This is a genomic window from Labilibaculum manganireducens (genome assembly GCF_002843385.1).
Classification (GTDB): Bacteria; Bacteroidota; Bacteroidia; order Bacteroidales; family Marinifilaceae; genus Labilibaculum; species Labilibaculum manganireducens.
In genome coordinates this window covers 115343-172071 of record NZ_MVDE01000008.1, presented here as the reverse complement: position 1 = coordinate 172071, position 56729 = coordinate 115343, and the positions used below count along the sequence as shown (strand labels likewise).

At 36.2% G+C, this 56729-nt stretch carries 36 protein-coding genes and 1 tRNA gene (1 of these 37 cut by a window edge); 28 read left to right on the top strand and 9 right to left on the bottom strand.

Annotation, left to right across the window (positions count from 1 at the left end):
- Positions 1-385: 385 nt before the first annotated feature.
- The 23 genes from BZG01_RS07670 to BZG01_RS07555 all read left to right on the top strand — a co-directional run bounded on the left by BZG01_RS07670 (position 386) and on the right by BZG01_RS07555 (position 44033).
- Entirely contained in the window at positions 386-3316 is a 2931-nt protein-coding gene (locus BZG01_RS07670; RefSeq protein WP_101309231.1) for a helix-turn-helix and ligand-binding sensor domain-containing protein, read from the top strand.
- A gap of 351 nt (positions 3317-3667) precedes the next feature.
- Positions 3668-6658 (top strand): SusC/RagA family TonB-linked outer membrane protein, encoded by a 2991-nt coding sequence (locus BZG01_RS07665; RefSeq protein ID WP_218973048.1) that lies wholly within the window; start codon positions 3668-3670, stop codon positions 6656-6658.
- A gap of 12 nt (positions 6659-6670) precedes the next feature.
- The gene (locus tag BZG01_RS07660; protein ID WP_101309247.1) at positions 6671-8155 is read left to right on the top strand and encodes a RagB/SusD family nutrient uptake outer membrane protein; all 1485 of its coding nucleotides are present in this window, start codon (positions 6671-6673) and stop codon (positions 8153-8155) included.
- A gap of 228 nt (positions 8156-8383) precedes the next feature.
- Entirely contained in the window at positions 8384-10426 is a 2043-nt protein-coding gene (locus BZG01_RS07650; RefSeq protein ID WP_101309228.1) for a hypothetical protein, read from the top strand.
- Between the two features lie 16 nt (positions 10427-10442).
- Positions 10443-11366: a PKD domain-containing protein gene (locus BZG01_RS07645; protein ID WP_101309227.1), complete on the top strand. Its 924-nt coding sequence runs from the start codon at positions 10443-10445 to the stop codon at positions 11364-11366.
- 223 nt (positions 11367-11589) lie between these two features.
- A complete protein-coding gene (locus tag BZG01_RS07640) occupies positions 11590-12900 on the top strand; it encodes a family 16 glycosylhydrolase (protein WP_180327253.1) in 1311 nt (436 codons plus the stop codon).
- A 26-nt stretch (positions 12901-12926) separates the two neighbouring features.
- A complete protein-coding gene (locus BZG01_RS07635) occupies positions 12927-13766 on the top strand; it encodes a glycoside hydrolase family 16 protein (RefSeq protein WP_101309225.1) in 840 nt (279 codons plus the stop codon).
- 139 nt (positions 13767-13905) lie between these two features.
- Complete coding sequence (locus BZG01_RS07630; protein ID WP_180327252.1) at positions 13906-17367, top strand: hypothetical protein; 3462 nt, start codon at positions 13906-13908, stop codon at positions 17365-17367.
- Between the two features lie 77 nt (positions 17368-17444).
- Positions 17445-18335 carry a glycoside hydrolase family 17 protein gene (locus tag BZG01_RS07625; protein WP_101309224.1) on the top strand — a complete coding sequence of 297 codons (891 nt, stop codon included), beginning with the start codon at positions 17445-17447 and terminating at the stop codon, positions 18333-18335.
- Positions 18336-18373: 38 nt separating this feature from the next.
- Positions 18374-19309 (top strand): glycoside hydrolase family 17 protein, encoded by a 936-nt coding sequence (locus BZG01_RS07620; RefSeq protein WP_218973047.1) that lies wholly within the window; start codon positions 18374-18376, stop codon positions 19307-19309.
- A 28-nt stretch (positions 19310-19337) separates the two neighbouring features.
- Positions 19338-20426 carry a glycosyl hydrolase family 17 protein gene (locus BZG01_RS07615; RefSeq protein WP_101309223.1) on the top strand — a complete coding sequence of 363 codons (1089 nt, stop codon included), beginning with the start codon at positions 19338-19340 and terminating at the stop codon, positions 20424-20426.
- A gap of 74 nt (positions 20427-20500) precedes the next feature.
- The gene (locus BZG01_RS07610; protein ID WP_101309222.1) at positions 20501-21985 is read left to right on the top strand and encodes an MFS transporter; all 1485 of its coding nucleotides are present in this window, start codon (positions 20501-20503) and stop codon (positions 21983-21985) included.
- Positions 21986-22047: 62 nt separating this feature from the next.
- Positions 22048-23010: a hypothetical protein gene (locus BZG01_RS07605; RefSeq protein WP_218973046.1), complete on the top strand. Its 963-nt coding sequence runs from the start codon at positions 22048-22050 to the stop codon at positions 23008-23010.
- A gap of 264 nt (positions 23011-23274) precedes the next feature.
- Positions 23275-24636: an MFS transporter gene (locus tag BZG01_RS07600; RefSeq protein ID WP_101309221.1), complete on the top strand. Its 1362-nt coding sequence runs from the start codon at positions 23275-23277 to the stop codon at positions 24634-24636.
- A 243-nt stretch (positions 24637-24879) separates the two neighbouring features.
- On the top strand, positions 24880-27840 hold the full coding sequence (locus BZG01_RS07595; protein WP_101309220.1) for a two-component regulator propeller domain-containing protein: 2961 nt from the start codon (positions 24880-24882) through the stop codon (positions 27838-27840).
- A 206-nt stretch (positions 27841-28046) separates the two neighbouring features.
- Positions 28047-29549, top strand: a complete 1503-nt coding sequence (locus BZG01_RS07590; RefSeq protein WP_101309219.1) for a glycoside hydrolase family 30 protein — start codon at positions 28047-28049, stop codon at positions 29547-29549.
- A gap of 58 nt (positions 29550-29607) precedes the next feature.
- A complete protein-coding gene (locus BZG01_RS07585) occupies positions 29608-32364 on the top strand; it encodes a carbohydrate-binding protein (RefSeq protein WP_245870309.1) in 2757 nt (918 codons plus the stop codon).
- A gap of 203 nt (positions 32365-32567) precedes the next feature.
- Positions 32568-35696: a SusC/RagA family TonB-linked outer membrane protein gene (locus tag BZG01_RS07580; RefSeq protein WP_101309218.1), complete on the top strand. Its 3129-nt coding sequence runs from the start codon at positions 32568-32570 to the stop codon at positions 35694-35696.
- 19 nt (positions 35697-35715) lie between these two features.
- Positions 35716-37224, top strand: coding sequence for a RagB/SusD family nutrient uptake outer membrane protein (locus BZG01_RS07575; RefSeq protein WP_101309217.1), 1509 nt, complete (start codon positions 35716-35718; stop codon positions 37222-37224).
- 18 nt (positions 37225-37242) lie between these two features.
- Positions 37243-38109, top strand: coding sequence for a hypothetical protein (locus tag BZG01_RS07570; RefSeq protein ID WP_143470857.1), 867 nt, complete (start codon positions 37243-37245; stop codon positions 38107-38109).
- Positions 38110-38350: 241 nt separating this feature from the next.
- Positions 38351-40594: a glycoside hydrolase family 3 N-terminal domain-containing protein gene (locus BZG01_RS07565; RefSeq protein ID WP_101309215.1), complete on the top strand. Its 2244-nt coding sequence runs from the start codon at positions 38351-38353 to the stop codon at positions 40592-40594.
- A gap of 317 nt (positions 40595-40911) precedes the next feature.
- Positions 40912-43272: a glycoside hydrolase family 3 C-terminal domain-containing protein gene (locus tag BZG01_RS07560; protein ID WP_101309214.1), complete on the top strand. Its 2361-nt coding sequence runs from the start codon at positions 40912-40914 to the stop codon at positions 43270-43272.
- Between the two features lie 299 nt (positions 43273-43571).
- The gene (locus BZG01_RS07555; protein ID WP_101309213.1) at positions 43572-44033 is read left to right on the top strand and encodes a YehS family protein; all 462 of its coding nucleotides are present in this window, start codon (positions 43572-43574) and stop codon (positions 44031-44033) included.
- A 113-nt stretch (positions 44034-44146) separates the two neighbouring features.
- Here the strand turns inward: BZG01_RS07555 and BZG01_RS07550 are convergent, their stop codons facing one another.
- The 5 genes from BZG01_RS07550 to BZG01_RS07530 form a co-directional block, all read right to left on the bottom strand.
- Positions 44147-44722: an RloB family protein gene (locus BZG01_RS07550; protein WP_101309212.1), complete on the bottom strand. Its 576-nt coding sequence runs from the start codon at positions 44720-44722 to the stop codon at positions 44147-44149.
- Between the two features lie 2 nt (positions 44723-44724).
- A complete protein-coding gene (locus tag BZG01_RS07545; RefSeq protein ID WP_101309211.1) occupies positions 44725-46005 on the bottom strand; it encodes an AAA family ATPase in 1281 nt (426 codons plus the stop codon).
- A gap of 94 nt (positions 46006-46099) precedes the next feature.
- Positions 46100-46684 (bottom strand): SLATT domain-containing protein, encoded by a 585-nt coding sequence (locus tag BZG01_RS21385; protein WP_143470856.1) that lies wholly within the window; start codon positions 46682-46684, stop codon positions 46100-46102.
- A gap of 4 nt (positions 46685-46688) precedes the next feature.
- Positions 46689-47255 carry a hypothetical protein gene (locus BZG01_RS07535; protein WP_101309209.1) on the bottom strand — a complete coding sequence of 189 codons (567 nt, stop codon included), beginning with the start codon at positions 47253-47255 and terminating at the stop codon, positions 46689-46691.
- Complete coding sequence (locus tag BZG01_RS07530; protein WP_101309208.1) at positions 47237-48160, bottom strand: SMODS domain-containing nucleotidyltransferase; 924 nt, start codon at positions 48158-48160, stop codon at positions 47237-47239. The genes BZG01_RS07535 and BZG01_RS07530 overlap by 19 nt, the downstream gene beginning before the upstream one ends.
- Positions 48161-49004: 844 nt before the next feature.
- Here BZG01_RS07530 and BZG01_RS07525 point away from each other — a divergent pair.
- A complete protein-coding gene (locus BZG01_RS07525; protein WP_143470855.1) occupies positions 49005-49745 on the top strand; it encodes a PQLLE family protein in 741 nt (246 codons plus the stop codon).
- A gap of 122 nt (positions 49746-49867) precedes the next feature.
- Here the strand turns inward: BZG01_RS07525 and BZG01_RS07520 are convergent.
- A tRNA-Arg gene (locus BZG01_RS07520) sits at positions 49868-49941 on the bottom strand.
- Positions 49942-50306: 365 nt separating this feature from the next.
- On the opposite strand from BZG01_RS07520, the gene BZG01_RS07515 reads away from it, so the two are divergent.
- From BZG01_RS07515 to BZG01_RS07500, 4 genes are all read left to right on the top strand, one after another.
- Complete coding sequence (locus BZG01_RS07515; protein WP_218973045.1) at positions 50307-51185, top strand: helix-turn-helix domain-containing protein; 879 nt, start codon at positions 50307-50309, stop codon at positions 51183-51185.
- Positions 51186-51305: 120 nt separating this feature from the next.
- Positions 51306-51905, top strand: a complete 600-nt coding sequence (locus tag BZG01_RS07510) for a YceI family protein (protein ID WP_101309205.1) — start codon at positions 51306-51308, stop codon at positions 51903-51905.
- 178 nt (positions 51906-52083) lie between these two features.
- The gene (locus BZG01_RS07505; protein WP_101309204.1) at positions 52084-53268 is read left to right on the top strand and encodes an alpha/beta hydrolase-fold protein; all 1185 of its coding nucleotides are present in this window, start codon (positions 52084-52086) and stop codon (positions 53266-53268) included.
- Positions 53269-53426: 158 nt separating this feature from the next.
- Positions 53427-53978 carry a heme NO-binding domain-containing protein gene (locus tag BZG01_RS07500; protein WP_101309203.1) on the top strand — a complete coding sequence of 184 codons (552 nt, stop codon included), beginning with the start codon at positions 53427-53429 and terminating at the stop codon, positions 53976-53978.
- Here the strand turns inward: BZG01_RS07500 and BZG01_RS07495 are convergent.
- From BZG01_RS07495 to dapA, 3 genes are all read right to left on the bottom strand, one after another.
- On the bottom strand, positions 53970-55391 hold the full coding sequence (locus BZG01_RS07495; protein ID WP_143470854.1) for a COG3014 family protein: 1422 nt from the start codon (positions 55389-55391) through the stop codon (positions 53970-53972). The two genes, BZG01_RS07500 and BZG01_RS07495, sit on opposite strands and share 9 nt — an antisense overlap.
- A 60-nt stretch (positions 55392-55451) precedes the next feature.
- Positions 55452-56036 (bottom strand): penicillin-binding protein activator LpoB, encoded by a 585-nt coding sequence (locus tag BZG01_RS07490; RefSeq protein ID WP_101309201.1) that lies wholly within the window; start codon positions 56034-56036, stop codon positions 55452-55454.
- A gap of 86 nt (positions 56037-56122) precedes the next feature.
- Positions 56123-56729, bottom strand: the 3' portion of a protein-coding gene (dapA, locus tag BZG01_RS07485; RefSeq protein ID WP_101309200.1) for a 4-hydroxy-tetrahydrodipicolinate synthase. It continues 278 nt past the right edge of the window; 607 of the gene's 885 nt are visible here — the last part of the coding sequence; the start codon falls outside the window, past its right edge — the gene reads right to left on this strand; it ends in the stop codon at positions 56123-56125.

Below are 56729 nucleotides of genomic sequence, written 5' to 3'. Positions count from 1 at the left end.
CCCAATTGGCAAAGTTGGATTTTAGCCCTTTCAGGCAAAGGATGGTGGCGTAAATCGGGATGTCCACAAGTTCATCAAGCAATGAATCTTAAATGGTTCGAGGATTTAGGTTTGTTTAATATGTCGAATAAATATGTACTGTTACAAAATTAATTTGAAATCGCCGTATACGAGAGTACGTACGGTGGTGTGAGAGGGCGAGGGAGTAATCCCTCTACCTACTCGATTCCTTAGTAAAGGAAATAAGTGACATAATGCCTGATTTGTTTTAGTGGAAGTATTAAAATTGAGAAGATTGAATATAGAATATAAAGAACCAATTTTCTTTTAGTTTGGATCTTTCTTAGAATCATATTAAATTTCAGCGAAACAAACAGATCCTATCTTGAAAAGAATTTCGATTATTTTCCTTTTAATTTCCATCAGCAGTTTTTTTGCTTTCTCAAAAGTGAAGAACAATGGAATTCCTTTTATAAAAAATTTTCCCCGAAGTCATTACAAAGGAGGAACCCAGAATTGGGACATTACACAAACACCCAATGGACTGCTTTATTTTGCTAATAACGAGGGGGTATTGGAATTTGATGGAAACAATTGGCGTGTGATTCCAATGCCGAATAATTCAGTTGTTCGTTCGTTGGCAGTAGATAGTTCGGGACAGGTATTTGTTGGTGCATATAACGAATTTGGCTATCTAAAGCCCGATAATCAAGGGAAGCTGAGCTATCATTCTCTCGTTGATCTTTTGCCTGATAATGATCGGAAATTTGATGAAGTCTGGCAAATTTTTCCTTATAAAAAGGGCATTCTGTTTCATTCGTTTCAAAAGATATTCTATTATAGGGACGGTGCAATTTCACAAATTCAGAATGAAAATGAATTTCATTTTGGTTTTCTTGTTCATGATCAGTTTTTTGTAAGAGAACAAAGAAAAGGACTTTGTGTTCTCGATGGCAGGTCTGTTGATTTAGTGAAAGGTGGTAAAATATTTGCTGATAAAGAAATTGTTAGTTTGCTTCCCTTGTCAAATGATTTGCTTCTCATTGCTACTGCATTAGATGGACTGTTTTTATATGATGGTACTCAGATTACCACATGGAACAATGATTTGAGTCAAAAATTCAAAACAGATCAGGTATATACAGGAATATCACTTGGGAATTTAAAATTTGCTTTTGGAACGGTTCGGAATGGTGTTTATATCATTAACAAGGATGGTCAAATAATTCAAAATATTAATACTGAAAAAGGATTACAGAACAATACAGTATTAAGTCTGTTTTTGGATCGAAAGGAAAATTTGTGGGTTGGATTGGATAATGGAATCGATTATCTGGAAATTAGTTCTCCTCTTTCCATTTTTCCAAAAGAAAAAGATCTTGGAGCAGGTTATGCATCAGTATATTATGATGGGTATTTGTATCTGGGAACAAACACTGGATTATTTGCGCGGAAATATGATTTTTCGCAGAGCCTAAGGAATGGAGAAGAGGCCTTCGAATTGGTTAAGAATACTTCGGGGCAGGTATGGCATTTACAAGTAGTAGACGGGGAGCTAATCTGCGGACACAATAAAGGAACATTTAGTATTGATAAAAAGGTAGGAAAGTTGATTTCTGACATAGCCGGGGGATGGAATTACATTTATAAAAAAGAGATTCCGAATGTAATGATTGGTGGAACCTATACTGGTTTAGTACTTTATGAGAAATCAAAACAAACGAATAAGAAGTGGAAATTTGTTAAAAGAATTAAAGGTTTCAATGAATCATGCCGGGAAATGGTTTGGAATGACGACAATTCGATTTGGATGTGTCATGGTTACAAAGGTGTATATCGTCTGTTCTTAAATGAAGGATTTGATGAATGTGCAAAATGCAGATTTTATGGCGAGGAAGACGGCTTTCAGTCAAATCTGGGTATAGATGTACACAAACTCCGGGATGAAATTGTTTTTTCAACCAGTAATGGTTTTTATAAATATGTGGCTGAATCGGATCGATTTGAAGTTCATCAGTCTTTAAATAATATATTTGACAGCGAAGAACCTGTTAATAAGTTGTTTGAGCAAAAGAATGGTGATGTCTGGTTTTTTCAGGCTGAAAATATAGGTTTGTTAAAGTCACAAGTAGATAATTCATATGAAATACTGAAAAAGCCATTCGCGCCTCTAAAATCTTCTTTTATTGGGGCTTTTGAGAATGTTACGGTTGTTGATAAGGAAAATGTTTTATTTGGGAATGAGGATGGTTTTGTGCATTATGATCCTACAGTTGTAAAAAAATACAATGATGCGTTTCAGACTATCATCAGAGAAGTTCGCATAAGTGGGAAAACAGATTCTATTATTTATTACGGAACTTATTCCAATGCTAAGTCAGTTCAATTTGATTCGGATAATGAAAATAGGGTTGAGCTGCCTTATAAAAGCAATGCCATTCGATTCAAATATTCTGCGCCTCAATTTAGCAATCCGGAATTGATTCGATATCAGTGTCAATTAATTGGATTTGATGAAATTCCATCACCATGGGCAAATAATTCTCAAAAAGAGTATACTAATCTTCCGGAGGGAGAATATGTATTTGAAGTGGTTTCAGAGAATCAATATGGAGTTAAATCTGCTAAGGATACATTTCATTTTACCATTTTACCTCCCTGGTATCGTTCTCACACAGCATTTGCTATATATGTTTTACTTGTATTGTGCTGCATTTACGCTGCTGTTATTATTATAAGATATAGAATTAAGTATTTGCAAAACCAGCTAAAAAAGAAGCAGGAGGAAGAGCTGAGACTAAAGGAACAAAAGTTTAGGGAAGAGGCACTTATTACGGAAAGGGAGGTTGTGCAGCTCCGGAATGATAAATTACGCAGCGAAGTTGAATTTAAAACCCGTGAATTGGCCGGATCTACTATGAATATCATCCATAAAAATGAGGTGCTTTCCTATTCGGTTGGAGAATTGAAAAAAGCTCTGAAAAAAATTAAGGATCCAACAGCTCTTGTTCAGGTAAGGCAATTAATGAAAACTATCGACGCTGAGTTCAACAGTGATCAGGATTGGGAGCAGTTCGAAGTACATTTTGATCAGGTTCACGAAGATTTCCTGAAAAGACTTCGATTACTCCATCCGCAATTAACACCAAAAGATTTACGAATTTGTGCTTATTTAAGAATGAACCTATCCTCAAAAGAGATTGCTCCGCTAATGAATATTTCTGTTCGGGGAGTAGAAATAAGCCGGTATCGTTTGCGGAAAAAATTTAATATAGCAAGGGAAGAAAATTTAATTGACTTCATATTGAACGTCTAATCAATAAAATTTATTCTGTCTAAAAAGAGGCTGGTGATGAAAATCATTAGCCTCTTTTTAATTTGATGTATGGTGGATTTAAAAAATGCTTAATTGTTAATTAATGTTAAGAAGTTGATTATTAGCGTTTTAAAAATATGTAAGTGTGCTGTGATGTAGTAATGATGTATTGGTGTTTCCAGCATGTAGAGTTTGTGATGTATTGTTTTTTTTGATTAGGATGGATGTTGGGCTTACATTGCAATCGTTGTAGGTGTATACTGTGAAAACAGAACATCGAACTAATTTCTAATCTTAACTAACTAATTTATGAAAAAAACGGTCTTGTTTTTATTTCTCACATTCTTTTGCATGGCAACATTCGCGCAAAGGCATGTTGTGACTGGTGTCGTTTCCTCTGCTGAGGATGGTACGCCCATACCATTTGCTTCAGTAGTGGTAAAAGGAACAACTATTGGAACTTCAACTGATTTTGATGGTAAATACTCTATTGAAGTAACTGAAGATGCAATACTTGCTTATTCTATGATAGGGTTTGAGACTAAAGAAGTTCTTGTCGAAAGTAAAATTGTAATAAACGTTATACTACTCACTCAGACAACAGGTCTTGATGAGGTAGTTGTAGTAGGTTATGGTACTCAAAAGAAACGGGATGTGACAGGAGCTGTGTCCATTGTTGACTCTAAAACAATTGAAGCTTTAAAACCGGTTAAGGTAGAGCAGGCACTACAGGGAACAACTGCAGGAGTAACAGTTACTTCCGCTTCCGGTGCTCCTGGTTCAGGATTAGACATCCGTATTAGAGGAATCTCAACAAATGGTGATGCATCCCCGGTAGCAATTATTGATGGATATCAAGGTGATTTAGGAACTCTTAATCCTGATGATATTGAGACTATTACTGTTCTTAAGGATGCACAGGCAGCAATTTATGGAACAGTTGGTGCTAATGGAATTATTTTGATTACAACCAAGACAGGTCGAAAAAATACAGCGGCAACTGTAAGCTTTAATAGTTCTATCGGTATTCAGGAAACATCAAGAAAATTGCCGGTTTTAAATGCAACAGAATATGGTGTTTTATTAAATGAGGCCTATGCTGCCAATGGTGAAGCTTTGCCTTTTTTGAATGTTGCAAATTTAGGTAAAGGAACAAACTGGCAAAATGAATTGTTTGAAAGAGCTCCTGTATTAAATAACAATATTAGTGTTAATGGTGGTTCTGATAAAATTGTATACTCTTTAAGTGCTTCAGATTTGGACCAAAAAGGAATAGTTGGGAAGGATAAAACGGGTTATAAACGCAATACAGCCAGAGTAAATTTAGGAGCTGATCTTTCCGATAATTTTAAGATGAAGTCATCTGTAATTTACACGTATATCAAAAGAAAATCAATTAATGAGAATGGTCTTGGATCTGTATTATTTAATGCATTAAATATGCCTTCAACAATGCCGGTTTACGATTCAAATGGAAATTATTTCCTGGCTCCAACCAGTCTTGGGATTGAAATTATTAATCCATTAGCACAAATTGCCGATACTTATAATGATTACAATTTGAAGAAGTTGAATGGTAATTTTAGTTTGGATTACGAATATTCGAAACATTTGAAAGCGACTGCACGAATTGGATTTAATACTAGTAATTCAGAGTCTAAGACATTTAGTAAAATTGTTGATTACGGAGGAAAAGTGTTCGATAAAACACGAAGTAGTGTAAATCAGAATGCCGAAAACTTCAATGATTATACTTTTGATGCATTTGTTACTTATGATAATACTTTTAACGAAAAGCATCATTTATCAGCAACACTTGGTACTACCGTTTTTAAAGAGTGGGGAAATCATTTGGATGCGACAGGTTATGATGTTCCAAATAATTCATGGGATTTTGCAGACATAGGATTGGCTAATGGGGTTAGTGATTCCAAATCAGTTGGATCATGGACTTTTGATCAAAGAAGATTGTCGTATTTCTCAAGAATTCAATATGATTATGAAGGAAAATACTTGCTGTCAGCAATGATCCGCAGGGATGCCTCAACAAAATTTGGTCCTGATGAAAGTGTTGCTTACTTCCCTTCTGCAACTGCAGGTTGGGTTATTTCGGATGAAGATTTCATGAGCGGCATTGAAGAAATCGATTTTATTAAATTGAGAGCGAGTTATGGTTTGTTAGGATCTGACAAAATTGATAGTTATAAATACATTTCACAGTTAGATGGTGAAGCAACCTATGTTTTTGATGGTGTTTTGGCTCCGGGAACGGCTATTGGTGCAAATCCAAATCCAACTGTGAAATGGGAAGAATCAGAACAGTTTGATGTAGGAGTTGATATCAAACTTTTAAACAATAAAATAGATGTTAATGCCGATTATTTTATTAAGACTACCAACGATTTGCTGATTGGAAATATTCCTGTTTCCGGTATTCTTGGGGTAGCTGCTCCAGGTGCAGCTGGCCCTACTGTAAATGCGGGTACTGTGCGCAACAAAGGATTCGAATTTGCAGTTGGATACAGAGGCAACATTACTAAAGATTTAAGTTTTAAAGTGAATTACAACTTCACAACATTAAATAATGAGGTTCTTGAAGTTAATAATGGTTCTGGATTTATTGAAGGTGGAAATTTTGGTGTCGGTCAGCCAGCTCCGTCAAGAATGGAAGTGGGAAAAGCTATTGGTTACTTTTATGGATATAAAACAGATGGTATTTTCCAAAATCAGGCAGAAGTAGATGCACATCCTTCTCAAACTGCACTGGGAGCCGAAGCATCACCTGGAGATATCAGATATGTTGATATCAATGGAGATGGAAAGTTAACTTCTGATGACAGAACGAATTTGGGAGATCCTATTCCTGATGTAACAATGGGCTTAAACATTTCATTGAATTATAAAGGATTTGATTTCGTAGCATATTCTTACGCTTCAATTGGAAATGAGATGGTTCGTAATTACGAGAGATCCAATTCAAATGTAAATAGATTAAGCACCAGCCTTAACAGATGGACTGGAGCGGGGACAAGCAATTCTGTTCCACGGCTGACAACTGCAGCAACAGCAAACAATATCTTCTCAGACTATTTTGTTGAAGATGCCTCTTTCTTACGAATTCAGAATGTTCAATTAGGCTACACATTCCCAAAGAGTATTACTGAAAAATTAAGAATCTCTAAACTGCGTTTCTATGGCTCTGTTGCCAACCTATATACGTTTACTGACTATACAGGTTTTGATCCGGCAGCATCTACCGGTGCACCAATTGGTGGTGGAATTGACTATGGTTTCTATCCTGCAGCCAGAACATTTACATTCGGATTAAACCTTAATTTTTAAAAAGCCATGAAAATGAAAAATAGATTATACAGCAAAGTTGTATTCACGGTTTTTATCTCATTATCAGCATTAGTTTTTTCTTGTTCTGATGACTTTGTAGAACTATCACCTGAATATTCAATTGACTCTGAGAATTATTTTAATTCTTCAGATGATTATTACAATGCTCTTATTGCATCTTACGATATGTTACAATCAACGTATGTAAATGTAATATTAGGAGAAATAGCTTCAAACAATACTCTTTGTGGTGGCGAAAGTGCTACTGATGTTGTTGGATGGCAACAGGTTGACGATATGATTCATACACCTGTAAATAGTAATCTGAGAGATGTATGGAACTGGATGTTCGCCGGAGTGCAGCGTTGCAATTACTTTATGGAATTCAAAGATAATATCGACTTTGATGGAAGAGAAATAATGATTGGGGAAGTACGGTTTTTAAGAGCTTATTATCACTTTGAGTTGGTAAAATGGTTTGGAGCAATTCCGCTTAAAATCGATGAGCGATATAAATTAGGAGATGAAACTTCAATTCCACGTTCACCGGTATCTGATGTATATGCACAAATTGAAGCAGATCTGCTTTTGGCTATTAAAGTGTTGCCAGCAACTGCAAGTCAAACCGGCCGTGTAACAAAAGGTGCCGCTCAGGCTTTGCTTGGTAAAGCATATTTGTTTCAGGATAAATTTTCTGAGTCTGCGGCAGTTTTTGAAGAGCTGATTAAGGATGAAAATTATTCATTAGTATCTGATTACAACACAATCTTCGAGGCAGAAGGCGAAAATGGAGTAGAGTCTGTTTTCGAGGTTCAATATACTGATGTGGAAGGTGCTGGTTTTGGTTGTCTGCAATGCAGCGAAGGAAATGTAGCGGTCGGATTTAGTGGAGTAAGAGGTTATGTTGGTGATTTATATACGTCTGGTTTTAGTTTTAATCTGCCAACACAAGATGCAGTAGATGAGTTCGAACCAGGCGATAACCGTAAAGATGTTGCCATATTGGATATCGAAGCCTGGGCTGCTGAAACAGGTGCAGAATATACTACTGGTTTTGAACATACCGGATACTTCAATAGAAAATACATTCCGCGCAAAAGGAGTGCTGACGCACAAGGTGATTTGAACTTGACCAATCCTAACAATTACAGAGCAATCAGATATGCTGATGTTTTATTGATGGCTGCTGAAGCCAATAATAGAGGTGGAGTTTCAGACACAAAAGCACAAGAATATCTTTCACAAGTTCGACGCAGAGCTTTTGGTGATACGAATCACGATGTTACATTAACAGGAGCTGCTTTAACCGATGCGATTTATCATGAACGCAGAGTTGAATTAATAGGAGAAGGACATCATTTCTTTGATTTGGTGAGAACAGGCAGAGCGGCCAGTGAAATAGATGGATTTGTTGCAGGTAAAAATGAGGTGTTTCCTATTCCATTAGAAGAAATTCAGTTTGCCAACGGGAATTGGGAACAAAATCCAAATTATTAAAACTAAAAGAATATGAAACGTCCATGCCAAGGTATTTTGACATACAGGAAGATGATTATTCCCGGCGTGGTAAGTTCTCCCGAAACAAGTTCGGGACAGGCTATATGACAAAAACTTAAAATTATAATCATATGAAACGTCCATGCCAAGGTATTTTGACATACAGGAAGATGATTATTCCCGGCGTGGTAAGTTCCATATGGCAACTGAAAAACAAATAATAAACATATGAAAATACTAAATAAAATAAGCGCATTTATTTTCATTTTAGCTGTCGTTTTTGCTTGCGAAACGGATGAAGATAAGTTGTATTCATTGGATTATGTGACTGCACCAACTAATGTGTCAGCCATATTCAATATTACTCAGGATAATACGGGTATAGTAACAATTATACCAAATGCAGATGGTGCTTCATCTTATAGAATAGATTTTGGCGATGGTTCTGAAGTTGCAGAATATACTCAGGGTCAAGAGGCGGCGCATACTTATACTGAAGGTGTATATCAGCTTAGCATTTTAGCTATTGGTTCTACTGGTCTTTCTACTGAATTTATTCAAGAAGTCAATGTTTCATTTAAAGCACCTGAAAATTTAAAAATTGTTGTTGAAAATGATCTTAGCATTTCTAAGAAGGTAAATGTTAGTGCAACAGCTGATTATGCAACTGTTTTTGATATCTATTTTGGTGATGTGGCCGATGAAGAGCCAACACCAGCAATGCCTGATGAGCTTATCTCTCATCTTTATGAGGTTGCAGGAGATTATGAAATTAGAGTAATTGCAAAAAGTGCAGGAGCAGCGACTACTGATTCTACATTCACATTTACAGTTACTGAGATTTTAGCTCCGGTTACGTCGGCACCAACACCTCCTTCCAGAAATGTAGAAGATGTAATTTCGATTTACAGTTCTGCTTATGCTGATATTGAAGGAATTAACTACAACCCGGATTGGGGACAATCGGGTCAGGGAAGCAGCTATGGAGAATTTGATCTGAATGGTGATAAAATGCTTCAATACATCAATCTTAGCTATCAGGGAATTGCTTTAGCTGATGGAACATCTGTAGATATTACTGGTATGGAATTTTTACATATGGATGTTTGGACTCCTGATGTTACCAAATTAGAAACTTCACTTATTAGCGGTACAAATGGTGAAAAACCAGTTTCGAGCGATTTAACTGCTTTTGAATGGACCAGTATTGATCTTGCAATATCTGCATTTACAGATCAGGGATTAACAGTTGCAGATATCATTCAATTAAAATTAGTTGGCGATCCATGGGCGGCAGGAACTGTTTTTGTAGACAATATTTATTTCTATAAAGCAAAATCATCATCGCCAACACAAGCGCCTCCAGTACCACCTGCAAGATATGTGTCTGATGTAATTTCCATATTTAGTGATGCTTACACAAATATTACAGTAAATGAATGGAATCCTGGTTGGGGACAGGCAACAACATTAACCAGTATTGATTTTAGCGGGAATAATGTTTTATTGTACGAATCATTAGACTTTACTGGTATTGTAACTGACTATGACAATCCAACTGATTTATCAGCAATGACATTTGTTCATTTTGATTATTGGACGGGTGATGCTGATAAGCTGGCGTTAAAGCTGGTGAACACAGTAGTGGGTAGTGAAGATATTGTAGAGGTTTCTGCTGTTACTGTTGGAAGTTGGGTAAGTGTTGATATCGCTTTAGCGGATTATTCTACTGATCTGACAGCGGTAACACAGTTGCTTTTCGAATCTTCAAGTGCAACAGTATATATTGATAACTTATATTTCTATAAAGCACCAACAGAAGCAGCGCCAACACCAACAACGAATGCTGCGGATGTGATTTCCATATTTAGTGATGCTTATACAAATATTGCGGTAAATGAATGGAATCCTGGTTGGGGACAAACAACTACATTAACCAATGTTGATTTTGGTGGAAATAATGTACTCTTATATCAAGCCCTTAACTACACAGGAATTGTTACAGATTACGACAATCCAACTGATTTGTCCGGCAAGACCTATGTGCATTTTGATTATTGGACAAATGATGCAACCAGTCTTGCTTTAAAACTGGTGAACACCATTGCAGGTAACGAAGATATTGAGGTGGTGCCATCCATAACTCTAGGTAGTTGGGCAGGTGTTGATATCCCTTTAGCAGATTATTCTACCGACTTAACAGGGGTAACGCAGCTGCTCTTTGAATCTTCAAGTGCAATGGTTTTTATAGACAACCTTTATTTCTATTAATTTAAGAGAATAACTTATGAAAAAAAATATTCAATATATATCCACTCTGCTTCTGGGAGCGCTGTTGATTTTTACTGGCTGCGATGAAGAGAAGTATGAATTAGGTACACTAAAAGTACCAGGCAATGTTGATCTTTCCTATGAAATAGTTGGTCAGGATGATGAAAACCTATATGGTGATGGCAGTGGTGTGGTAAATTTTTCGGCATCAGCAAATGATGAGATTACTTTTAATTATCTATTTGGAGATGGAAAGGATAGTGAGATTGCTGCGGATGGTAATGTATCACATGTTTTTGCTAAAACAGGTGTTAATACATACAATGTTACAGTAATTGCTATTGGTACAGGTGGTATTTCCTCGAGTAAAACCATACAGATTGAAGTTTTAAGCACCTTCACAGATGATGAAGCTGCAGAATTCCTGACTGGAGGAAGCTCTAAGACGTGGTACTGGGCAGCAGATCAACCAGGACACATCGCTTTGGGTCCTAATTTTGAAGATGCAGGCAAAGCATATGGTGCATGGTTTAGTGCAGCACCATTCGAAAAATCGTGTATGTATGATGCTGAATTTGTGTTTACCAAAACTGCTGAAGGTTTAACTTTCGAACAAACTACAGGATCTGCTTATATTCCAGGAACCTACGCAGGTAAGATAGGAGTTGATGGCGATCTATGTTATGGTGAAGATGTTGTTACTACTATGTTTGGAGTTAAAAGCGTTTCGTTCGGACCAGCGTCATCTGTTGCAACAATTGATGGGGGATACAGAGGAACCAGCTTTAGTTTAAGTGATGGCGGTTTTATGTCCTGGTACGTTGGAGCAAGTACTTATGAAATCATACAGGTAACAGAAAACTTATTGAAAGTTAGAGTTGAAGAGGATGGAACATATGCTTGGTATCAAACTTTTACCACCGTTAAACCTATACAATAATATGAAGTTGATATTGTTAAAACGAATTTACTAACCAAATAGGTTGGAATTCTTTTCACAAGATCAGCTATAAGGAAATATAGAAAACAAGACGTTGCATATTTGGATTTTTAATACCTATTGTGCAACGTCTTTTACCAATTAAAAGGTCGAATACAAAACTTTCTTTTTTACTGAAATTAGAATTGTAAATGAGGAATTTAGTAATAATATGATAATGGTTATGAAAAGGATAGATATATTGAAAATGTTTTTTGTTTGTTTTGGTTTCCTTCTTCTCGCAAGTTGCGGAAGCAACGATTCAGAATCAGGAATGAATGCGAATTTCACCTTTGATTATACTGATGGTAATCATGTGGAATTTAAAAATGAATCTGAAGGAGAATACTATTCTATGGAGTGGGATTTTGGAAATGGTGAAACTCCTGTGACTACTACAGACAAAAATAAAAGCTTTAGTATATATTATCCTGTTGAGGGAGAGTATAATGTAACTCTTACATTATTTGGTTTTACTGGAGATAAAGCAGAGGTCAGCAAAATAATCAGCATTTCAAATACCGATTTCGAAATTTCTTTTAGTGCAGAAATCGATCCAACCAATCCCAATAATGTAGTTTTGGCAAATACAACTATAGGCAACTACGATTCTTTCAAATGGGTGTATCGTAATATAGAGATTGATAATGAGGAGAATACAATTGCGTATTTTCCCAAATCCGGACAGTATGAAATCGAATTGATTGTGGCTGTAGGGAATGATACCTTTTCAACAAAACAAACAATTACCATAATTCAAGATGATCCTAACTATGTGGATAATATGACACTAGTATGGTCTGATGAGTTTGATGGAACTTCGGTTAATACAGATTATTGGACTTTTGAAACCGGAGCCGGTGGATGGGGCAACAACGAATTACAGAATTATACCAATGGTGATAACGCCGAAGTTACAGATGGCAAATTGATTATTACAGCAAAAAAAGTGAATGATGATAAAGTTGCCGGTTCATACACTTCAACTCGTTTGATTTCTAAAGGCAAAAAAGAATTTACATACGGACGATATGAAATTCGCGCCAAATTACCTTCCGGTACAGGAATATGGCCTGCTATATGGATGCTGGGAAGTAATCTCAACACAGCAGGCTGGCCTGCATGTGGTGAGATTGATATCATGGAATATGTAGGTTATCAACCTGATGTTGTTCATGCTACAGTTCACACAACTGCCGGTTCTGGTTCTAATGGTGATGGCCGCAGCGTGACACTGACAACTGCCGAAGAAGAATTCCACATTTATGGTTTGTTATGGGATGAAACAGAGATGGTGTTTTATATCGATACTCCTGATAATGTAACTCATACTTATGCACCATCAACTAAAACGGCAAGCAATTGGCCATTTGATGAAGATCAATTCTTCATTTTAAATGTAGCAGTTGGAGGGAACTGGGGAGGTGCTCAGGGAATCGATAACACTATTTTCCCTCAAAGCATGGAGGTTGATTACGTTCGGGTATATCAGTAATCGAATAATTCTACAAAACATACATTATGGCACTTAAAAATACCATCCTATTATTGGGAACAATATTTCTGTTGTCTTCCTGCAAATGGAAGAAATCAGGAAGTTCAGAAAAAAATACAGAAAGTACGCTGAAGAGCGATTATCAATTGGTTTGGAGCGATGAATTTAATTATACAGGCTTGCCCGATTCAACAAAATGGAGTTACGATACAGAAGGAAATTCAGAAGGTTGGGGAAATAATGAAGCTCAATATTATACAAAAGCAAAGAAAGAAAATGCGTGGGTTCAAAATGGTGTTCTTAACATCATTGCATTAAAAGAGCAGTACGAAGGTAAGGATTATACATCTGCCCGTTTAAATTCAAAAGCAAATTGGCTGTACGGAAAAATTGAGGTGAATGCCAAACTTCCTAAGGGAAGAGGTACTTGGTCTGCTATATGGATGATGCCGAAAGACTGGTCTTTTAAGGATGGAGATTGGCCAAATATTGGAGAAATCGACATCATGGAACATGTGGGACACAATCTGGGAGTCATTCATGCATCTGCTCATTCAACTGATTATCAATGGCAAAAAGGCACACAACAAACAGATACAATACATATAGCTGATGTGGCTGAGAAATTTCATTCCTACATCTGGGAATGGACACCTGAAGTAATGAAAGCCTATGTTGATGATCAACTTTATTTTGAATATAAAAACGAAGGTTTGGGCGAATCTAAATGGCCATATATAAAACCTTTTTACCTCATATTAAATGTTGCCGTGGGCGGAGCCTGGGGTAGTGTGGAAGGAATAGATGCTGAAGCATTTCCTCAGACGATGCAGGTTGATTATGTGAGGATCTTTCAGAAAAGATAATTGCTTTCGTTTTAGAATTAATCCTTGTAAAAAGAATAATGAATACTTACATCGGAAGAATTCGATTGTGAGCTTTAAAATATAAAAAGCAGAAATTTTACTATAAAAAGTAATTGAAATAGAATCAATTAAAATTGGAATGAAGAAGAATAACATTTATTTGGGAGACACGAGTTTGAATTGCAGTAAGGCTGAAGTTGAGGGGGAATTCGTAGAACTGCATAATGAAAAGTTTTACAGAATCAGTAATTCTGATCAAATGTCAGACTTCTTTATGAGTATAGTTAGTGATTCCGATCACTGGATGTTCATATCGAGCAATGGTTCTTTGTCGGCAGGAAGAAAAGACAGGAATAGCGCATTGTTCCCTTATTATACCGTTGATAAAATTCACGATTACAGAGATAAAACAGGCAGTAAAACAATTGTACTGGTTGAAAAGAATGAGAAAACCTTTCTTTGGAAACCTTTCTCTGATGGTCTGCGACATATATACAAGATTGAACGGAATTTGTATAAGAGTATTTATGGCAACAAAGTCATTTTTGAAGAGGTAAATTTCGATTTGGGAATGAGTTTCCGATACGGATGGAGCAACAGTGAAAAATTTGGCTGGGTAAAAAAATCGAAGGTTAGCAATATAAGCGATGGAGCAGTTAAATTTGAGATACTTGATGGTATTGAAAATATTCTTCCTTGCGGAATAGATTACGATTTTCAGAATGAATACAGCAATCTATTAGACGCATATAAGAAAAGCGAATTGCTTGAAGAGAGTGGTTTGGGATTGTACATGCTAAGTTCAATTCCGGTTGACAGAGCTGAACCAAGCGAATCGTTAAATGCAACTACTGTATGGTCGCATGGATTAAATGACAAAAGAAAAATTCTTTTATCAAGCAAACAATGTGATCGATTTAAGGATGGTTTTGCAGTTGAGGCTGAATTTGATGTTAGAGCGACAAAAGGAGCCTATATTTTAAATGCAGAATTGGAATTGGCAGCAAAAGATTCGCGCGAGTGGATAATCGTTGCAGAAGTAAATCAAACCAGCGCCGCTGTTGCCAATTTGAATCATTTTATCAGTACTGAAAAGAACATATTCGAATTAGTATCCAACGATATCGATTTAGGCACAAAAAAATTAATTCAAATTGTGGCAGATGCCGATGGTTTGCAAAAGGGAAATGATGATTTGGCTTATGCTCGTCACTTTTCAAATACGCTTTTTAATGTGATGCGTGGAGGTATTTTTACTGATAATTACCTTGTTGGATTGGATGATTTTAAATTATTCGTTCAGCAAACCAATAAATTAGTTGCCAAGGAGTTTGAAGCTTGGATGAATGAATTGCCTGCTACAATTACTTATACAGAATTAAATAATTTGGCCGAAAAGACTGGTGATTCAGATTTGATTCGAATCTGTTATGAATATTTGCCGCTAACATTTAGCAGAAGGCATGGAGACCCAAGTCGTCCATGGAACCAGTTTTCTATCGAAACAAAAAATGAGGATGGTTCTGCAAAACTGAATTATCAGGGAAACTGGCGTGATATCTTTCAAAATTGGGAAGCTCTAGGCTTGTCCTATCCTGAATTTATTGAAGGAATGATTGGTAAATTCGTAAATGCGTCTACTCCTGATGGTTACAATCCATATCGAATTACACGAGAGGGAATTGATTGGGAATGTCCAGATCCACATGATCCTTGGGCTTATATTGGATACTGGGGCGATCATCAAATTATTTATCTTCAGAAATTCCTGGAGTTGTCTAATGAATACCATCCACAGAAATTAGATGAGATGCTTTCGAAAGAGAATTTTGTTTACGCAAATGTTCCCTATCGAATTAAATCTTATCAGGATATTGTTAAAAATCCACAGGATACGATTGAGTTCGATTTTGATTTGAATGATCAGATTCGAAGCAGGGTAGCGTTGATTGGAGCTGATGCGAGAATGCTGACAAATGGCAGTGATCAACTGTATCAGGTGAATCTTACCGAGAAGATTTTAGTTACACTACTGGCTAAATTGAGCAATTATATTCCTGAAGCGGGTATCTGGTTAAACACACAACGTCCGGAATGGAACGATGCTAATAATGCCTTAGTGGGGAATGGTGTTTCGATGGTTACTTTGTGTTACCTAAGAAGATTCTTAAAGTTTTGGTCTAAAAAATTTGCGGACTTAGAAATAAATGAAGTTCAAATTTCCGAAGAAGTAAAAACTTTACTAAATAGCATTTTTAATTTGTTTACTGAGAATGCATCTCTGTTGGAAAGAGGATTTTCGGATGAAGACAGACGCCGTTTCGCCGATGTATTGGGTGAAGCAGGAACGACTTTCCGAAATGGAATTTATGCCAATTCTTTTTCAGGATTGAAAAAAACAGTAAAGGTGAGCGAATTAGTTGAATTCACCAATTTGGCTTTGATTTATATGGATCAATCCATTAAAGTAAACAAACGTGAAGATGGTTTGTATCATGCTTACAATCTGATTTCATTTACTGAAAAAACTGTTTCGGTTCGCTATTTATACCAAATGCTCGAAGGACAGGTTGCTGTTTTAAGCTCTGGTTATTTAAATGCGGAGGAAAGTCTGGATATTCTGGATGCTTTAAAAGCAAGTGCATTGTTCCGCGAAGATCAGTACAGTTACTTTCTTTATCCAAACAGACAGTTACCTCTGTTTGCCGAAAAGAATAACATCCCTGCCAAACAGGTAAAAGAGTCCAAATTATTAAGCCAGTTAGTTGCCGATAAGGATTCCTCTATTTTGAGTGTAGATAATTTAGGAGGATATCATTTTAATGGCTCTTTTAGAAATGCCAGTGTTTTAGAAAATGCAATCAATAAGCTGAATTCAGACAAATACGCGGTGCTTATTGAAGAAGAGAAGGAAAAGGTACTCGGTATTTACGAAGAAATGTTCGATCATCAGTCCTTTACAGGTCGTTCGGGTACTTTCTACGGATTTGAAGGCTTGGGAAGTATTTACTGGCACATGGTTTCGAAACTATTGCTTGCTGCGCAGGAAAGCTATTTCAATGCGATAGAGCAAAATGCAGATCCTGCTGTGATTGGTAAAATTAAAGACCATTACTACGAGATTAAAGCAGGAATTGGCTTGTATAAATCACCAAAATTATACGGAGCATTTCCAACCGATGCTTATTCTCATACACCTTCTCATGCCGGCGCTCAACAACCAGGCATGACCGGTCAGGTAAAAGAAGATTTTATATCAAGAATTGCTGAGCTGGGAGTCCAGGTTCGAAATGGAGAGATTGTTTTTAGTACCTCTTTGTTTAACGATCAGGAGATATTGAATCATGATGAGCTGTTTGTTTATTACGATGTGAACGGACAGGAGAAACAAATTGCTGTTCATAGCGGTCAGTTAGCCTTTACTTACTGCAAGGTTCCTGTAATCTATTCTTTAGCAGATAAAAATCAAATTTCAATTTCATTAAAAAATGGAGAATCGAAAGTGATTCCAAACAATACAATAGATGGGGAGACAAGTGCTTTGATTTTTAATCGAAGTGGTGAAGTGGAGAGAATCGATTTTTTAATCGATAAAAAATAATATTTGATACAATCTGTACAATCACAAAACAAGATTGTACAGATTACCTTAAACTCTAACCTAATAAGCTTAAACCGATGTCAGTAAGAAGTGAATATTTAATGTCTCTTGCCGGAATGGATCTTTCCGGTAAAACAGAAGATGAATTAGTATCTCTCTACAATCAATTGTTGAATTCCGGAATGCACGGATTATGTTTTAGTCCTTATGAGGAAGGGCAGGAACCTGGAACGCAGTTGAGTGAGGAGCAAATTAGAAGAAGAATTGACATCATCAAGCCACATACCAAATGGGTAAGATCATTTTCGTGCACAGAAGGCAATGAGTTGATTCCCGGAATTGCCAAAGAAAATGGAATGAAAACCTTAGTAGGTGCTTGGTTGGGGAAATACAAAAGCATTAACGAAAATGAAATTGCGGGCCTTATTGAAGTCGCTAAAGCCGGTCATGCCGATATTGTTGCTGTTGGAAATGAGGTATTGTACAGGGAGGATTTAAGCGAAGATGAATTGTTGGATTACATCTATAGGGTGAAAAAAGCACTTCCGGGAATTCCTGTCGGATATGTTGATGCCTATTATGAATTCGGTAATCGTCCTGGAATAACTACCGCTTGCGATGTGATATTGGCCAATTGTTATCCGTTTTGGGAAGGATGCAGCCTCGATCATTCATATCTGTATATGAAAGATATGTACAATCGTGCGTTAAAAGCGGGAAATGGTAAAAAAGTAATTGTTACTGAAACTGGCTGGCCAAATGTTGGTGAAAAATTTCATGGAGCAAAACCTTCCAAAGTTAATGCTCTTAAATATTTTATAAATACACAAATGTGGTCGAAGGAAGAGGATATCGACATTTTCTATTTTTCATCTTTTGATGAAGCGTGGAAAACCTCTGATGAAGGTGATGTTGGAGCCTATTGGGGAATTTGGGATAAGGATGAGAACTTGAAATTTTCGAAATAGTTGATTTCTTGAATTGAAAATACACTAAGCACTACAGAATGAATCGAAACGAACCACTAAATATAGAACCAGGAAAAGCGATTTGTTATTCGGGTTTCAGAGAAGGACAAAGCCCTGAATCAGGTGTTTATCCAACTTATGAGCAGGTAAAGGAAGATCTTTTGATTCTTCATAATCATTGGAAATATCTTCGTTTATACGATTGCGATGAGCAAACAGATCTTGTTTTGGAGGTCATTAAAAAAGAAAATCTTGACTTTAAAGTCATGCTGGGTGCCTACATAGGAGCGGAGATGAACAATTTTGGATGTCCGTGGGGAGGTTCATATTCCGAAGAGGAATTGACCAAAAACAAGGACCGAAATCTGAATCAAATTCAAAAACTGATTCGGTTGGCCAATGAATATCCTGAGATCATCTTCTCTTTATCGGCAGGGAATGAAGCATTGGTTCACTGGACAGATCATTATGTGCCGGTAGATAATGTGATCAAATATGTTCGAATGATAAAGGCAGGAGCCAAACAGCCCGTTACATTTTGCGAAAATTATGTGCCTTGGCTCGATCAGTTGAAAGGTCTGGTTGAGGAAATTGATTTCATCTCTATCCATACCTATCCTGTTTGGGAATACAAAAATATTCATGAGGCAATGGAATACACCAAGCAAAATTATTACAGTGTTGCTGATAAATATCCTCACAAACCTGTTGTAATTACTGAAGCTGGTTGGGCAACCAATTCGAACGGAAGAGGTATTGATCCAAACAATGTAAGTCAGGATTTGCAGGAGATTTATTACAATGATTTAATTGAATGGAGCGAGAAGGAAGAGGTATTAACCTTTGTTTTCGAAGCTTTTGATGAACCATGGAAAGGGTCTCAAGAACCAATGGAACCTGAAAAACATTGGGGCTTATTTACTGTTGAAAGGAAGCCCAAAAAGGTGATGGAGAAATTATTTTCTAACATCTAGTATCTCACATCTTAAAATCTATATAGCTATGAAAAACTCACTACAAACAAAAAGGAATACTGGCATGATGATCACTTTGCTGATTTCAATCATGTTGATATCCTGTAAAAATGATAAGAAAGTGTCTCCAAAAGAATCAGATTTGACCAAGACAACTAAGATAGAAATTAAGCAAACATCTACGGATTTATTAAATGGAGTTTTGAAGGCAGTTTGTTATTCGGGATTTAGAACTGGTCAGCATCCCGACAGGGGAGAAGGAGCTGTAAATCCAACAGATGAGCAAATTCTAGAAGATCTTCAAATTATTTCGAAGGACTCTCTTTTCAATTTAATTCGCTTGTACGATTCTGGTGAAAATTCGGAAGCCGTATTGAGAATTATCAAAGAAAATAAGCTTGATATTAAAGTAATGCTGGGCATTTGGTTGAAAGCTGAATTAAGTGCTCACCAAACTTGCGAGTGGCTAACCGAGCCAATTGCTCAGGAGGTTTTGGATGCAAACAGATTGTTGAATCATCAGGAACTTGAGACAGGAATTCGTTTGGCTGCAAAATATTCCGAAACTGTTATTGCAGTAAATGTGGGCAACGAAGCTTTGGTGGAGTGGAACGATCACAAAGTGGATACCGATTCGATTATTTCTTACGTGCAGAAAGTTCAGAAAGCAATTCAACAACCCGTTACTGTTGCCGATAATTACGAGTGGTGGGCTGCAAAGGGAGAAAAACTAGCTAAAGCTGTTGATTTTATTTCCATTCATGTTTATCCGGTTTGGGAAGGAAAAGACATCGCCGAAGCAATGTCTTACACCATCGAAAATGTACAAAAAGTTAGAAATGCACTTCCTGATAGCAAAATTGTAATCACAGAAACAGGATGGGCAACAGTAGCCTCAGAATTTGGAGAACGAGCCAGCGAAGAAAAACAGGAGCAATATTACCATGATTTGATGAAATGGTCTGCTGAAATGAACATTACCACCTTTTTTTTCGAGGCTTTCGATGAAGATTGGAAAGGAGAAACAACGAATCCGCTAGGTGCAGAAAAGCACTGGGGCTTATTCACTGTCGATCGCCAACCTAAAAAAGTAATGGGGAATTTCTTTGATAATTAAATCAAATTACAACGGTTTCTGCATACAGGTAGTCAATTCATAATTCCTAAATATTAATTCCTAATTCAAAATATATGACACATTATAAAACAGCCACGCAGGACATTGTTCCATTTGGACAAAAACTGGCATTTGGATCAGGACATTTGGCTAATCAATTATTTCCGGCGGCTCTGGGGGTGTTTATGGTCGTGCTGGTTATGTCTTTGGGAATGGATCCTATTCTTGCCGGATTATTAGGTGCACTACCCAGACTTTTGGATGCCTTAACAGATCCTATTATGGGATTTATTTCAGACAATACGAAATCGAAATGGGGGCGAAGAAAACCTTATATTTTAATAGGGAGTGTTATTTCAGGTATTACGTATATGATTATGTGGCAATTGAACCCGGAGAATTCTGAGGTCTATAATTTCTTTTACTTTTTGGTAGTATCTATCTTTTTTTATATCGGTTACACCATTTTTGCAACGCCATTAATTGGTTTGGGCTATGAAATGACTCCCGATTACAACGAAAGAACCAGATTGATGGCCGTATCTCAGTTCATGGGACAAATCGCATGGATGATAGCTCCTTGGTTTTGGGTAATTATATACAATCCTTCTCTCTTCGATTCTGCACCTGAAGGGGCAAGAATTCTTTCCATTTGGGTTGGAGCTTTGTGCATGGTTCTTGGTATTCTGCCGGCTCTGTTTAACAATGAAATGATTGTTCCCGATCAGGATAAGATGAAAAATTTGTCGGCAAAAGAATTGGCTGCCAACACAAAAGAATTCATAAAAGGGATAAAGTTAACCATTCAAAACAAGCCATTCATGAAGCTTTGCGGGTCTACCTTTCTCATTTTTAATGGCTTTCAGACTATCGCTCAATTTGCCTTTTTTATTATTGTCTATTATCTTTTTCAAGGAGATAAGGTTGCAGCAGGAGGTTGGCCGGCATGGTTTGGAACCATAAGCGCTATGGCTACAGCATTTCTTGTAATCCCTATTGTTACTAAGCTTTCTGAGAAATTTGGCAAGAAGAATGCTTTTATCATCGCCACTCTTCTTTCAGTGGTGGGATATGCATTAAAATGGTGGGGATTTAATCCTGAATACCCTTGGCTGATGTTCATGCCAATTCCGTTTCTGTCTTTTGGAATAGGTGGTTTATTTACTTTAATGATGTCGATGACTGCTGATGTTTGCGATTTGGATGAACTGAATAATGGTGAGCGCAGAGAGGCTACATTTGGTGCTATTTACTGGTGGATGGTGAAACTGGGAACGGCCATTGCCATGCTAACCAGCGGTGTTGTTTTGCACTATATTGGCTTCGATGAAAGTGTTGATGTTCAGTCTGCAGAGACCATTACAAACCTAAGATTAGCAGATATCCTGATTCCAATTACTACAGCATTTCTTGCAATTGTATTGATATGGAAATATGATATCACAGAAGCGAAATCTCATGAAATAAGAGAAGCATTAATCGCACGACGAGGCAAGGTAAAGCATGAAGGTGATGTGATCAGTAATGTTACAGGCGAAATTATACCTGATAAAATATAAACTTCCTTAAATAGTCGAGAATGCATTTGTGGGAATGACCATTTAATTCAATATCCATAAGAATGAAAAAAACAGCATTGTTTTTACTGATAATTTTACCCTTGCTAACTATTGGTCAGCCTAAAAAAGATAACAGCATGGCACACATCCTAAAAAATAAGAATCTGGAAATTCACATCGATCTGCCATTAAAAAACTATAGTCTTTCGAGATTTGATTGGACAGGGAAGATTACAAGTCTGATATATAAAGGTGTTCCTATTTCTACTATTGAGAGAATGAATGAGGATGAGGAAGATAATTTCGGAAAAGGCTTTTACAATGAATTTGGCATTGAAATGCCTGTCGGCTTTGATGAAATCAAAGAAGGAGAATGGTTTCCTAAAATAGGAGTAGGAGCATTAAAAAAAGAGGGGGCTGAATACAGTTTCAGCAAAGCTTATGAAACTGAACCTGCCGACTTTAAAATCATGATTGATACGAATAAATTATTCATTGAATGTGTCTCTCAAATTGTTAATGGATATTCATATGTGCTGAAAAAGGAAATAGAATTATTGGAAAACAGTTTTGTCGTTAGATATCACTTACGCAATACAGGCGGGAAAATCATTTCTACGAATGAATACTGCCACAATTTTTTAGCCATCGATAAAGAATTAATGGGAAGTAATTACATCTTAAAATTCCCATTTGATATCAAACCGGAATTATTTGGAGCAACAGTCAATCCAGAAGAGAAAGTGGAGCTTGGACAAAACGAAATTACGTTTAAAAATACGCCAAATGAACAATTCTTTTTCAGCAATCTTTCAGGAAGCAAGAATGTGGATGCTCATTGGGAATTAATAAACACAAAAAGCAAAATTGGGATCAGCGAAACGGGTAGTTTTAAAACGAACAAGATTAATCTGTGGGGATGGAAACATGTTGTGAGTCCGGAGTTATTCTTTGATATAAACTTAAAACCTGATCAGGAAATTGAGTGGAGCAGAAAATACAATATCTATGAGATTGACAATTAATAATGAGTATTGTGAATTGAGGAAAATAATTTTAGTTGAAATAATTAGAGCAGGGACTGCCGATCGGGCGCGATTTGGGTTGCCCCGTTGCCATGAAAAGCCGAACAGCTTCCGAGAGGCTTGATTCTTTTGCTTACTTTTCTCATCTAAGGAGAAAAGTAAGAGCCCATCCGGCTTTAGGATAATAATATAAATAGAGAAACCATTAGATTAATTAAAAAAAAGGCTTGATGTTGAGTCAATAAATTACACAACTATATCACAATGAATACAACGGACTCAAAATTATCATTAAAAGAAAAAATAGGTTACAGCTTAGGCGATACAGCCTCCCATTTTGTTTGGGATATGGTAGGCTTCTGGATTTTAATTTTTTATACCGATACCTTTGGAATCTCCGCGGCAGCTGCAGGAACTATTATGCTGATTGCTCGTTTTTGGGACATGATAAGTGATCCTATTATGGGAATTATTGCTGACAGAACAAATACACGCTGGGGAAAATTCCGACCTTACATTTTATGGATGGCTTTGCCATATAGTGTTCTTGCCGTTTTAACTTTTACCACTCCTGATCTCGGACCAACGGGGAAAGTGATTTATGCCGGGGTCACTTATATTTTATTAATGAGTGTATTTACAGCTATAAATCTTCCTTATTCATCATTGGGAGCAGTAATGACTTCGGATTCTTACGAAAGAGCGGGTCTCAATTCGTATCGGTTTATTTTTGCATTCGTCGGGCAATTTATTGTTTCAGGTACAGCTCTTTCTTTGGCCTTATATTTTGGGGGAGGCGATAATGCAAAAGGTTATCAGTACACCTTAATTCTGTTTTCCATTATCAGTTTTATTTTATTCATGATTACTTTTAAAACGACAAGGGAGAGAGTGCAGCCTCCTAAAGAGCAGAAAGAATCACTGAAAGAAGATTTCAGAAATTTATTTAAGAACAAACCCTGGATGATTCTGTTTTTTGTTGGGATTATTTCGTTCATCATGTTTGCAATGCAGAATTTGTCCATTGCATACTATTTTAAATACTATATAGGCAAGGAAGAAAATGTTCAGTTGTTTAATGTGATTGGTACAGTAGCACTGATTGTTGCTATTCCATTTTCAAAACCATTGGCAAAAAAATTCGGTAAGCGTAATGTATTTTTGGCAAGTTCATTACTTTCCGGATTTTTCTTCATCTGCCTATATCTGCCGGGAGCTGACAATCTGACTTTGATTTATACATTTAATATCCTTGCAAAAATGTCTTATGCTCCGGCAGTGCCTTTGCTTTGGACAATGCTCGCCGATACAGCCGATTATTCAGAATGGAAAACCGGAAGACGTTCAACCGGATTGGTCTTTTCTGCTGCTACATTCGCGCAAAAGGCAGGCTGGGGAATTGGTGGCGCCTTGGCAGGTTGGATGCTTGCCATATTTAAATTCACACCCAATATTGAGCAAACAGAAACAGCCATAACAGGAATAAAACTCATGATATCGGTAATTCCCGGAATTTTATACATGTCATGTGCAATTCTATTGTATTTCTACACTATAGATCATGAAACCTGTGTTGTTATGAAAACGGATTTGGATCAGCGGAGACTTGCTGAAACGACAACTTAAATTGTTTTTGGTTTATGAAGAAAATAGAAGTATTATCTTCATTCATTTTGGTAAAGATCATCTCGTAAAAGGGATGATCTTTTAAATATCAACACATTACAGATCTAAATATTAAGATATTTGTTGTGAATTTCATTTTATTCTACCTTTTTCTAAAATAAAATATATTGAAAGTAATTGATATTTAGTCTGTTTTTAAAATATGTGAATTATTGTATATTTGAGAATTCATAGCACTTACCGATGATAAAAACTTTAAAGAACAAAAAGCTTTTTTTAAGCGCGTTGTTAATCTTATGCCTTAAATTTTCCTTTGCCCAATACAGTTTTAATAGGATCACAAAGGAACAAGGACTTCCTCATAACAATGTTGAATGCATTTTGCAAAGTGCTTCTGGATTTATGTGGTTTGGTACCCGGGATGGCTTTTGTCGTTTCGACGGTTACGAAGTAAAAGTTTATCGAAACACACAAGATACCAATTCTATTTCCGGAAACAGGATATTATCTGTTGCTGAAGATAAAGATGGATTTATTTGGGTGGGAACCTATCAAAATGGAGTTAATAGATTCAATCCAAAAACAAATCAATTCAAAAAATACGGCATCAGGAATGCTATAGGAAACCAGATTTACCGAATAAAAGTTTTAAAAGATGGGACGGTTATCATAGGCAGCAACAGTGGTCTTGCTTTATATGATAAAAGCACGGATTCATTTAAAGTATATCATCCTAACAGTGAGCCTCAAAGTATAAACTCTTACGTAGTAAGTGATATTTTGGAAACTCACGATGGACAGTTATTTATTGCAACTTTTGAAAAGGATATTCAGCGTCTGGATAGAAAAACCGGTAAGTTTTTTTCGATATCCTACAACAATTTAGAATTAAATTCAGGGAATTATCGAAAGCGTCTTCTTGAGGACAGAGAAGGTAATTTATGGATATCTGCTGACAAGCACGGTTTATGCAAATACAGCCGGAAATCGAAAGAATCAAAATTTTATTTTAAAAAAAATGGTCTGAGTTCTGAAGTTCTGACTGGAGATATGATTGTAAATTCGGATGGCAAAATCTGGATTGCTTCAGATGGAGGAGGAATTAACATATTGGATACTCGAAATGAAACATTTGATTATGTGAATTTCGATGACGAAGATGTTAATAGTTTGCCAAGTAATCAGGTATATACTTTATACAAGGACAATGCCAACAGAATTTGGGTAGGAACATACGATAAAGGTGTAGCATATTATGATCCTCTGGCGAAGAAATTTGCAAACGAAATTTTGCCTGATAATATTTGTTCTTTTTTTAAAGGAAAATCGGTGCTTGGCATTTTACAGGATAGTAAAGGAAATGTTTGGATAGGAACAGATGGATCGGGTTTACATGTTATCAGCAAAGAAAATAAATTAACTCATTTTTATTCTAAAATTTCAGATGAAACCAGTATATCGGGTAATGTTATTACTAGTTTGGCAGAGGATGTAAATGGCAATATACTGGTAGGTACTTACAACGCCGGCTTAAATATATATGATTATAAAACGAAATCTTTTAAGCATTTTCATCAGAATTCTCAAAACAATTTAAGTTTACACTCCGAAAATGTTTGGACCATTCTGGTGGATAGTCAGGGGAAAAATTGGCTGGGACTTTTGGGCAATGGTGTTGATCTTTTTAATTCAGATACAGAGTCATTCAAAAATATAGGACCATCCTCCAGAGAATTGATTAAAATTGATCATTCCAATGTGATGTCTGTTATGGAAGATTCCGATGGAGATATATGGTTTGGTACCGAAGGCAACGGAATATATGTTTACGACAAGCAAGCTAATAATGTATTGAGAATTAGTACAAACTCAAATATTACTACCGAGGGTGTAATTAAAGATTTATTTCAAGATAAGTGGGGAAATATTTGGATTGGAACAGAAGGGAATGGCTTGTTTAAATACAATAAAAAAGAAAAGGAAGGCATTCAATACACATTGAAAAATGGTTTGCCATCAATGATTATTCTTGGCATACAGGAAGATGCAGCCGGCGGAATTTGGGTGACGACCTATGATGGAATTGCTGTGCTAAGTAAGGATTCGAAGGAATTTATGTCTTTTGATAAATCGGATGGCTTATCATCGAATGAGTTTAATGCTCAGGCTTTTATTAAATTACAAGATGGTACCTTTTTAACCGGATCAAAAAATGGGTTGGACATTTTCAATCCTTCTGAATTGTCCTTAAATCTTACGATTCCGAAAGTTTATTTTACGAAATTAAAAATCCAGAATCAGGAAGTTTTACCGGGTGATTCAATCAATCAGCAGGTTAAATTGCAAAATGATATCACACACACCAAAGAGATTGAGTTAACTTATTCCGATAAGGTCTTCTCAATTGAATTTGCCGCCTTGAATTATACACATCCTAAAAAGTGTCAGTACAAATATAAATTGGAAGGGTTTGATGAAAATTGGTACGATTCCGATTCCGAACATCGCTTTGTATCTTATTCAAATTTAAAAAATGGAAATTATACATTTAAAGTTCAAGCTTCAAATAATGATAAAAAGTGGGGGGATAATATTGCAGAGCTTAGCATTCGTGTTCTTCCTCCTTTCTGGAAAACCAAATGGTTTATTTTCTTAGTTGTCGGCTTAATAATTGGTATAGCAGTGGCAGCTTATAATTATCGATTGCGTCTTTTAAAAATAAAATTCCTGCAGGAACAGGCTTTAAAGGAAAAAAGAATTACAGAACTTGAAAAGGAAAATATTGAATCGGAATTGGAAAAACTGACCTTTTACACAGTAAATAGAAACAGGGTACTGATCAATTATAAAAATCGGATGCTTGGTCTTGCGGCCAAAGCAATGCCTGCCGTAAAAAGTGGTTTGCAAATTGTAATTGATGAGATTGATAACGAAATCAACGATGATAAGGAGTGGAAATACCTTGAGCCCCGGTTGGATAAAATGTACAATGAATTTATAAGTAAGTTACGCAATGAATATCCGGATTTAACTTTGTCTGAGGTAAAGGTTGCTTCGTATGTAAGAATGAATCTTTCTTCAAAAGAGATTGCCGAATTTATGCATAAGACGACACGGGCGATTGAAAACGACCGCTATCGCCTTCGAAAAAAATTAGAACTCGATTCCAATGAGTCATTACAGAAATACTTAATGGATTTATAAGTTTTTCGTTTAGTTTGTCTCCATTTTTGGCATCAAATTAATGCAATTTATTGCTTTTGTAAGATTCAGTTTATAAGATATTTACGACTGTTAGAGTAGTTTTGAGTAGTGTCTGTAAACGTTTGAGGAGTATTTGAGAGGTATCAAACTCATGTTACCATATTGTGTGCATATATATTTGTTTCGAAAATCAAACAAACAGATAAATGACAAGCACAATATTGAAATATTTTTTATTTGCGGTTATTGGCACAGGCACTCTTAGTGCATGCAATTTAATTGCAGGACAAAGCAATCAACAGAAAGAATATGAAAATTTGCAGACGAATAGTCGAAGCAATAACAAGATAACTCTTGAAAAGGCAGTTCAATATACTACCGCAAAAGAAGGGGATTTAAGATTCTCAAAATCTGATGACCTGTTGGTTGGGGATTTTAATCAGCCGGAAGAACATTTTTCCACTCTTATACTTGATGCAAAAAAGCGTTTTCAAATTATTGAAGGTTTTGGTGGTGCACTTACTGATGCTGCAGCAGAAACTTTTTATAAACTTCCCAAAAACAAACAAAGCGAAATTTTAGAGGCTTATTTCGATCGTGAAAAGGGAATTGGCTATAGTTTGTGTCGTACTCATATCCATAGTTGTGATTTTTCAAGTGAAAGCTATTCTTATGCAGAAGTAGGCGGCGACACAACTTTAGATAATTTTTCCATAGAACACGACAATCAATATAAAATACCTTTCATCAAAGAAGCTTTGGCCAAATCAGGGAATGAAATGAAACTTTTCGCTTCACCCTGGAGTCCTCCTGCGTGGATGAAAACCAACAACAACATGTTGGAAGGAGGAAGTTTAAAACCGGAATATTTTCAGACTTGGGCTGATTATTTCGTTAAATTCTTTGATGCTTATAAAAAGCAGGGAATTGATTTCTGGGGGCTTACAGTTCAAAATGAGCCATTGGCAGTTCAGCGCTGGGAATCCTGCATTTTTACTGCAGAGGAAGAGAGAGATTTTGTAAAAAACTATCTGGGGCCAACTCTTGAAAATAGTTCAATGGGCGACAAGAAAATTATTATCTGGGATCACAACCGAGGATTAATGTACCAGCGTGCTCAAGTTGTTTTAGATGATCCTGAGGCTTCAAAATATATTTGGGGTACTGGTTTTCATTGGTATACCGGAGATCATTTTGAAAACGTGAAACTTGTATCCGAGGCATTTCCTGATAAGAAAATCATTTTCACAGAAGGTTGCGTTTTCCCGTTCGATTACAGTAAGCTGGGAGAATGGAGTTGGGGAGAAAGATATGGAGAGTCAATTATTCATGATCTTAATAATTCGGCTTCGGGCTGGGTGGATTGGAATGTTTTACTCGATGAAAACGGAGGTCCGAATCATGTTGCCAATTATTGTTACGCACCAATTATCGGAAATACAAAAACAGGTGAAATCACTTACATGAATTCCTATTACTATTTGGGGCATTTCTCAAAATACATCCGTCCAGGTGCACAGCGCATCATTTGTTCTTCGAATGATGACAATATTCTGGCAACAGCTTTTGTAAATGAAGACAATAGCATTGCTGTTGCAGCAATGAATCAAACCGATAAGCAACTTGAATTTAAAATATGGTTAGAAGGAAGAGGTACGCTGTCTGTTCTTCCAGCTCATTCAATTGCAACAATTGTTATTAACGAATAAGCACAAACCCATCAGGAATAAATCGATACCAATGAAACTGCTGCTAAATAGTAAAAATATGTTACGACGACTTGAATATCAATCAGAAAGAAAATACGGGAATGGTAAGATGAAGATTTTTCTCAATCTCTCCTTTTTTATATTGTTGTTTCTTAGTTTTTCCGCTCCTGCTTTTTCGCAGGGATTTGTACATGTTAATGGAACAAGCATTGTCGATGGAAATGGAAACAATTTAATAATCAGAAGCATCGGAACCGGGAATTGGATGATTCAGGAAGGTTACATGATGCAGTCTGCAGATGTAGCTGGCACTCAGCATGAATTCAGAAATAAATTAATTGAAACAGTAGGAGAGACCCGCACCAACGAATTTTATGATGTTTGGCTTTCAAATCATTTTAGAAAAATTGATGTTGACTCGATGTCTGCATGGGGATTTAATTGTATACGTGTTGCAATGCATTACAAATGGTTTACTCCTGCCATCGAAAATGAACCTGTACAAGGCGAAATTACATGGACCGACAAAGGTTTCGACATGATAGATAATTTACTTTCTTGGTGTGCCGATAATCAGATGTATTTGATTCTTGACCTACATGGAGCACCCGGAGGACAAGGAAAAGATGCTGCTATCTCTGACTACGATTCTTCGAAACCATCCTTATGGGAAAGTGATTTGAATAAAGACAAAACAGTTGCACTCTGGAAAAAAATTGCTGAAAGATACAGCAACGAGCCATGGATCGGCGGGTATGATCTAATTAATGAGATCAATTGGACATTTCCCGAGGGCAACAATTCGAAAATTCGCGATTTGTATGGCAAAATTACCGATGCAATTCGTGAAGTTGATAAAAATCACATTCTATTTATTGAAGGGAATTCCTTTGCCAATGATTTTTCTGGTTTGACTCCTGCCTGGGATGATAACATGGTTTACAGCTTTCATAAATATTGGACATACAATGATGCAAATGCATTAAAATGGATAACAGATTTTAGAGAAGAGCAAAATCGTCCGGTTTGGTTGGGTGAAACAGGAGAAAACTCGAATACGTGGTTCACAAATTTGGCGGCATTAGCAGAAAGCAACAATGTGGGATGGTCGTGGTGGCCGGTAAAAAAATCAGGAATTAATAACATTCTAAAGGTTGAAACAAATGCTGATTATTTACAAATGATTGAGATGTGGAAAGGCAATAGTACAATGACTTCGGATGAAGCATTTAGTGCGGTTATGACCTTTGCCAACAATCACAAATTTGAAAATTGTACGATCCAGTACGATGTAATTGATGCCCTTATTCGTCAGCCTCACACAACAGAAACAAGACCATTTAAAACACATACAACAAGTCAGAAAATATTTGCCGTCGATTATGATTTGGGCAGAAACAACTATGCTTACTTCGATACAGATACTGCAAATTATCATCTAAATACCGGTGAATATAAGGCATGGAATCAGGGTTGGGAATATCGCAATGACGGTGTGGATATTGAGAAGTGCAGCGATACGGAAACCAATGGTTACAATGTTGGTTTTGTGAAAAAAGGTGAGTGGTTACAGTATACCGTTAATTCGGAAGCTAATGCAGCCTATAAATTAGAAATCAGAACAGCTGGTACCGGGAAAGCTTCTATGCACATTGAAGCAAACGGTCAGATTGTTTCCGAAACGTTTGAACTTCCTTCTACCGGTAGCTGGACCAGCTATATAACCAGCACAATAAATAACATTATTCTGCCAAAAGGCATGGTTAAAATTAAACTTGTGTTTGATGGTGGTGAGCTGAATGTAAACCACTTTTCCTTGATTGAACCAGTCGAAATAAGCGCTGTTCCTTTTAAGCTGTTAAAAGCCGGTTCTGCAAAAATCGATAATGAAATATTTCTTGATTTAAATCAGCCAATTACATCGGTTGAAAACGATATTAATATCAATGAATTTGAATTAAAGGTTGATGGAGAATCAGTTTCCATTTCAGATTTTATTTTGGATACGAATAACAGCCGGAAGATGATTCTAATGACTGAGAAGGATTTGTTTTATAATCAGGAAATCAAACTTTCCTATACAGGAAACAGTGTAAAATCAGGTTCTAAAGAACTGGAGTCTTTTACGAATGTAATTGTCGAAAATAATTTCAACAGGCATTTTGAAATTCCTGGAAAAATTGAAGCGGAAAATTTCATGACCAATAGTGGCTTTGAGTTGGAAGATTGCACAGACACAGGAAAAGGGAAAAACACTTCGTATGCTTCGGATGGTGATTATTTGGAATATCTGCTGTATGTGCCGGCAGCGGGAACTTTCACAATGAATTTAAGGATTGCAACAGCAAAAAATGCAAAAATTCTTGTTTTGAACTCCGTGAACGGAGAAATGGTTTCCAATGAATCTGTTTCTTTTGGAAGTACCAATGGATGGCAATCCTGGCAAACAAAATCCATAACAATAGATCTCCCGAAAGGCAAAACAGTTTTACGCTTATTGTCTGAATCAGGAGAACACAATCTGAATTGGATTTCTTTTGATGACGGCACTGTTACAGGAATTGAGAATCCAATTCATGAGTCGAAATTTGAAGTATTTCCCAATCCGACATCCAACTTTTTAAATATCAATTTTGAATCCTCTTCCAGCAGACAAATTAGTCTTTTTACAATGGGCGGAACGCAGTTGTTTTCTCAGTTGAGTTCTGAAAAAAATCATTCGATTAATGTAAATAGATATGCGACAGGTACATACCTGCTTACAGTTTCAGGTGAAGACATGAACAAAACCGTGAAGGTTCTGATTGTTAAATAAGAGTTTTCCTTCAATAGTAATATAGATTCCAATGGCACGAGGGAAACTATTCTCTTACTGTTATTGTTTCGGATATAGCTGGAAATCAGCAGGAAAAATATATTGGGTTTGCAACTACCCGAATATAATTACGGTGGATCCGGAAGCTAACAGACAGATCCATTTATTGAAAATAATTAACTAATCATCTTAACTAATTATCTATGAAAAAAACAGTCTTGTTTTTAGTTTTGGCATTATTTTGCTTGCAATCCTTTGCACAAAAGCATGCCGTAACAGGTATAGTGGCCTCAGCAGAGGATGGTATACCATTGCCGTTTGCCTCGGTAGTAATTAAAGGTACTACAATCGGTACTACTACCGATATGAATGGAAAATATCAGATTGAGATCTCAAATGATGGGATACTGGTATTTTCGCTAATCGGTTTTAGCTCACAGGAAATTGTGGTGGGGAACAATTCAGAAATGAATGTGATTTTAAATGTGGAAACAACAGGACTTGACGAAGTTATTGTTGTTGGTTACGGAGTGCAGAAAAAGAGTGTTTTAACTGCTTCAATTGCGAAAGTTTCAGCAGATGATTTAGGAAATATTGCACCCGTTCGTATCGATAATGCTCTGAAAGGATTGGCCTCAGGAGTAACCGTTACATCATCCTCTGGACAGCCGGGAGCTTCTTCGCAGGTACGAATTCGTGGTATTGGTACGATTAATAATAGTGATCCATTATATATTGTTGATGGTATGCCAATTGATGGAGGAATAGATTATTTAAATCCAAGTGACATTCAGTCTGTTGAAGTTCTAAAGGATGCTGCATCAGGAGCAGTATATGGTGCCCGTGCTGCTAATGGAGTTATTCTGATAACTACAAAAAGCGGAGGTAAAGGCAAAATATCTGTCAAATATGATTTCTCACGAGGTTGGCAAAGCAAATGGAATAAAAGGGATGTGTTAAATGCCCAACAATATGCTTTACTGATAAATGAAGGTTTAGTTAATTCAGGTGAAACTGCAAGATATGATAATCCTTATGCATTGGGTAGGGGTACAGATTGGCAGGATATGGTTTTTTACGACAATGCCCCTGTTGAAAACCATCAATTGAGTGTTAGCGGTGGATCCGATAAAGTTCTATATTATTTCTCTGCAGGTTATTATAAGCAGGATGGAATCGTTGGTGGAAATTTTGACCGTTCTAATTATGAGAGAATCTCACTAAGGTCAAATACAACATACCATCTTTTGGATAATATGAACCGTAATTTTTTAAACAAATTAACAGTTGGAATTAATGTTGCCTATTCAAGAATAAACTCTAAAGGTATTGGAACAAACTCGGAGTATGGTTCAGCACTTGGAGGTGCAATCTCATTCTCACCATTGTTAGGTTTGTATGAAGAGGATCAGGCCGCGGCTGCAGCACTCCATCCAACGGCGGTTCGTGACCCAAAGAATGGGTTAATTTATACAATCGCTGGCGATGACTATAACGAAATCACTAATCCGGTCGCTCAGCTGGCTTTACCTGGAGAAGAGAATAACTCGGACAAGTTAGTGTCGTCATTTTGGGGTGAATTAACGATCTGGGACAATTTAAAGATTAAATCTTCATTTGGAACTGATCTGGCATTTTGGGGTAATGATGGTTGGACACCTGAATATTATTTAGGTAAATCTGCCTATTCTGATTATTCAAAAGTTTGGTCGAGTATGAATCGTGGATTTACCTGGCAGGTGGAAAATATCTTATCATACGAAAAGAGTATTGCCGACAAGCATAATTTTAACGTAATGTTAGGGCAATCAGCTAAAAAAACAACAGGTCGTGGTTTAGGCGGAAGTAATAAATTTATGGTTGAAGAAAATGGAGACAAAGCCAATATTGATTTTACTACCGGAACAGCTGCAAATGGAGACCAAACAGTTGGAGGAGGAGCTTGGAGCCCGCATACTTTAGCGTCAATGTTTGCCCGGTTAAGCTATAACTTTTCAGAGAGATACATGTTTCAGGCCACTATTCGCAGAGATGGTTCATCTAATTTTGGTCCGGGAAAAAAATATGGTGTGTTCTCCTCAATTTCATTGGGATGGAATATTACAAATGAAGCATTCATGGAATCGCGTCCAGAGTGGTTAACTTCTTCTAAACTGAGAGCTTCATGGGGTAAAAACGGGAATGAAAATATCGGGGCTTTTGGTTATACCGCCCTTACTTCAACAGGTAATAATTATGCTTTTGGACCAGGGAATGGAACATTAGTAAATGGAACAAAAGCATCTGGGCTGGCTAATACTTCGTTAGCATGGGAAGAATCGGAACAAACCGATATAGGACTTGATTTAGTATTCTTAAATAGTGCATTGACATTTACAGTTGATTACTATGAGAAGAAAACCAATGGAATGTTGATGACGATGTCGATTCCTTCTTATGTGGGAGAATCAAAACCAACAGGTAATGTTGGAGATATGAAAAACTGGGGTATTGAATTTGATTTAGGCTATAGATTCAAGCTTGGCGATTTCAACTTTAGCATTAGAGGAAACGCTTCTTATCTTGAAAACGAATTGGTTAATCTGGGAAATGCAGATGGTTTTGCCAATTACGATAGCTATGCTAATGTAGGAACAATTTCAAGGGCTGAAAATAGTATGCCATTCCCATACTTCTATGGATATAAAACTGCTGGTATTTTCCAAAATTATGCAGAAATTAATTCACATGTGAATAATGAAGGTGGCTTGATCCAAGCGAACGCAGTTCCTGGAGATGTAAGGTTTGTAGATTTGAATGGAGATGGCTCTATTGGAGATGATGACCGTACAATGATTGGAAAGGGTATGCCTGACTGGACATACGGCATAAACTTTGGAATTGATTTTAAAGGCTTTGATTTTAGCATGATGCTGCAGGGGACTGTTGGTAACGATATTTATGATGCTACCCGACGTACAGACTTGCGTTATATTAATTTGCCTGCCTATATGTTAGATCGTTGGATAGGAGAAGGAACTTCCAATACAATTCCTCGCTTTTCATTTTCAGACAATAACGGCAACTGGTTATCATCTGACCTCTATGTTAAAGATGGCGATTATATGCGCATTAAAAATGTAACATTAGGTTACACTCTACCCAAAAATATTGTCAATAAGGCATTTGTAAATAGTTTGCGCTTTTATGTTGCAGCAGAGAATCTTTTCACTTTCACAAAATACGACGGTTTTGATCCTGAAATTTCTTCAGGAGGTACTTCTCTTGGTATTGATCGCGGAATATATCCTCAGGCAAGAACATATACAGTTGGTTTAAACCTGTCTTTTTAACGATTAAAAACTTAAAGTAATGAAGAATAAATATATTTTAATTTGCAGCTTATTTTTTATCCTTTTGGGTTCTTGTAAAGAGGAGTTCCTTGAAGTAGATTCGGCAAGCAGCGTATTGATAGATGATTATTATACAACTGAGGATCGTATATTTGAAGCACTTGTTGCTGCTTATGATCCATTATCCTGGACAGATTATGCCTGGGGACAATATACTCAGCTTAACCTAGTGTCAGATGTAATGTCAGATGATGTGTATGTTGGAGGAAATGATCAGGGTGACTTGCCTTTTCTGCATAAGATGTTCAATTACGAAGCGACACCGGAAATTGTTTGCAGCGATTTATGGACCACTTTTTATTCAGGAGTAAAGCGTGCTAACGCTGTTTTGGAATATATGGATGATGTACAGGATATTTCTGAATCAAACAAAGCACTTTACATTGCTGAAGCTAAGGCATTAAGGGCTTACTATTATATGTGGTTATGGAAACTTTGGGGTAATATTCCATATTATGAAACTAATCTCGATTTTCCTTATACAACAACTCAGCTAACTGCCGATGAAGTTTATGAAGGTATAATCACAACATTAGAAGATGTGATTGCCAATGGTGGATTATCAATAAAAACTACTTCTGAAAATACAGGACGAGTGTCCTTGGCTATGGCTTACATGGTATATACTGAAGTGGTGATGTATCAGAATGATGAAAGCCGCTATTCAACAGCCTTGGCTTACATGAATGAAATTATTGCAAGTCACCAGTATATCTTGAATGATGATTTTGCAGGAATTTGGGAAGAAAGTGGAGAATGGACTAAGGAATCTATATTTGAAGTGAACTATTTTAGTGTTAATGGAGGAAAAGATTGGGGCAGTGCCATCGGCGATGGGGGTACTGTTTATCCTAAATTGATTGGTATTAATAGTTTATCAGGAAGTGATGATTTTGATGGAGGTTGGGGATTTGAACCTGTCCGTCAGGAAGCATATGATTTGTACGAGGATAATGACCAACGTAAAAATGGTGGAATTTTAAATTTTGCAACTTATGCAGCTCAATCTGGAGCTACTTACGAAGGTCGTTATCAGGACACAGGAAACTTTTTGAAAAAATACCTTCCAAGAGCTAACGGAAATGCTGGTTATGCAGGTTCTGCGGATATGAATTACAACAATAACCTTAGGGTTTATCGATATGCTGAAACACTACTTAACGCCGCTGAATTATTAGCACGTGGAGTATCAGGAACAGGAAGTGCTCAAACTTATTTAGATGAAGTCCGGGATAGGGCAGGTGTAGGTAGTGTTACTGCTACTGTTGATAATATTATTAAGGAACGTCATCTTGAGTTTGTGGGCGAAGGTAAGCGCTATTGGGATTTGGTTCGTACCGGAATGGCTGCAACAGTTCTTGCTCCAAACCAGTACAGAAAAAACACCTGGACAGAGAATAAAAAACATCTGCCTATTCCGCAGGCCGAGATGGATTCAGATAGCGGTTTAACTCAAAATCCTTATTAAAAATCAAATCATAAAAACATGAAACGTATTGAAATAATATATATAGGATTATTCGTCTTGTTAACTTCTTTAGGAATGGTTTCCTGTACTCAGGATACTTACGACGATCAAGAACATGTAACAGAACAAATGATAGATGTAAGATTTTCAGTGGATGAAATTTCTGCAAACAGATATCAAATTACGACCAATAGTAACAAATATGTTATTAGTAATTATTGGGATCTAGGAGATGGAACAGGTTTTTCTACTGGCGGTAATTCATTTGAATTGTTCTTACCAGATGCAGGAGAATATGAAATAAAGCATAAGGTAATTGCAGCAGGTGGAATTTTTAGCAACGAAGCATCAAGCATAGTGAATGTTGAAACTTCAGATCCAATTTCTGGAAATTTAATCAGAGGTGGTAAGTTTTCTTCTGAAGATGATATAGCAGAATGGACAATTGGTGGCACGGGTGCAGGTAACGGTACATGGAATTTTAATGACGGTAAAGCTAATTTAACAACGCCCAGCTGGGGAGGTGATGGAATTTACCAAGCCATCCAGGTAGAAGAAGGGCGTAGTTATCAAATCGATATGTATATCAGTTCTGCTACAGGCTGTTCCGATACATGGTTCGAAGTGTATTGTGGTTATAGTGATCCGGAAACAGTATCCGGCGATTACAATGAAGGAGAAAAATTATTGAGCATAAATACGTGGGATGGAAGTGGAACAACTCCATTTGCAGGGAAATTTACCAATGTAGGAAGTTCAACCGAAACCAATGGAGTCTTTACCGCGGCGGCTGCAGGAACAGTATATCTTGTTATAAGAGGTGGCGGTGGCGATATGAAGGAAGGAATTTCTATCGATAATGTGGAAATTCGTTCAGTTCAATAACACCTCTGCTAGATTTGGGCTATATACTCATGGATTTAAATCTGAAAAAGTTCATTATTATAAATTAGATTAGTTTTGGGGCGTTGCACTCGGAAGGCACTGGAATTCTTTGTGCAGCGCCCCTTTTTTAAGTTTGCCGTTGAAGGGACTGAGAAAGAAACTCTGGGCTAAACTAATTCAATTTTCACACAGGTGAAAGTTGATTCCGTTTGGGTTTTCAAGAACGATTAAAAATGAAAAAATGGTAAATAGATTTTACGTATTAGGGATATGTCTTTGCCTTTTACAGTCTTGTGTATCTTCTTTATCTAAGAATGATCAGAAGATTGAGAAACTTTTGTCGCAAATGACAATTGATGAAAAAATAGGACAGATGTGTCAGATCAATGGCTTTTCCGGACAAATTCCGGATAAGATAAAAGAAGAAATAAAGGCTGGAAATGTTGGCTCTATTTTGAACGAAGTTGACGTAAAAACAGTAAATGAAATTCAAAAAACAGCAATCGAAGAAAGTCGGTTGGGTATTCCTTTGTTAATAGGCAGAGATGTTGTACATGGTTTTAAAACCATATTCCCAATTCCTTTGGGACAAGCAGCTACCTGGAATCCTGAAATTGTAAAAAAAGGAGCAGGCATTGCAGCACAAGAGGCTTATTTAGCTGGTGTTAACTGGACATTTGCACCCATGATTGATATTGCCCGGGATTCACGATGGGGGAGAATTGCAGAAAGTTTTGGAGAAGACCCATACTTGGTCTCAAAAATGGCTGTTGCCTCTACCGAAGGTTTTCAGGGTACCAATGGTTCTTTTTTTTCAAATGGTAAAATAGCCGCTTGCGCAAAACACTTTGCCGGCTATGGTGCAGCAGAAGGAGGCCGGGATTATAACACAACACTTATTCCTGAAGGAGAATTGCGGGATGTTTATTTTAAATCATTCAAAGCAGCCAAGGATGCCGGTATTAGAACTTTTATGACAGGATTCAATGATTTGAATGGCGTTCCGGCTTCGGGAAATCAATTCTTGTTTCGTAAGGTTTTAAGAGAGGAGTGGCAATTTGATGGAATGGTGGTCAGCGACTGGGCATCTATTCATGAATTGATCAGTCATGGTTTTTCTTCTGATGAAAAAGATGCAGCAAGAAAAGCCTTGATAGCAGGCGTTGATATGGAAATGGCTTCCACCTGTTACAAAAATCATATTAAGGAACTTTTGGATGAGGGGCTTATAAATATAGATTTAGTTGATGATGCAGTAAGAAATATACTGCGAATTAAAATTGAACTGGGCTTATTTGAGCACCCATATGTAGATGAAAACGGACAGGGCGAAATTGGAGAAAAAGACATAGAAAAAGCAGCTCTGGAAGCGGCGGAACAGAGCATCGTTCTTTTAAAGAATAAAAATAAACTGTTGCCTCTTTCAACAAAAATAAATTCAGTTGCAGTTATTGGCCCAATGGCTCATGAAAAATACGAGCAATTGGGAACATGGAGCTTCGATGCCGACAGTTTGTTATCAATTACGCCGCTCGAAGGAATTAAAAATTTGCTGGGAAATGCGAAGGTGAATTTTGCAAAAGGATTAAAATACACACGAGACAAAAATTCAGATGGTTTCAAACAGGCAATAAAGGCGGCAAAATCGTCTGATGTTGTTATTTTATGCGTGGGTGAGGAAGCAATATTATCAGGAGAGGCTCATTGCCGGGCCAGACTTGATCTTCCCGGAATTCAAAAAGAACTGATACAGGAAATATCGGAAACAGGCAAACCAATCGTTCTGATTGTAATGGCAGGAAGAGCATTGAGTATAGGAGATGTATTCGAAAATGCAGATGCAGTGCTGTATGCATGGCATCCGGGAACTATGGGAGGAGCAGCATTGGCAAATATTTTGTTTGGAAAAGTATCACCTTCAGGCAAACTGCCAATTACATTTCCAAAATCAGTAGGACAGATTCCCATGCACTACAATCATAAAAACAGCGGACGCCCTGTTGATCCCAATAACTGGCCTTCAATTGATAAGATACCAGTAAAGGCTTATCAAACTTCATTGGGAAATACTTCTCATTATATGGATGACGGTTTTGAACCTTTATATCCATTTGGTTTTGGATTATCATATACTGATTTTGAATATTCAGACTTACGAATTGAAACACCGGTAATTGCAGGTACAGCAGAGTTGAAAGTATCCGTTTTATTAAGCAACAAAGGCAAATGTGCTGCCGAAGAAGTTGTGCAGGTTTACATTCGTGATCTGGTTGGAGATGTTACCAGACCCGTAAGAGAACTAAAAGCTTTCGATCGGGTGAAACTGAAGGCAGGAGAAACTAAGAGAGTGAATTTCACAATTCCGGCAAGCGAATTGTCATTTCATAATCAGCAAATGAAGAATGTTGTTGAGCCTGGAAAATTTATGCTTTGGATTGGAGGAGATTCCAATGCTGATTTGGGTGCTGAGTTTGCAGTGAAATAGAAACTGTTTTAATTTTTATAGCACAACTATATCCTTGTAATACCAGTTTAATTTCAAAATCCTGTTTAAAATATCAGCTTGTCATGCTCTGACTATATACAAGCCGTTCTGGTCAGGGTATCACTTGATTCTATAAGCACTATTTTATAAGATCAATTTTGATGTTAATTTGGTACAATTGGCAAGTTTAAAATCTGTTTTTTCGTATCAAATGATTTTAAAATCAATCTTTTATGTTGATTGTTTAAGCCGGATTTTAAATGTGGATAATGGTAATTATTTGTACCTTAAACCCAATAATTTGTAATTAATAAAACATGAAAAATTTACTATTGTTTTCCATCCTGATACTATCAAATATGGTATTGAAAGCACAGACTAAAAAATCAGACCTGGATGTCAATGACAAGATTAACCAACTGGTTTCGAAATTAACTTTAGAGGAGAAAGCAGCCCTTTGCTCTGGTCGCGATGACTGGAGCACACAGCCGATCGAACGCTTGAATATCCCATGGATTTGGGTCGCAGATGGTCCCCATGGCCTGCGTCGCGCACCAGCAACCAACAAGGCTGGTTACGGCGATCAGTTGCCGGCCACTTGCTTTCCAACTGCATCAGCACTTTCTGCAACATGGAATTTAGATATGGTCAATAAAGTTGGACAAGCCATAGGTGAAGAATGTCAGGCGCAAAATGTGAATGTAATTCTGGGGCCGGGTGTCAACATCAAACGATCAGTTTTGGGCGGAAGAAATTTTGAGTTCTTTTCTGAAGATCCAATTTTATCAGGCGAACTGGGAGCGGCCTACATCAACGGAGTTCAAAGCCAGGGCGTGGGAACATCATTAAAACATTATACCGCCAACAATGTCGAAACCATGCGCATGTACAACAACTCCAATATGGATAATCGTACCCTGCACGAAATCTACCTCACTCCATTCGAAATAGCGGTTAAAAAAGCACAGCCATGGACAATTATGGCCTGTTACAATCGGGTTCAGGGTGTTTACGGCACTCAAAGTCCGTATTTGTTAACCGATATGCTTAAAAAGGAATGGGGATTTAAAGGCATTGTTATCTCAGACTGGTTTGCAGTGGTTAACCGGGTTGAAGCAATGAAAGCAGGCATGCATATAGAAATGCCCGGAGTCAGTGGTGTAAATGATTCCCTTGTAGTGGAAGCAGTTAAAAACGGAGATTTGGATATTGCCGTTGTTGATCAATTGGTAAAAGAGATCCTGACAATTGTGTTTAAAGCAAAAGCTCTCGAAAAACAAGGTGCTGAACTCAATGCTGAAAAGCATCACGCTTATGCACGGCAGGTTGCATCAGAAGCCATAACACTTTTGAAGAACAAAAATCAGATATTACCAGTAACAAAAGAGAAGTACAAGCGTGTTGCTATTATTGGAGAATTTGCCGCAGCTCCCCGTTATCAGGGAAACGGAAGTTCTGAAGTGAAACCGACCAAACTCGATAAGGTTTTAGACATCATCACAAAAGAATATGGCAAGGATATAAAAGTAAGCTATGCGCAAGGCTATAAATTATCTGACGATAATGATACATCGCTAATAGATGAAGCCAAAAAAGCAGCTGCCAATGCCGATATAGCTTTGGTATTTGCAGGTTTACCATTGCAGTACGAATCGGAAGGAATTGACCGGACCCATATTAATATGCCGGTATCCCACAATAAACTTATTAGTGAGATTGCGAAAGTTCAGAAAAACACGGTTGCCGTACTTACCAACGGAAGTGCAGTTACCATGCCTTGGATAAATGAAGTGGATGGTATTTTGGAAACCTGGCTGGGCGGACAAGCCGGAGCTGGTGCTGTTGCCGATGTTTTGTTTGGGAAAATAAATCCATCAGGCAAACTGGCCGAAACATTTCCTGTGAAATTAGAAGACACTCCTTCATTTTTAAATTTTCCAGGAGAGCAAGGCGAAGTCCTTTACGGCGAGCGCATTTTTGTTGGCTATCGTTACTACGATGAAAAGAAAATTGAACCTCTGTTTCCTTTTGGATTTGGATTGTCTTATACAACTTTTGAATACAGTAATCTTAAACTATCTGCAAAAAATACTACCGATAAAGAAGGAGTAAGTGCAACAGTAAGGGTTAAAAATACAGGTGATGTAAAAGGGAAAGAAGTTGTGCAATTGTATGTTACCGATAATGAATGTAAACTATTGCGCCCTAAAAAAGAGTTGAAGAAATTCGCGAAAATTGACTTAGAGCCGGGAGAAGAAAAAGAAGTGACTTTTAAATTGGAAGCTCGGGATTTTTCCTATTACGATGGAAAAAGAGAGATGTGGATTGCTGAAAGCGGCGAATTTACAATTTCTATAGCAGCATCATCACGCGATATCAGATTATCAGAAGTTGTTGCCCTGCAATCAACACAGCAAGTACCTTTGGCTTTCGACGAGTACACATTTTTTAGCGAATACTGGAAAAACAAGCAAACCCGTACATTGCTGATGGAATTAGTTCCAAATTGGATCAAAAGATTCACAGGAGAAGGAAAATCAGGTTATAATGCAGATTTCCCAGGCTTCATGGTCGATCATCCAATGATAAAATATCCTTACATAACCAATGGCGAAATATCTCAAGCTCAGGTAATGGAATTGGTTGAGAAATGTAAGAGTTTCACTTACAATCCATAATAACGATCACAACTATTTAGATTAGAAGAATTCCAACGGGCTGAAACAGCTACTTCAATAGGTTTTGCATACCGAAGGAAACAGAAGTAATCCCTTCATTCATTTAGGTAAAGATCATCCTGCAAGGGGTGATCTTTTTTTATTTCTTCTTGTTTCTTTTGGTAAGCACTTATTGTTTTGTAGTTTCGGGAACCTGAATACAATAAGAGTTGATTAGCGCAACTGCCTCACAAGTAACGAGAGAGTTAGATTAGGAAAATGAAAATTATGAATGAAGTGAAAATTAAATAAAAGACAATATGACCAATAATGATATATTAAGACGTGTTCGTTACGTGTTTGACTTTAGTGATCTCAAAATGATTGAACTTTTTAAATTAGCCAATTACGATGTCAGTAAAGCGGATTTGGATGGTTGGTTTAAAAAAGATGATGACCCTTTATTAATAGAAATCACAGATAAAGAACTGGCTATTTTCCTCAACGGATTAATCATTGAAAAACGCGGAAAAAGAGAAGGTCCACTGCCAGAGCCAGAAGATCCTTTAAGTAACAATATGATTCTTCGGAAACTAAAAATTGCATTGGATCTGAAATCAGATGACATCTTAGATATGCTTGCCTTAATAGATAAAAAAATAAGCAAACATGAGTTGAGTGCTTTTTTCCGTAATCCAGATCATAAACACTATCGAGATTTTTTGGATCAGTATCTAAGATATTTTTTGAATGCATTGCAAAAGAAATACAAGAATAAGTAAGGCAAACATTCTATAGGACGAAGAAATAATTTGAAAAATCACACAAATACAACATCTTACAATTTCCCTTAAAATCAAAAAGCCAAGTTCCATGCTCGGCTTTTTCCTTCTTGTTATTTTTCCAACAGATCAATTGCCTTGAAAATATTTGAGTATGAACAGCCTTGAGTTTGATCAATCTCTTTTGCATTTACACAAGCAAAATCTAATTGATTTATAAATTGTTCAACCCACGTTTTATTTTTTAAATAGCTTTCTGTTTTATTGTAATTAGGAATATGCTTTTTTAGTTCTTTTTCTAGAGATTTAGAATTAACAAATAGCCCATTGGTTTTTACAAAATGTAAAAGAAACCAAAATTCAATTGACGGTAAACTATCGCAAATAGTAACTAAATTATTTTTCTGATATTTCTTTTTGAATTTATTCAGTTTTTCATTTTCAACTTTATCCCGTGCAGCAACATCAGCATCAAAAATACAGATAACAGAAACGCCGCCCATTAATAATTTGCTTACCGTCCGACTAATCTCATCTATACTTGTTTTACCAAAGAAACGTGGTTTTACAGAACAATTGTACTTCCTTAATTGCTTGAGATGTGCAAAGTAATACTGTTCCGTAATACCTTCACCTACAATGAAAATACCATTTCTTAAGTCAAGTTTCTTATTTTTACGTCCACCCATTATTAATCAATATTTGGGATGGCACCGAACTTACCGTATTTGTATGCCTTTTGAAGAGATGTAATTCTATTTACAGCCTTAAAATCAGATAACGAGTATAATCTAGTTGATGCATCGTCTTGTTTTTCAGTAAACCAAATACTGTCTTTTCTCAGTAAATCATCTTCTTCGAGCAAGCCATCATAATGTGTTGTAACCAATAATTGTGCTTGTTCTGATTCTCTTAAGAATTTCTCAAGAACAAATTCGATCAATCTAGGATGAAGTTGCGATTCAATTTCGTCTATAGCTAAGAAAGCATTTTTTTCAATGGTTCTTATAATTCCTCCCGATAAACCAAACACACGTTTCGTTCCATCTGATTGCAATCCAAGGGGTAATTCTTTATATGAAATGGATTCATCTTTATTTATTACTTTATGCTCAAATGTTGTTTTTAGAGTGTCGAAAGAACGTTCTTTTTGTAACTTTTCAAATTCTGATTTAGGTATATTTAAATCTTTTATTTCATTTAAAAATTCTTCAGATATCTCTTTTTTTATTATTTCGGTATTGATGTTGGAAATATTAAAATCAGCTTGTTGTAGAAACGCAAGCATTTTCTCTTTTACTGTCTTATCTTTTGATATCAAATTTTCAGAATACCTGACTAAAGAAGTCTCTGTTCCTATCGAGTGTAAGAATTGATTTTGCATCCATTGTGAAGCCAATTCTAATTCTTCAATTTCAATATTTACACCATTGTATGCTGCAAAAAATGACATATTAGATAAGCATTTAATTGATATTTCATCTTTGGCAACTTGACTAATTTTTATTTTAGGACCAAATACAATTTCTGAAACTTTATTGTTAAGTTTTCTGTCAAAAATTATAGCTGGTTGTGTTCCAGGGTAAAATTCTAATTTTTCATTTAAAACTGTTTCATTAGATACAGTTAGCTGATATACATATCTTAACTTTTCAACATAGAATATCAATTTGAATTTGGAAGCTTCTGTCGAGGTTTTATCATCAAGTAAGAAAGGAACAACACCTGTTTCTAAATCTTTACTATCCATTACGTCGAACCAGAAATCTTTTAAAAATTCGAATGCATCTAGAAGATTACTCTTTCCAGAAGCATTGGCTCCATATACAACACCTAGTTTTAAAAGCCTAACACCATCTGCAACTTTAACAATTTGATAATCCTCATATTTTTTGTCTTTGGAAGCTTCAAAACTGTATGTCATTTCATCCTTAAAAGAAAGAAAATTTTGTATAGAAAGTGAATGTATCATTGTTGGTTCTTTTTATTGTTTATGCTAATATCGTGCAAATTTATAAAATAAAACAATAATTAAGATCTTTGGAAGCTCTTCATTTGATTTATTATTAAGATTTATCACTTATTCTTAATGAAGAAGGTAAAAAACGATCTATTTCTTCATCTGACCATGAGAATTCTTCATTTGTATTGCTACCTAATCCTAAACCTTTCTGAGCTCCTTGATAATCTTCGTATGTTGTTTCGGGGGAGTATTTACCAATTGAGCTATACCATTTTTGAATTTCTTGAGCTTTTCTTCTTATTGCTTTTTCATCATCTGCCTGACTCATTATTATTTCAATAAGTGACATGTGCTCATCTCGTAATTCCTTATATTCTTCTGCTATGTTTTTGTGTTGGCTTTTTATTTCGCCAATATCTTCTTTAGAATACATGGTAAAGATTAAACTGGTAGCAGTTAAAATCATTCCTATGTAAGATAAAACACTTAGGATATCATTCAATTTTTCTTCTAAGCATATTATATGTAAGGTGATGATTAGTAATGTGACACCCGAAATACCTATTGTGATATATCTATTTTTATTTTGTGTCTTACTTAAACGATTATATGCTTTGTAATGAAGATTATTCATAAACACACATTGTGCAAAATAGAACCTTGTAGCTGCTAATAATTTATCATTCATTGTTTTATTTTTTGTTTTTAATAATGCGTCTAATTTCGGGACGTGTTAAATTATGTTTTTCTTTTGTTTCTAAAGCCTTTTTCACTTCAGACCTGAGAGTAGGATCCTCATGATACAATTCAATATAACCTTCATATCCATGAGCCTGATCTTTCCACGGTTTTTTTTCGTATCTATCGAAATAACTTATCCAATATAAATGTTCTTCTATATGCCTAAGGAACTCCTTCAAATCAAATCCATTCGGATAACGTTGTTTTTCTTTAGCAGGAATTATTAAACACAACTCTCCCTTGATATTATTTACATGAAAATCGGCGCTTATCAATTTTTTCCTTTTTGCTATTTTAAGAATCTTTCCACTTGTTTCTCTTACCTTTGGCAATAGACTGTTACAATTAATTTCTAAATGAAACTCTATATCGTACTTCGCCTTAATTGGTATATTCTTATATGAGCAATTTAGGGCAAGAACACCACTAATAGTGTTCTCGCCTATATCAAATTTTAAATCTGGATATTTTGATTCAAGAAATGATAATTCTTCTTCTGTTAATTTAATTTGCACCATGGTGAAGAAGGGGTTATAATTGTACGGTTTTCAGTTTTATTCTTTGGATTCTCTTTAACCTTAGGGAATTCATTACCAAAGATTTTGATCCACTCTTCAGAGGCTTCTTTAGGTTTGTTTGCATCCATAAATTCTATGGCTTTAATGGCTCTATTGTAAGCTGTTTCTACATAACTCTTAATGGATTCAACACAATTCCTTTTTAACCAATCAAAAAAGTTTTTGACCACTTCATGATAATCTTCATAGCTTGCACCATCTTCGAATTCAATTTTTAAAAATGTGATGATATCATTAATTAATTGATAGGATTTGTATTTCTTCTTAAGAGATGGAGTATTCTTAACCCATGTCTTTAGCATTCTTCCTAGCTCTGCCGTTAATTTGTTAGTTGTTCCATTCGAGGTTTGAAATTCGTTAACCTGATTACGAGGATCAAATGTATCCCAACTTCCACCATCTTCAGAATTTGGAATTAAGAAAGTACCATCTTTTTGTTCAAGCGCAGGTAAAACTTCCACATTGTGTTTCCCTTTTTCAAACTGAACGAGCACAACTTTTCCCCAACCATTGATTTTATCAGTGGTCGTGTATTTTTCTTTTAAGACATTTCTTACTTCTTGTAATAATGCTGATTGCCCATTGCTTTCATATTCATCAAATTTATCGAATGTTTCCTGTGGTATTTTGAATAAAACATCAACATCCTGCTCTTCTGTCAGTGGTCGAACATTGGTTTTGGTTTTATAAGAACCAAATAAATATTTCGTGCTATCATCATAATCTTTGTCATAATAGGTGTCATGTAGTTTTTTGCAAACACCTTTATACTTTGCTTTTGCATCTTCTTTTTGCTGTGAGGTCAATTTGATGTTCTCACAAAACTTACTAAATTCTTGTTCCATCGTTTTTATATATTTAAAATTTACAATTATATTGCAAATATAGCAAAAAGAAACAATACTCAATGTTGTATTGTGGAAAAATGCGATAAATTAGCAATACAACAAAATACAAGGTAAATTTATTTGTTTGTAATCGTAGAATAGTACGTTTTGCAGTCGTTGGTTTAGGAAAGAGTACTATGTTATTACTAATAAGGTCATAATTATTTCTCACCCCACCAAATTCCACCCTTCCAAATCCCTCCAAAATCCCATAAAAGAACAATTCAGCATCACATCAGCAGCATAAAATCCATAAAAGAAGAGGAGAGGAGCTAAAAAGCTCAGGAAAATCCTATCTGAGTGCAATAAAATGGTTCCTAAACGAGGGGAACACCTCCAAACTGCGGGAAAATGGCTTCGAAGCGACAGAAAGTCATTAAAAAGTGCAGGGAAAAGCTAAAAAGCCGGGGGAATCATCAAAAAGTGACAGAAAGTCGTAAAAAATGAATTCAAATTAGAAGCAGAATTCCTAAAGTGTGAAATATATCATAAAAAATTTATTGGGTAGTTTTTGCTTTTCAGGCTTGAGAATAATAATTTCATTATGGCAAATAAAAAAAAGGAGCATTTAAAAAGTAATGTTATGAAACGTCCATGCCAAAGCGATTTTGACACACAGGGGGATGATTATTCCAAGCATGGTAAGTTCTCCCGAAACAAGTTCGGGACAGGCTATATGACAAAAACTTAAAATTATAAACATATGAAACATTCATGATTCAATAATTATTAACTCATACTCGGGAATGATTATTTACTCATGGAAAGTTCCATCTAACCAAAAATAAAAAAATACAAACATATGAAACGTCCATGCCAAAGTGATTTTAACACACAGGGAGATGATTATTTCAGCATGGTAAGTTCCATATGGCAAATAAAAACAAATTATAAACATATGAAAGAAAGTTATTTAAAAGAACTGGAAAAAGGACGACTATTGGTTTATGGTATTTCAGCTGATGAATCCATCAAGGAATGCATACAGCCAATCTATTCCGAAGAGCGTATCGAATTGGGAAAGTCGCTTTATACAAAAACCAAAACAGCTTTCGAGCTTCAAAATATCGAAGGTATTGAATCCAGTATGGCAACTCGGGAATTTAACGGGTTTTACACGATGCTTCGCGATAAGCTGATTCGTATTCGTAAGGTGGGTCGGTATTTTTTTAAAAATGATCTTGAATTATCAACCCTTTTGCGTTTAAATAAGGAAGTGCCGGCAGCATATCCCGAGTGGAAAGCATTGGCCGATGAAACAGTAAATGCAATTGTTATGCATGAAGCTATTCAGGAAAAACTGACTCTGGCGGCTTTAGCTCCCGAGGCAATTACAGTATTGCAGGCAGATTTGGTCAAACTGGATGATTTAAAGCTGAAGGCTGAAAAAGAGGATGGAGAAGCGCAGCAAGCCACCGCTCAAAAACAAGAGTACTATGTCGAATTTATGGCTTATTGCTCCGATTTGCGTGCTTGTCTCGATTTGTTTTACGAGGGTAGCGAGCGTCAGAAATTAGAAGTTTTGGGCATAGTTGTTAAATAATTAGAAGCTTAATAATTTTGAAATGCCACTTGATAATTCGGGTGGCATTTTTTGGTTCAAGCGGAAAATTTGGGCAATTAGCACATAAAAAAAACTCATCAGTTTTTTGATGAGTTTTTCTGTGAACACGGAGGGATTCGAACCCCCAACCTCCTCGGCCGTAACGAGGTGCACTATCCAGTTATGCTACGCGTCCTTTTTCTTAATTGCCCTGCAAATATAGGGGTTTTAGACCGATTTATCCAAATGTTTTAATGTTTTTTTAGAGACAAAAACGATCGGTTCTGCTAAGAACTTTACAGGTAGGATTTTACAATAGAAGAATTTTTACTGCAACAGGCTAAGAAGTCTTAGCTCTTAGTAGATTTAGCTAAGGATATATGAATGTTGGCGAAGTTTAACAAGCGATTAACAAGTAAAAGATATAATTGTCTGGAATTATTTGTATAATTTTACTAGAATACAAGAAAAATCAGTTGAAACGACCATGTGAAAAGAATTACAGTTATAATGAGTGTAATTTGGGAGTTTCATATGGCAAAAACACACAATTATAATCATATGAACAGAGAACCTTCAGAATTATTTGAGGACGTTGAAGAATCCAAAGCATTATTTCACATTCATAAACTTCAGAACATGTGTAATGAAGTAAGAAAGCAGAATGGGGACGATCATATGCATAATTTTTACACCATTACATGGATTAAGGAAGGAGAAGCAATACATGCCACCAAATATGTTGAGTATACATTGCGGAAAAATTCGATTCTTTTTGTGCCTCCGGGCTTAATGCATCGTTTTATTAGTAATGCACATTGCACAGGTTATTCTATAACCTTTAACGAAGCATTTTTTGCTGTTAAAGAGAATGGTGAAGATTCTGTTTCCGATTCAACATTGTTCAGTAACCCCGATTTCCGATCAATTATTACATTGGATGAAAAGCAGCAAATTGTTTTTAAGGGAATTACAGAATTGATGGAAAAAGAATTTGAGAATGACGATCGGTACCGTCACGAGATGTTATTGCAGCAATTGAAGTTGTTTTTATTGGAATCAAGAAGAATTTATGAAGTGCAGCACGATTTGGATGTGAGTTTGGACGAAGAGCATCCGGGTTCGGTTATCATTAAATTTAAACAGCTGATAGATGATAATTACAAAGAACAAAAAAATGTTTCTTCTTATGCTGATATGCTTAATTTGAGAGCAACATGTTTGAATGAGATTACAAAGAAAACAACCGGTATCACGGCAGGAGAATTAATCAGAAACAGAGTCATAAAAGAAGCAAAAAAAATGCTTTATGGCTCTGATTTGAATACAAAGGAAATAGCTTATAATTTGGGTTTTAATGATCCGGCTTATTTTAGTCGCTTCTTTAAAAAATACACCAGTCAAACATTAAGCGATTATCGGAGTCTGATTAGAAAATAATCCAACAATAAAAGGAATTTGTCCATTTACCGATGAACAATCATCTGCTAAATTTGTAATTGTAAAGTTCTTACAGAGATTTTAAAACGAATAAAAGAAATTTAATTAATATTTGAAGTTATGAAGAGATTAGGTTTAGTAATGATAGTAGTTCTTGTTGTAAGTGTTGTTTCGACTCCAGGCACAGCTTTTGCAAAAAAAGACAATTTAAAATTGAATGCTGAAAATAGTAAAATTGAATGGTTAGGCAAAAAAGTGACAGGAGAACATTCCGGAACCATTAAAGTAAAGAGTGGAAGCTTGTTACTTGACGAAGGTGAAATTGTTAAAGGAAGTTTTGTTGTTGATATGACAAGTATTGCTAATACAGATTTGGAAGATGCTGGTTACAAAGCAAAGTTGGAAGGTCATTTAAAATCCGACGATTTCTTTGGTGTGGAAAAATTTCCTGAATCAAAATTTGAGATTACCAATGCCGAGAAAATGGAAGATGGTAATTACAAGGTAAAAGGAAATATTACAATCAAAGGAATTACTGAACCCATTGAATTTATGGCGAATTTACACAAACATGATGCGGCCATACATGTCAGTGGAAAAATGACTATCGATAGAACCAAGTTCAACGTTCGTTACGGATCCGGTTCTTTCTTCGATAATTTGGGAGATAAAACAATTTATGATGATTTTGAATTAAATTTAGATTTATATTTAGAGTAAAGATTTTTTTTTAGAAGCATAAGCCGGAATATTCTTATTTCGGCTTTTTATATGTAATTGTGTTGCGCAATTAATATGAACAATAGTTTTGATGCTTTTGTAAAGTCTTGCTAAATCTTTGATCTTACTGTAAATAATCGTAATTTGTTAACGCTTTAAACCTAAACCAAATGTTATTATGATGCGAATTTTGTTTTCAACTTTATTTGCCTTACTGATCTGCTCGAATACTTCTGCTGAAGTAAACTTAAAAAATTTGCATAGTTCCCGTGTTTATTCGAAAGTCCTTAAAGAATACCGCGATGTAAAAGTATTGCTTCCCAACGAATATAACGACACATATTATAAATACCCAACAATCTATTTGTTGGATGCAGAAACGAACTTTGACATGGGAATCGAAGTTCTAAGTTTTCTCATGGATAATCATTTTATTCCGCCTCATATTGTTGTCGGGCTTCCGAATACCGATCGCTTCCGCGATATGACTCCTGTTGATTCAGTTATGAATAAAAATATTTTTAGAACCCGGGGAGGAGCCGATAATTTTATTAAAACCCTCGAGTTGGATGTGTTTCCCTTTATTGCGGATAATTTTAGAGCGAGTACTCAGCGCTTGGTTATGGGGCATAGCTATAGTGGTCTTTTCGTAGTATATGCATTTTCTAAACGACCCGATTTATTTGATAAATATTTGGCCTTTAGTCCGATTCTTTGGTGGAATAATAAGGCGATTGTGAACGATATTGATCAATTTTTAAGCAACAATTCATCCATTAGAAAACAACTGTTTGTTTCTTTTGCTGAGGAAGCTGCGGAGATGTTAAAATCCTGTAAATCCTTAATTCTATCCTTAGAAACAAAAGCACCATCTGATCTCAAATGGAATTATGCATGGATGCCCGACGAAAGTCATTACACACTCTATCGTAAAAGTTTAATGCAGGGCATGGAAACTATTTTTGCAGAATACAAATATCCTGATGTACAGGTTTTAGTTGAAAAGGGTGTTGAGGTTGCTGAAACTTATCAAAGAAAAGTATTGTTGAGTTATGGCAGAAATGAAAAATTGCCCTATTCTCTGCTTGAGAATGTTTGTATTCAGCTTAAAGATGCTGAGCGATATAATGACGCAATGGCTTTTTTAAAATATTCTATTTCCAATTATCCTGAAAGAGCAGAGTCTTTTTATTACGTAGGAGAGATCTACGAAAAAGTTAATCAACCTAAGGAAGCAGTAAAGTTTTATGAGATTGCACATAACAAAGACAAAGGCAGATGGGATTATGAGAATAAATTTATTGCGATGCAGAAATTACTGGTTGAGCTTGAAAATAAAACTCAAAACAATATAGATTTATAATGTAAAACAAGGCGAAGTATTAAATATTAATTCCTTTAAATTTATTTTCCCACAAACACAATTACTTTTATTCTAGTCCGTTACACACTATAACAATAGTGATATATTTTTACTGATGCAGTTGATTTGCATTGGTCGATAGCAAAAGCGGAGGAACGATGAAGGGAATATTTTTCACAGAGTTTTTGGAAATGGCAGAGAAGGAGTATGGTTTACTCTTAACCGAAAAGATCATTTCTGATTTGGGAGCAGGAAATAACGGTGTTTACGAAGCAACAGCCGATTATCCATACAGTCAATTTGTTGAGTTGTGTAATTTGCTTAGTTTCGAAGTGAGAAGTTCAGTTCCCGATGTAGCAAAAAATTTTGGAGAATATCTTTTCTCCCGTTTGGTAATTTTGTTTCGCCCCAGTTTTGCCGGCAACAGCAGTATATTTGATTTCTTAGATCAAATAGATGAGTTCATCCACAATAAAATTCAGGAACGATTTACTCCGGTTGAAATCCCACGTTTTAGAGCAGTGAAAATTAATGATTCCACGTTTCAGATGAGTTATCAGACTGAAAAATTACTGATTGATTTGGCCATTGGATTATTTATGGGCTGTCAAAGGTTTTTTAATGAAGAATTGACTTTAAATACTGAATTTATTTCAGAGAAAAACAAATTGGTCTGTTTCACCCTTTCAAAAAACGAGGTGTTAGTTTGATTCCATATTGTGAAAGGTAAAATATTTGGTTTTCCCTGCCTTCACTTCAAGATCAAATTGCTGATCTTTGCTATCCCCGTTTGGAGAATTTACTCTAAGAGTCACGCTATGTTTTCCCTCTTTCAATCGAATTCGGGTGTAGTAAATAGAGTTGGGCAGGGTTTGCCAATTTCTGGTGTCGGCTTTTTCAGTAACGGCATTAAAAATGCTGATAATAGCACCTAAATTTTCATCTTTACTTCTTGTGTAACTTTCAATTGCCTGTTTGGTAGCAAGTCGAAGTAAAGAATTTGCCATTTCGCGTACCATTCGGTCTTTTAGTGTTTTAAAAGCAATTGCGTTTATATCTTCTCCTTTATCCAAAGGATAACTAAGCGAATCATTTATAATGATATCGGCATTTGTGTAGTAGGGAATTCGTTCCTGATACTTTGGAAAAGCAACACGAACAAAATCCAGATCACTAAAAGAATTTTGTGTCCGGCTATCCATATTTCCTACAAAAAAAGGCAACGTAACATTTTCTTCATTGTTCACCATGGTCAGGTAGCCATCGCGGCCATTAATGGCACTAAAATTGATGCTCCATTCTGCTTTTACCGGACCAAGCCCCGACAACCAGATGATGATTACATCCCCTTCAGTCTTGTCGGTCTTTTGGAAATCGAAGCCAAATTTATTTTTGAAAAAGTCATAATCCTCCATCAAACCAGTTTCATAGGCAGTTCGAAGAAGATCTTCTTTCAATTGCCGCGGTGCAGGAGTATTAAAGTTCTTTAGGTAATTGTCCTCATAAATTTTAAGAGCATTCCGATAAGCAATAAAGGCATTGTTCGAATCTCCCGACGAATCATAAATCAATCCCATTAGTGTGTGGGCAAAGGCATCATCGCTGTATCTGTTCTGATAATTCTTTGGATATTTATCGTTCAGGGCATACAATTTTTCATTTACTCTTCGGCATTCAACCAAAGCAGCTTCCGTATCGCCCATTTCCAAATAGCTTAACGCTTTATAGAAGTTGAGCATTACATTCTCAAAATCTTCGGGAACATAGGGTCTGGCCATTGGATTGGTGAGCATTGCCAATGCTTCCGAACCAATATTTTTACGTTGATCTTCAATGAAAAGATCCGCCTCGTTAAAATACTTAGTCGCCGAAACATAATCTTGCTGCATCCACGATAAAGTTCCCTTATTCAGTAAAAACAAGGCTTTGTTTTTGTTTCGATTGCTCTTTTTATCTTTATCCAGTACTTTCTCGGCACTCGCTATGTCGCCCTGCAAAAAATAGTTGTTAAAAGCTTCATTTTGCATGTAATAGGTAGCACAACCAGATAATAGAAGAAGAACACCAAATAAAAAAACAGGGAGTATCTTACCCGATATATGTAAGGATAATTTTTGCTTCATCGAAAAAAGGAATAAAGAAATTCAGGAAGCCAACCAATGACTTCCTGTAGAGTACTAATTTTATTTGTTCACGTACTTTTTAATTTTCTTATCACCCATCCAAACCAGTTCGCTGGTTTCAAGATTAGTTAACTCCAGATTTAACTGATAGTAACGAACATTTTCTTTTTTATAACTGTCTATTATCGAATTGATGTCGCCTTGTAATATAAAGTCAGCACCTAATTCCTGTCCCCATTTTTTAAGAGTTGCTTTGGATGCAAAATCCTGTTGGTCTGCACGTTCCTGACGAAGATCTTCTCGTTTGGCACCCGCTTGTACCAAGCGAACCCGACTGTCATTTAAAATGGCTTTTTCGATGTCTTTAATATAAGTATCCGAATCGATGTGTTCTGAACTTTTATTGGTGATTAAGCCAACAATAACAACAGGTTTACGATTAAATTCCTGTTGATAATCTTCAATCCAATTTTGATTAAGTAATTGATCAATTAAAGCCTCGGCAGTCAATTTTGAATCGGTATCGTTCCATCGACCACTCAAATCAATTTGCTGATCAGGAGATACCCGGGTAACTTGTCTCGAGCAGGAAACGCCAGCTAATACAGCCAGTGCGAAAACAAATAGGCGAAATGAATACTTCATAATATTTTCATTTTTTGTTATAAATAATACTCTAATTTTTTGAAGTGAATTGTACTTAAGTAATTACAATTTTTATGCCAATATGATTATAGATCCTCTACTATTTTTGATAGTTTTAGGTAATGCGATTCACTAATTGGAGTGAGAGGCAAACGCAAACAATTTTCACAGAGTTTTTTCATGCTTAGAATTGCTTTAATTCCGGCAGGATTGCCTTCTGTAAAAAGGTTTTGGATGATTCCAAACATCTTATAATGAATCTGAAGAGCTTCCTTGTTTTTTCCATCTAATGCTAATCTTACCATCTGGCTCCATTCCTTTGGAAAAGCATTTCCCAGTACAGAAATAACACCACTGCCTCCTAATGAAATAAGAGGAAAGGTTATGGCATCATCGCCTGATATCACTAAAAAGTCTTTGGGTTTGTTTTTAAGAATGCTCATAAGTTGTTCCATATTACCTGAAGCTTCTTTTACACCAATTATATTTTCAATTTCCGAAGCCAGTTTTACACAGGTTTCAGCGCTGATGTTAATACCAGATCTGCCTGGTACATTATAAAGAATTACCGGAACCGGACTGGCATTTGCAATGGCCTGGTAATGCAGAAATAAGCCTTCCTGACTGGGTTTGTTGTAGTAAGGAGCAACAGATAGAATGGCATCAATCTCGTCAAATTCGGCGAACTCCTGA

Coding starts and splice junctions, on each gene's coding strand:
- BZG01_RS07590 (WP_101309219.1), top strand. CDS start 28,047: ATGACAAGCACAATATTGAAATATTTTTTATTTGCGGTTATTGGCACA.
- BZG01_RS07525 (WP_143470855.1), top strand. CDS start 49,005: ATGAAACGTCCATGCCAAAGTGATTTTAACACACAGGGAGATGATTAT.
- BZG01_RS07495 (WP_143470854.1), bottom strand. CDS start 55,391: ATGAAGCAAAAATTATCCTTACATATATCGGGTAAGATACTCCCTGTT.
- BZG01_RS07595 (WP_101309220.1), top strand. CDS start 24,880: ATGATAAAAACTTTAAAGAACAAAAAGCTTTTTTTAAGCGCGTTGTTA.
- BZG01_RS21385 (WP_143470856.1), bottom strand. CDS start 46,684: ATGAATGATAAATTATTAGCAGCTACAAGGTTCTATTTTGCACAATGT.
- BZG01_RS07625 (WP_101309224.1), top strand. CDS start 17,445: ATGTCAGTAAGAAGTGAATATTTAATGTCTCTTGCCGGAATGGATCTT.
- BZG01_RS07545 (WP_101309211.1), bottom strand. CDS start 46,005: ATGATACATTCACTTTCTATACAAAATTTTCTTTCTTTTAAGGATGAA.
- BZG01_RS07660 (WP_101309247.1), top strand. CDS start 6,671: ATGAAAAATAGATTATACAGCAAAGTTGTATTCACGGTTTTTATCTCA.
- BZG01_RS07635 (WP_101309225.1), top strand. CDS start 12,927: ATGGCACTTAAAAATACCATCCTATTATTGGGAACAATATTTCTGTTG.
- BZG01_RS07505 (WP_101309204.1), top strand. CDS start 52,084: ATGATGCGAATTTTGTTTTCAACTTTATTTGCCTTACTGATCTGCTCG.
- BZG01_RS07585 (WP_245870309.1), top strand. CDS start 29,608: ATGTTACGACGACTTGAATATCAATCAGAAAGAAAATACGGGAATGGT.
- BZG01_RS07490 (WP_101309201.1), bottom strand. CDS start 56,036: ATGAAGTATTCATTTCGCCTATTTGTTTTCGCACTGGCTGTATTAGCT.
- BZG01_RS07550 (WP_101309212.1), bottom strand. CDS start 44,722: ATGGGTGGACGTAAAAATAAGAAACTTGACTTAAGAAATGGTATTTTC.
- BZG01_RS07580 (WP_101309218.1), top strand. CDS start 32,568: ATGAAAAAAACAGTCTTGTTTTTAGTTTTGGCATTATTTTGCTTGCAA.
- BZG01_RS07530 (WP_101309208.1), bottom strand. CDS start 48,160: ATGGAACAAGAATTTAGTAAGTTTTGTGAGAACATCAAATTGACCTCA.
- BZG01_RS07650 (WP_101309228.1), top strand. CDS start 8,384: ATGAAAATACTAAATAAAATAAGCGCATTTATTTTCATTTTAGCTGTC.
- BZG01_RS07620 (WP_218973047.1), top strand. CDS start 18,374: ATGAATCGAAACGAACCACTAAATATAGAACCAGGAAAAGCGATTTGT.
- BZG01_RS07555 (WP_101309213.1), top strand. CDS start 43,572: ATGACCAATAATGATATATTAAGACGTGTTCGTTACGTGTTTGACTTT.
- BZG01_RS07615 (WP_101309223.1), top strand. CDS start 19,338: ATGAAAAACTCACTACAAACAAAAAGGAATACTGGCATGATGATCACT.
- BZG01_RS07515 (WP_218973045.1), top strand. CDS start 50,307: ATGAACAGAGAACCTTCAGAATTATTTGAGGACGTTGAAGAATCCAAA.
- BZG01_RS07575 (WP_101309217.1), top strand. CDS start 35,716: ATGAAGAATAAATATATTTTAATTTGCAGCTTATTTTTTATCCTTTTG.
- BZG01_RS07665 (WP_218973048.1), top strand. CDS start 3,668: ATGGCAACATTCGCGCAAAGGCATGTTGTGACTGGTGTCGTTTCCTCT.
- BZG01_RS07605 (WP_218973046.1), top strand. CDS start 22,048: ATGAAAAAAACAGCATTGTTTTTACTGATAATTTTACCCTTGCTAACT.
- BZG01_RS07565 (WP_101309215.1), top strand. CDS start 38,351: ATGGTAAATAGATTTTACGTATTAGGGATATGTCTTTGCCTTTTACAG.
- BZG01_RS07630 (WP_180327252.1), top strand. CDS start 13,906: ATGAAGAAGAATAACATTTATTTGGGAGACACGAGTTTGAATTGCAGT.
- BZG01_RS07600 (WP_101309221.1), top strand. CDS start 23,275: ATGAATACAACGGACTCAAAATTATCATTAAAAGAAAAAATAGGTTAC.
- BZG01_RS07510 (WP_101309205.1), top strand. CDS start 51,306: ATGAAGAGATTAGGTTTAGTAATGATAGTAGTTCTTGTTGTAAGTGTT.
- BZG01_RS07570 (WP_143470857.1), top strand. CDS start 37,243: ATGAAACGTATTGAAATAATATATATAGGATTATTCGTCTTGTTAACT.
- BZG01_RS07610 (WP_101309222.1), top strand. CDS start 20,501: ATGACACATTATAAAACAGCCACGCAGGACATTGTTCCATTTGGACAA.
- BZG01_RS07500 (WP_101309203.1), top strand. CDS start 53,427: ATGAAGGGAATATTTTTCACAGAGTTTTTGGAAATGGCAGAGAAGGAG.
- BZG01_RS07560 (WP_101309214.1), top strand. CDS start 40,912: ATGAAAAATTTACTATTGTTTTCCATCCTGATACTATCAAATATGGTA.
- BZG01_RS07640 (WP_180327253.1), top strand. CDS start 11,590: ATGAAAAGGATAGATATATTGAAAATGTTTTTTGTTTGTTTTGGTTTC.
- BZG01_RS07645 (WP_101309227.1), top strand. CDS start 10,443: ATGAAAAAAAATATTCAATATATATCCACTCTGCTTCTGGGAGCGCTG.
- BZG01_RS07535 (WP_101309209.1), bottom strand. CDS start 47,255: ATGGTGCAAATTAAATTAACAGAAGAAGAATTATCATTTCTTGAATCA.